Annotated in this window: 52 protein-coding genes (1 of these 52 only partly in view); 31 read left to right on the forward strand and 21 right to left on the reverse strand. The window is 72.1% G+C overall.

Annotated features, from left to right (window positions below; translation table 11 throughout):
* Positions 1 to 1,197: 1,197 nt before the first annotated feature.
* Positions 1,198 to 2,172 (forward strand): tetratricopeptide repeat protein, encoded by a 975-nt coding sequence (locus tag ACIRPK_RS22675; protein WP_403041173.1) that lies wholly within the window; start codon positions 1,198 to 1,200, stop codon positions 2,170 to 2,172.
* Positions 2,173 to 2,235: 63 nt separating this feature from the next.
* Here the strand turns inward: ACIRPK_RS22675 and ACIRPK_RS22680 are convergent, their stop codons facing one another.
* The gene (locus ACIRPK_RS22680; protein ID WP_403041092.1) at positions 2,236 to 3,588 is read right to left on the reverse strand and encodes a DUF1015 family protein; all 1,353 of its coding nucleotides are present in this window, start codon (positions 3,586 to 3,588) and stop codon (positions 2,236 to 2,238) included.
* A gap of 108 nt (positions 3,589 to 3,696) precedes the next feature.
* Between ACIRPK_RS22680 and ACIRPK_RS22685 the strand changes: the two genes are divergently transcribed.
* Positions 3,697 to 4,158, forward strand: a complete 462-nt coding sequence (locus tag ACIRPK_RS22685; protein WP_403041093.1) for a tetratricopeptide repeat protein — start codon at positions 3,697 to 3,699, stop codon at positions 4,156 to 4,158.
* 43 nt (positions 4,159 to 4,201) lie between these two features.
* The gene (locus tag ACIRPK_RS22690; protein WP_403041094.1) at positions 4,202 to 5,239 is read left to right on the forward strand and encodes an HAD-IIA family hydrolase; all 1,038 of its coding nucleotides are present in this window, start codon (positions 4,202 to 4,204) and stop codon (positions 5,237 to 5,239) included.
* Between the two features lie 244 nt (positions 5,240 to 5,483).
* Here the strand turns inward: ACIRPK_RS22690 and ACIRPK_RS22695 are convergent, their stop codons facing one another.
* Positions 5,484 to 5,831, reverse strand: a complete 348-nt coding sequence (locus tag ACIRPK_RS22695; RefSeq protein WP_403041095.1) for an SCP2 sterol-binding domain-containing protein — start codon at positions 5,829 to 5,831, stop codon at positions 5,484 to 5,486.
* 131 nt (positions 5,832 to 5,962) lie between these two features.
* On the opposite strand from ACIRPK_RS22695, the gene ACIRPK_RS22700 reads away from it, so the two are divergent.
* From ACIRPK_RS22700 to ACIRPK_RS22715, 4 genes are all read left to right on the forward strand, one after another.
* Positions 5,963 to 6,574 (forward strand): hypothetical protein, encoded by a 612-nt coding sequence (locus ACIRPK_RS22700; RefSeq protein ID WP_403041096.1) that lies wholly within the window; start codon positions 5,963 to 5,965, stop codon positions 6,572 to 6,574.
* A complete protein-coding gene (locus tag ACIRPK_RS22705; protein ID WP_403041097.1) occupies positions 6,567 to 6,734 on the forward strand; it encodes a hypothetical protein in 168 nt (55 codons plus the stop codon). The genes ACIRPK_RS22700 and ACIRPK_RS22705 overlap by 8 nt, the downstream gene beginning before the upstream one ends.
* A 23-nt stretch (positions 6,735 to 6,757) precedes the next feature.
* Positions 6,758 to 7,564 carry a TlyA family RNA methyltransferase gene (locus ACIRPK_RS22710; protein ID WP_403041174.1) on the forward strand — a complete coding sequence of 269 codons (807 nt, stop codon included), beginning with the start codon at positions 6,758 to 6,760 and terminating at the stop codon, positions 7,562 to 7,564.
* A gap of 88 nt (positions 7,565 to 7,652) precedes the next feature.
* A complete protein-coding gene (locus ACIRPK_RS22715) occupies positions 7,653 to 8,552 on the forward strand; it encodes an NAD kinase (protein ID WP_403041098.1) in 900 nt (299 codons plus the stop codon).
* Positions 8,553 to 8,570: 18 nt separating this feature from the next.
* Here the strand turns inward: ACIRPK_RS22715 and ACIRPK_RS22720 are convergent, their stop codons facing one another.
* Positions 8,571 to 10,052 (reverse strand): PLP-dependent aminotransferase family protein, encoded by a 1,482-nt coding sequence (locus ACIRPK_RS22720; RefSeq protein WP_403041099.1) that lies wholly within the window; start codon positions 10,050 to 10,052, stop codon positions 8,571 to 8,573.
* Between the two features lie 144 nt (positions 10,053 to 10,196).
* Between ACIRPK_RS22720 and ACIRPK_RS22725 the strand changes: the two genes are divergently transcribed.
* The 3 genes from ACIRPK_RS22725 (at position 10,197) to ACIRPK_RS22735 (ending at position 13,987) form a co-directional block, all read left to right on the forward strand.
* Positions 10,197 to 10,829, forward strand: a complete 633-nt coding sequence (locus tag ACIRPK_RS22725; RefSeq protein WP_403041100.1) for a YitT family protein — start codon at positions 10,197 to 10,199, stop codon at positions 10,827 to 10,829.
* A gap of 129 nt (positions 10,830 to 10,958) precedes the next feature.
* Positions 10,959 to 12,692 carry a DNA repair protein RecN gene (recN, locus tag ACIRPK_RS22730; protein ID WP_403041175.1) on the forward strand — a complete coding sequence of 578 codons (1,734 nt, stop codon included), beginning with the start codon at positions 10,959 to 10,961 and terminating at the stop codon, positions 12,690 to 12,692.
* A gap of 134 nt (positions 12,693 to 12,826) precedes the next feature.
* Positions 12,827 to 13,987, forward strand: a complete 1,161-nt coding sequence (locus ACIRPK_RS22735; RefSeq protein ID WP_403041101.1) for a glycosyltransferase family 4 protein — start codon at positions 12,827 to 12,829, stop codon at positions 13,985 to 13,987.
* Between the two features lie 824 nt (positions 13,988 to 14,811).
* Here the strand turns inward: ACIRPK_RS22735 and ACIRPK_RS22740 are convergent.
* Together ACIRPK_RS22740 and ACIRPK_RS22745 are read right to left on the reverse strand one after the other, a co-directional pair.
* Entirely contained in the window at positions 14,812 to 15,357 is a 546-nt protein-coding gene (locus ACIRPK_RS22740; protein WP_403041102.1) for an NUDIX hydrolase, read from the reverse strand.
* A 4-nt stretch (positions 15,358 to 15,361) separates the two neighbouring features.
* Positions 15,362 to 16,483: an adenosylhomocysteinase gene (locus ACIRPK_RS22745; RefSeq protein ID WP_403041103.1), complete on the reverse strand. Its 1,122-nt coding sequence runs from the start codon at positions 16,481 to 16,483 to the stop codon at positions 15,362 to 15,364.
* A 472-nt stretch (positions 16,484 to 16,955) separates the two neighbouring features.
* Between ACIRPK_RS22745 and ACIRPK_RS22750 the strand changes: the two genes are divergently transcribed.
* Positions 16,956 to 18,200 (forward strand): helix-turn-helix transcriptional regulator, encoded by a 1,245-nt coding sequence (locus tag ACIRPK_RS22750; RefSeq protein WP_403041104.1) that lies wholly within the window; start codon positions 16,956 to 16,958, stop codon positions 18,198 to 18,200.
* A gap of 63 nt (positions 18,201 to 18,263) precedes the next feature.
* Here ACIRPK_RS22750 and ACIRPK_RS22755 read toward each other — a convergent pair whose 3' ends face one another.
* The 9 genes from ACIRPK_RS22755 to ACIRPK_RS22795 form a co-directional block, all read right to left on the reverse strand.
* On the reverse strand, positions 18,264 to 18,650 hold the full coding sequence (locus tag ACIRPK_RS22755; RefSeq protein ID WP_403041105.1) for a hypothetical protein: 387 nt from the start codon (positions 18,648 to 18,650) through the stop codon (positions 18,264 to 18,266).
* Positions 18,634 to 18,993, reverse strand: a complete 360-nt coding sequence (locus ACIRPK_RS22760) for a hypothetical protein (RefSeq protein ID WP_403041106.1) — start codon at positions 18,991 to 18,993, stop codon at positions 18,634 to 18,636. Before ACIRPK_RS22760 ends, ACIRPK_RS22755 begins: the two co-directional genes overlap by 17 nt.
* Positions 18,994 to 19,110: 117 nt before the next feature.
* The gene (locus ACIRPK_RS22765) at positions 19,111 to 19,989 is read right to left on the reverse strand and encodes a hypothetical protein (RefSeq protein WP_403041107.1); all 879 of its coding nucleotides are present in this window, start codon (positions 19,987 to 19,989) and stop codon (positions 19,111 to 19,113) included.
* A gap of 122 nt (positions 19,990 to 20,111) precedes the next feature.
* Positions 20,112 to 21,062 (reverse strand): DUF3631 domain-containing protein, encoded by a 951-nt coding sequence (locus tag ACIRPK_RS22770; RefSeq protein ID WP_403041108.1) that lies wholly within the window; start codon positions 21,060 to 21,062, stop codon positions 20,112 to 20,114.
* A 349-nt stretch (positions 21,063 to 21,411) separates the two neighbouring features.
* A complete protein-coding gene (locus ACIRPK_RS22775) occupies positions 21,412 to 21,978 on the reverse strand; it encodes a transposase (protein WP_403041176.1) in 567 nt (188 codons plus the stop codon).
* Positions 21,894 to 22,433, reverse strand: a complete 540-nt coding sequence (locus ACIRPK_RS22780) for a transposase (RefSeq protein ID WP_403041177.1) — start codon at positions 22,431 to 22,433, stop codon at positions 21,894 to 21,896. The genes ACIRPK_RS22775 and ACIRPK_RS22780 overlap by 85 nt, the downstream gene beginning before the upstream one ends.
* 109 nt (positions 22,434 to 22,542) lie before the next feature.
* Entirely contained in the window at positions 22,543 to 22,866 is a 324-nt protein-coding gene (locus ACIRPK_RS22785) for a hypothetical protein (RefSeq protein WP_403041109.1), read from the reverse strand.
* Positions 22,867 to 23,240: 374 nt separating this feature from the next.
* Complete coding sequence (locus ACIRPK_RS22790; RefSeq protein WP_403041110.1) at positions 23,241 to 24,989, reverse strand: recombinase family protein; 1,749 nt, start codon at positions 24,987 to 24,989, stop codon at positions 23,241 to 23,243.
* 216 nt (positions 24,990 to 25,205) lie between these two features.
* Positions 25,206 to 27,164, reverse strand: coding sequence for a glycoside hydrolase family 15 protein (locus ACIRPK_RS22795; RefSeq protein ID WP_403041111.1), 1,959 nt, complete (start codon positions 27,162 to 27,164; stop codon positions 25,206 to 25,208).
* Between the two features lie 679 nt (positions 27,165 to 27,843).
* Here ACIRPK_RS22795 and ACIRPK_RS22800 point away from each other — a divergent pair.
* The 10 genes from ACIRPK_RS22800 to ACIRPK_RS22845 all read left to right on the forward strand — a co-directional run bounded on the left by ACIRPK_RS22800 (position 27,844) and on the right by ACIRPK_RS22845 (position 40,387).
* Positions 27,844 to 29,478: a CTP synthase gene (locus tag ACIRPK_RS22800; protein ID WP_403041112.1), complete on the forward strand. Its 1,635-nt coding sequence runs from the start codon at positions 27,844 to 27,846 to the stop codon at positions 29,476 to 29,478.
* Between the two features lie 95 nt (positions 29,479 to 29,573).
* On the forward strand, positions 29,574 to 30,215 hold the full coding sequence (locus ACIRPK_RS22805; RefSeq protein ID WP_403041113.1) for an NUDIX domain-containing protein: 642 nt from the start codon (positions 29,574 to 29,576) through the stop codon (positions 30,213 to 30,215).
* A gap of 498 nt (positions 30,216 to 30,713) precedes the next feature.
* Positions 30,714 to 32,645 (forward strand): tetratricopeptide repeat protein, encoded by a 1,932-nt coding sequence (locus ACIRPK_RS22810; RefSeq protein ID WP_403041114.1) that lies wholly within the window; start codon positions 30,714 to 30,716, stop codon positions 32,643 to 32,645.
* A 240-nt stretch (positions 32,646 to 32,885) separates the two neighbouring features.
* Positions 32,886 to 34,001, forward strand: coding sequence for an alanine dehydrogenase (gene ald, locus ACIRPK_RS22815; RefSeq protein ID WP_403041115.1), 1,116 nt, complete (start codon positions 32,886 to 32,888; stop codon positions 33,999 to 34,001).
* 348 nt (positions 34,002 to 34,349) lie between these two features.
* Entirely contained in the window at positions 34,350 to 35,444 is a 1,095-nt protein-coding gene (locus tag ACIRPK_RS22820; RefSeq protein WP_403041116.1) for a ParA family protein, read from the forward strand.
* The gene (locus tag ACIRPK_RS22825) at positions 35,441 to 35,884 is read left to right on the forward strand and encodes a hypothetical protein (RefSeq protein WP_403041117.1); all 444 of its coding nucleotides are present in this window, start codon (positions 35,441 to 35,443) and stop codon (positions 35,882 to 35,884) included. Before ACIRPK_RS22820 ends, ACIRPK_RS22825 begins: the two co-directional genes overlap by 4 nt.
* 164 nt (positions 35,885 to 36,048) lie before the next feature.
* Complete coding sequence (locus tag ACIRPK_RS22830) at positions 36,049 to 36,864, forward strand: segregation and condensation protein A (protein WP_403041118.1); 816 nt, start codon at positions 36,049 to 36,051, stop codon at positions 36,862 to 36,864.
* Positions 36,861 to 37,640: an SMC-Scp complex subunit ScpB gene (scpB, locus tag ACIRPK_RS22835; protein ID WP_403041119.1), complete on the forward strand. Its 780-nt coding sequence runs from the start codon at positions 36,861 to 36,863 to the stop codon at positions 37,638 to 37,640. Before ACIRPK_RS22830 ends, scpB begins: the two co-directional genes overlap by 4 nt.
* Before the next feature lie 55 nt (positions 37,641 to 37,695).
* Complete coding sequence (locus tag ACIRPK_RS22840) at positions 37,696 to 39,204, forward strand: pseudouridine synthase (RefSeq protein ID WP_403041120.1); 1,509 nt, start codon at positions 37,696 to 37,698, stop codon at positions 39,202 to 39,204.
* A gap of 202 nt (positions 39,205 to 39,406) precedes the next feature.
* Entirely contained in the window at positions 39,407 to 40,387 is a 981-nt protein-coding gene (locus ACIRPK_RS22845) for a helix-turn-helix domain-containing protein (RefSeq protein ID WP_403041121.1), read from the forward strand.
* Positions 40,388 to 40,551: 164 nt separating this feature from the next.
* Here ACIRPK_RS22845 and ACIRPK_RS22850 read toward each other — a convergent pair whose 3' ends face one another.
* The 3 genes from ACIRPK_RS22850 to ACIRPK_RS22860 are packed head-to-tail and all read right to left on the reverse strand — an operon-like array spanning position 40,552 to position 44,524.
* Entirely contained in the window at positions 40,552 to 40,914 is a 363-nt protein-coding gene (locus tag ACIRPK_RS22850; protein ID WP_403041122.1) for a DUF952 domain-containing protein, read from the reverse strand.
* Between the two features lie 58 nt (positions 40,915 to 40,972).
* The gene (locus ACIRPK_RS22855) at positions 40,973 to 42,520 is read right to left on the reverse strand and encodes a DUF4139 domain-containing protein (RefSeq protein WP_403041123.1); all 1,548 of its coding nucleotides are present in this window, start codon (positions 42,518 to 42,520) and stop codon (positions 40,973 to 40,975) included.
* 3 nt (positions 42,521 to 42,523) lie between these two features.
* Entirely contained in the window at positions 42,524 to 44,524 is a 2,001-nt protein-coding gene (locus ACIRPK_RS22860; RefSeq protein WP_403041124.1) for a DUF4139 domain-containing protein, read from the reverse strand.
* 194 nt (positions 44,525 to 44,718) lie between these two features.
* Here ACIRPK_RS22860 and ACIRPK_RS22865 point away from each other — a divergent pair, with 194 nt between their 5' ends.
* Both ACIRPK_RS22865 and ACIRPK_RS22870 read left to right on the forward strand, forming a co-directional pair.
* A complete protein-coding gene (locus tag ACIRPK_RS22865; protein WP_403041125.1) occupies positions 44,719 to 44,940 on the forward strand; it encodes a hypothetical protein in 222 nt (73 codons plus the stop codon).
* Between the two features lie 186 nt (positions 44,941 to 45,126).
* Entirely contained in the window at positions 45,127 to 46,212 is a 1,086-nt protein-coding gene (locus ACIRPK_RS22870; protein WP_403041126.1) for a prephenate dehydrogenase, read from the forward strand.
* Between the two features lie 21 nt (positions 46,213 to 46,233).
* Here the strand turns inward: ACIRPK_RS22870 and ACIRPK_RS22875 are convergent, their stop codons facing one another.
* Together ACIRPK_RS22875 and ACIRPK_RS22880 are read right to left on the reverse strand one after the other, a co-directional pair.
* The gene (locus ACIRPK_RS22875) at positions 46,234 to 47,040 is read right to left on the reverse strand and encodes an alpha/beta fold hydrolase (protein WP_403041127.1); all 807 of its coding nucleotides are present in this window, start codon (positions 47,038 to 47,040) and stop codon (positions 46,234 to 46,236) included.
* Between the two features lie 141 nt (positions 47,041 to 47,181).
* Positions 47,182 to 47,412 (reverse strand): hypothetical protein, encoded by a 231-nt coding sequence (locus tag ACIRPK_RS22880; RefSeq protein WP_403041128.1) that lies wholly within the window; start codon positions 47,410 to 47,412, stop codon positions 47,182 to 47,184.
* A 108-nt stretch (positions 47,413 to 47,520) separates the two neighbouring features.
* Between ACIRPK_RS22880 and cmk the strand changes: the two genes are divergently transcribed.
* Positions 47,521 to 48,234, forward strand: a complete 714-nt coding sequence (gene cmk, locus ACIRPK_RS22885) for a (d)CMP kinase (protein ID WP_403041129.1) — start codon at positions 47,521 to 47,523, stop codon at positions 48,232 to 48,234.
* A gap of 123 nt (positions 48,235 to 48,357) precedes the next feature.
* On the forward strand, positions 48,358 to 49,791 hold the full coding sequence (der, locus tag ACIRPK_RS22890; RefSeq protein ID WP_403041130.1) for a ribosome biogenesis GTPase Der: 1,434 nt from the start codon (positions 48,358 to 48,360) through the stop codon (positions 49,789 to 49,791).
* A 54-nt stretch (positions 49,792 to 49,845) separates the two neighbouring features.
* On the opposite strand, the gene ACIRPK_RS22895 is transcribed toward der, so the two are convergent.
* On the reverse strand, positions 49,846 to 50,205 hold the full coding sequence (locus tag ACIRPK_RS22895; protein WP_403041131.1) for a hypothetical protein: 360 nt from the start codon (positions 50,203 to 50,205) through the stop codon (positions 49,846 to 49,848).
* A 379-nt stretch (positions 50,206 to 50,584) separates the two neighbouring features.
* Positions 50,585 to 51,409 carry a hypothetical protein gene (locus ACIRPK_RS22900; protein WP_403041132.1) on the reverse strand — a complete coding sequence of 275 codons (825 nt, stop codon included), beginning with the start codon at positions 51,407 to 51,409 and terminating at the stop codon, positions 50,585 to 50,587.
* A 587-nt stretch (positions 51,410 to 51,996) separates the two neighbouring features.
* On the opposite strand from ACIRPK_RS22900, the gene ACIRPK_RS22905 reads away from it, so the two are divergent.
* From ACIRPK_RS22905 to ACIRPK_RS22930, 6 genes are all read left to right on the forward strand, one after another.
* Entirely contained in the window at positions 51,997 to 52,773 is a 777-nt protein-coding gene (locus ACIRPK_RS22905) for a transglycosylase family protein (RefSeq protein ID WP_403041133.1), read from the forward strand.
* 145 nt (positions 52,774 to 52,918) lie between these two features.
* A complete protein-coding gene (locus tag ACIRPK_RS22910) occupies positions 52,919 to 53,266 on the forward strand; it encodes a transglycosylase family protein (protein WP_403041134.1) in 348 nt (115 codons plus the stop codon).
* A gap of 30 nt (positions 53,267 to 53,296) precedes the next feature.
* Positions 53,297 to 53,959, forward strand: coding sequence for an alpha-ketoglutarate-dependent dioxygenase AlkB family protein (locus tag ACIRPK_RS22915; protein WP_403041135.1), 663 nt, complete (start codon positions 53,297 to 53,299; stop codon positions 53,957 to 53,959).
* A gap of 125 nt (positions 53,960 to 54,084) precedes the next feature.
* A complete protein-coding gene (locus tag ACIRPK_RS22920) occupies positions 54,085 to 54,366 on the forward strand; it encodes a hypothetical protein (RefSeq protein WP_403041136.1) in 282 nt (93 codons plus the stop codon).
* 4 nt (positions 54,367 to 54,370) lie between these two features.
* Positions 54,371 to 55,987, forward strand: a complete 1,617-nt coding sequence (locus ACIRPK_RS22925; protein ID WP_403041137.1) for an alpha/beta hydrolase — start codon at positions 54,371 to 54,373, stop codon at positions 55,985 to 55,987.
* Positions 55,984 to 56,281 carry the 5' portion of a hypothetical protein gene (locus ACIRPK_RS22930; RefSeq protein WP_403041138.1) on the forward strand. The gene runs 212 nt beyond the window's last position, so only the first 298 of its 510 coding nucleotides appear in the window; it begins with the start codon at positions 55,984 to 55,986; its stop codon lies off the right edge, out of view. The genes ACIRPK_RS22925 and ACIRPK_RS22930 overlap by 4 nt, the downstream gene beginning before the upstream one ends.

Raw genomic sequence — 56,281 nt, forward strand, 5'->3', positions numbered from 1 at the left:
GGTGACCGCCCCTCGTATGGCAACCGTGATGACCGTGGTGGCCGTCCCTCCGGTGACCGCCCGTCCTACGGCGACCGCCGTCCCTCGGGTGACCGTCCGTCCTACGGTGACCGTCGCCCGTCCGGTGACCGCCCCTCGTATGGCAACCGTGATGACCGTGGTGGCCGTCCCTCCGGTGACCGCCCGTCCTACGGCGACCGCCGTCCCTCGGGTGACCGTCCCTCGTACGGCAACCGCGATGACCGTGGCAGCCGCCCCTCGTACGGTGACCGTCCCTCCGGTGGTGGCTTCCGTCGTGACGACCGCCCGTCGGGTGACCGTCCCTCGTATGGCAACCGTGATGACCGTGGTGGCCGTCCCTCCGGTGACCGTCCGTCCTACGGTGACCGTCGCCCCTCGGGTGACCGCCCCTCGTACGGCAACCGGGACGACCGGCCGCGTCGTGACGACCGCCCGTCGGGTGACCGTCCCTCGTATGGCAACCGCGATGACCGTGGTGGCCGTCCGTCGTTCGGTGACCGTCCCTCCGGCGACCGGCCCTCGTACGGTGACCGTCGCCCCTCGGGCGACCGTCCGTCCTACGGCGACCGTCGTCCCTCGGGTGACCGTCCAGCGTATGGCAACCGTGACGACCGTGGTGGCCGTCCGTCGTTCGGTGACCGTCCCTCCGGCGACCGGCCCTCGTACGGTGACCGTCGCCCCTCGGGCGACCGTCCGTCCTACGGCGACCGTCGCCCGTCCGGTGACCGTCCGTCCTACGGTGACCGTCGTCCCTCGGGTGACCGCCCCTCGTATGGCAACCGTGACGACCGTGGCAGCCGCCCGTCGTACGGTGACCGTCCCTCCGGTGACCGGCCCTCGTACGGCAACCGCGACGACCGGCCCCGTCGTGACGACCGCCCGTCGGGTGACCGTCCGTCGTACGGCGACCGTGGCGGCCGTCCGTCCGGGGACCGTCCCTCGTACGGTGACCGTCGTCCCTCGGGCGACCGTCCGTCCTACGGCGACCGTGGCGGCCGTCCGTCCGGCGACCGTCCGTCCTACGGCAGCCGTGACGACCGTGGCAGCCGTCCGTCCTACGGCAACCGCGACGACCGTGGTGGCCGCCCCTCGTACGGCAGCCGGGATGACCGGCCGCGTCGTGACGAGCGGTCGGACTACGACGACCGTCGGGGCAACTTCGAGCCGGTCAAGCGGCTGCCGATCCCGGACGACGTCACCGGCTTCGAGCTCGACGGCGATGTCCGTCAGGACCTGAAGAGCCTGCCGAAGACCCTCGCGGACGATGTCGCGCGCAACCTGGTGATGGTGGCCCGGACGCTCGACACCGACCCCGAGGAGGCGTACCAGTACTCCCGCGTCGCGCTGCGGCTGGCCTCCCGGGTCGCCTCGGTCCGTGAGGCGGCGGGCTTCGCCTCGTACGTCACGCAGCGGTACGCGGAGGCGCTGACCGAGTTCCGGGCCGCCAAGCGGATGACCGGCCGGGTGGACCTGTGGCCGGTGATGGCGGACTGCGAGCGCGGTCTGAGCCGTCCGGAGCGGGCGCTGGCGATGGCCGGTGAGCCCGAGGTGAAGCAGCTGGACAAGGCCGGCCAGGTCGAGATGCGTCTGGTCGCGGCGGGTGCCCGTGGCGACATGGAGCAGTTCGAGGCCGCCGTGGTGACGCTGCAGAGCCCCGAGCTGGCGTCCAACGCCATCCACCCGTGGACCGCGCGGCTGCGGTACGCCTACGCCGAGGCGCTGATCGCGGCCGGCCGTGGCGAGGAGGCCCGTGAGTGGTTCGCCAAGGCGGCCGAGGCGGACACCGACGGGCAGACCAACGCCTCCGAGCGGCTTGCCGAGATCGACGGCCTGGAGTTCACCGATGCGCTCGACCCCGAGATGGCGGACGAGAACGGCCGTGAGATCGCGGACGTCGAGCAGGGCGCGGACGATGACGAGGACGACGAGCTCGACGAGCTGGTCGAGGACGCCTCCGACGACGTGGACGACGACCGGGACGACCGGGACGAGATCGTCGAGGAGCGCCCGCGTCGGCGGATCGCCGTGGACGACACCGGCGACGACAAGGTGATCTACGAGGACGAGGAGGACGTCGAGGAGTACTACGACGAGGACGACCTCGAGATCGACGAGGTCGACGACGTCCGGGACTCCGGCGACCGCCGCTGACACCGCAGCACCGCACACCGGAAAGGCCCCGACCGCACCAGCGGTCGGGGCCTTTCCCGTTTCTCAGCCCAGTTCGAGGCTGCGGAGCACCAGCCCGGTGGCCGGCTTCGGGCCGAAGGAGGTGGACTTCCGGGGCATCGTGACGCCCTGTTCGGCCAGCCGCCGCACCACGTTCTCCTCCACCGGATGCAGCAGGACGGCGGTGCCGCCGGTCCGGGCGGCCTCGCGTTCGGCGGCGGCCGCGGTGTGCAGGTAGCCGATGTCGTCGGGGCCGTCCGGCACCTGCCAGACGTGGTCGAGCAGGGTGGCGTGCAGCACGGTGGCGTCCAGGTGGCGCCACTCCTCCGGCTTGCCGGCCGGGACGGTGGCGGTGAGCAGGGCCTCGTCCGGCTCGGTGACCAGTCGGAAGCTCGCGTCCCCGGCGGTCAGCAGGAAGGCGTTGCCGCCCTGGCGCTTGGCGTCGGCGAGGGCCTGGAGCGCACGGTCCAGCGGACCCGGCACCTCCTTGACCTGCCAGCGGTCGCCGAGCCCGGCCAAAGCCTCGGCGAGCGGCAGCCGGTACAGCACCCGGTGGATGGCCCGGACCCGGAGCGGGTAGCGGGCGGTGTCCACCAGCAGCACCATGCCGCGGTCCCAGGGGCTGCGGGGCAGGTGGCGGTGCTCGCGCTGGAGCCGCAGGTACATCTCCCAGCGGTGGTGCCCGTCGGCGATCAGCGCCCGACAGGTCGCCAGGTCCCGGGTCACCTCGGCCAGTTCGGCCGGGTCGGTGACGGCCCAGAGCCGGTGGTGGGTGCCGTCCGAGGTGGTCGTGGTCAGCAGTGGTTCGCGCAGCACGGTGCGTTCGATCACCTGGGCGGCACCGCCGTGGCCCCGGTAGGTGAGCAGCAGCGGTTCCAGGTTGGCCTTGGTGGTGCGCATCAGGCCGACCCGGTCGGCGACCGGACGGGGCATCACGTCCTCGTGCGGCAGCACCACGCCGGCCTCCCGGCCGCTGACCGCCAGCGAGCCGATCAGTCCGCGTTGCAGCAGGCCGTCGGCGCGCTGCTCGTAGACGTACAGCGCGGCCTCCGGGTCGGGGGCGAGCACGCCCTCGCGCTGCCAGTCGGCGAGCAGCCGGGCCGCGTGCCGGTAGCGGGTGTCGCGGTCGGGGCGGTCACCGCCGCCGTCCGGTTCGGGGCGCGGCAGGATCAGCCGGACGATGTTGTGCGGGTCGGCGGTCTCCAGGTCGAGCCGCCGGTTCGGGTCCACCACGTCGTACGGCGGCGAGGTGACGGCGGCCAGGTTTCCCACCCGGTCGGGGCGGTACCGCAGGCCGCGGAACGGGGACAGGGACAGCCCCGCGGTGGCGACGTGCCCGGGGTCTCCGGGGCCGCCGCTCGGAGCTCGGGCTCCACTGTCTGCACTGGGTGTCGTCATCCTGGGCATGGTAACCGGGTATGTGCTGTTCAGTGATCACAAGCGCCCGAGACCGCTCGGAAGGTGTGTCAGATCGGGTGGCGGCGGCCGGAGGGAGCTGGGGCAGGGATGAGTGGAAGCGAAGGGGTACCCGAGGGCGGGGTCTACGACTGGTTCCGGCGCGGGGCGCAGCTGCTGGCGCAGGGGCATCCGGCGGCGGCGGTGCAGCTGCTGGCCAGGGCGGCGGACGCGGAGCCGGAGTCGCGGAGCATCCGGGAGACGCTGGCCCGGGCGCTGTTCGACGCGGGGCGGTTCCGGGAGGCGATGGAGAACTTCAGGGCGGTGGCGCTGGCCGATCCCTCCGACGACTACGCTCAGTTCGGATGGGGCGTGGCGGCGGCCCGGCTGGGTGACTTCGAGACCTCGGCCGAGCATCTCGCGCTGGCGGTCGCGATGCGTCCCGGCGCCGAGCACTACCGGGCGGCGTTGCGGCAGACCAGGGCGACCCTGGCGGCCCGGGCCGGCGCGTACGGGCCGCTCCGGCCGGGCGCCCCGGGGTACCGGGGCGAGGCAGAGCAGGACACCGGCTGACGGTGTGACAGCTGACGACTACCGAGGATGAGGTGCAGTGGGCATGACGGAGACCGCGACCGGGGCAACCGGCCAGGCACGGACCGCTCCCGGGGGCTCCGACCGCCCGCTGACCGAGGCGTACGACACCGCGCTGCTCGACCTGGACGGCGTGGTGTACGCCGGTCCGAACGCGATCGAGCACGCGGCGGACTCGCTGGCCGTCGCCCGGGACGGCGGGATGCGGTTGGCGTACGTCACCAACAACGCCTCCCGGCCGCCCCGGGTGGTGGCCGGGCACCTGACCGAGCTGGGTGTCCCGGCCGAGCCGGCCGACGTGATCAACTCCGCCCAGGCGGCGGCCCGGCTGATTGCCGAGAAGGTCCCGGCCGGCGCGAAGGTGCTGGTGGTGGGCGGTGCCGGGCTGGTCGAGGCGCTGGCCGAGCACGGCCTGGTGGCGGTCCGTTCGCTGGACGACCAGCCGCTCGCGGTGGTGCAGGGCTACGACCCGTCGGTGGGCTGGCAGCAACTCGCCGAAGCCTCCTACGCGGTCGCCTCCGGCCTGCCGTGGGTGGCCTCGAACACCGATCTCACGGTGCCGACCGCGCGCGGCATCGCGCCCGGGAACGGGACGTTGGTGGCGGCGGTCCGGACGGCCACCGGAGTGGAGCCCGAGGTGGCGGGCAAGCCGCAGCCGCCGATGCACCGGGAGACGGTGATCCGGACCGGGGCGAAGCGTCCGCTGGTGGTCGGCGACCGTCTCGACACCGACATCGAGGGCGCCTGGAACGGCGGGGTGGACAGCCTGCTGGTCTTCACCGGGGTGACCACGCCCGCGCTGCTGCTGGACGCACCGGTCGAGCACCGGCCGACGTACCTGGCGGCGGACCTGCGCGGCCTGCTGACGGCCCATCGGGCGGCGGTCGCGTTGGACGGGGGCTTCGAGTGCGGGGGCTGGCGCGCCTGGGCGGAGGACGGCGTACTGCGGCTGTCCGGCGCGGGGGAGGACCGGTACGACGGGTTGCGGGCCCTCTGCGGAGCCGCCTGGACGGCGGGTCCGGGGCTGGACGGGCGGAAGGCACTCGCGGAGCTGGGCTTCTAGCCGTTCGGCAGGTGCTCGACCGCCTACGGCGCCAGGGGCTCGGGGAACTGCGACGCCGGCCTCGGGAAAGGTGATCCGTTCAGGAGTGGTCAGGCACTTTCGCAGTGACCCCGGCGCCAGATCTCCTCGCAGTTCCCCGAGCCCCTGGGTAGTCGACGGCTGAGCGCCTGCCTCAAGCGCAGCTTGAGCCCCTGGACCGTAGAGCCGGACGCCCTGCAAAAGGTGCAGCCCCGAGCCGGCTGGTTCAGAGGAGCGTGCGCAGGCGGAGCAGGTCGCGGAAGCCGGCTTCGAGCTTGACCCGGCCGGAGGCCCAGGCGGAGGCGAAGTTGAGCTTGCCGCCGACCATGGCGACCAGGTCGTCGCTGGTCATGGTGAGGCGGATCTCGGCCTTCGCCGGAGGCGGGCCGGGGGTCTCGACCACGTCGGCGATCCGGCCGTCCCGGAGGCGGCCGGAGAAGGTCAGGTCGAGGTCGGTGATCCGGCAGGTCAGCGAGCGGTCGAGGGCGGCGGCCTGGCGTACCTCGCCGTTGGTGCCCGCGAGCTTGCGGCTGAGCTGCTCGAGTGCGCTGCGGCACTCCTCGGTGCTGGCCATTGCTGCTGATCTCCCTCGGGTGCTGCGGCTTGCTGCCCACGCTATCGCAGCGCTCGGGCCGTCCCGGCGGGGCCGGAGACGGTAGCGTCGGGTGCGAGGGTTCGCGGACGGCACGGAGGAGGTAGGCCGAGATGCTGCGGGATGCGGTGCGTGGGGTGGTCGTGGTGGCCACCGAGGTCGCCGAGGAGGCCGGCAAGCGGGTGGCCGGGCTGCTGGAGCGGTCGGGGGTGAACGTGGCGGCGCTGGAGCAGTTCCCGCCGTCGGCGAAGACCTTGCAGACGCTGGCCGAGGAGGCGGTGACGGCCGGCCGGGCCGGGGTCGACCTGGCGATCGGGGTGACTCGCAGCGAGGTGGAGAAGGTCTTCGAGAAGGTCGGCGACCAGGTGATGAAGGTCGGCGTGGTGCTGAGCTTCCTGGAGAGCCGGCTGCGCGAGGCGGAGGAACCCGTGCCGGCCCCGGCCCCGGAGGCTCGTGCGGGCGGTCTGTTCGAGGCCGGCTGGGAGGAGGAGGTCCGTCCGGCCGAATCCGAATCCGAATCCGACACCGAGCCGGAGCAGGAGCACGAGTGGGCCTGGGCGGACGAGACGCCCGAGCCGGTCGCGCCCCCGGTGAAGAAGCCGGCAGCGGTGAAGAAGGCACCCGCCGCGAAGACGACCACCGCCAGGACCGCGACGGCGAAGAAGACCACAGCGAAGAAGACCGCCGCCAAGAAGGCCGCCCCCCGGAAGCCCGCCGATGGCTGACCTCGGCGAGGAGGGATTCGTCCCCACCGGCCGCCCCGAGGTCGATGCGGTGCTGGCCCGGCTGGGCGAGCTGGACGGGGCGGAGACCGGGGCGCACGTGGCGGTGTACGAAGATGTACACCAGCGGCTCGCGGACACGCTCGCCGCTCTCGATCAGTAACAGGAGACGGAACCCCAGTGGCAGTGGCACGACGCCGACTCGACGCGGAGCTGGTCCGCCGCAAGCTGGCCCGTTCGCGTGAACACGCGAGCGAGCTGATCGCGGCGGGCCGGGTGACCGTCGGCGGCACCACCGCGACCAAGCCGGCCACCCAGGTGGAGACGGCGGCGGCCGTGGTGGTGGCGACGGACGAGAACGACCCGGACTACGTCTCGCGGGGCGGCCACAAGCTGGCCGGTGCGCTGGCGGCGTTCCTGCCGCAGGGGCTGGCGGTGGAGGGGCGCCGGGCGCTGGACGCGGGCGCCTCGACCGGTGGCTTCACGGACGTGCTGCTGCGCTCCGGGGTCGCGCACGTGCTGGCGGTGGACGTCGGGTACGGGCAGCTGGCGTGGTCGCTGCAGAGCGACGACCGGGTGACCGTGATGGACCGGACCAACGTCCGGGAGCTGACCCTGGAGCAGATCGGCGGGACGCCGGTCGACCTGGTGGTCGGGGATCTGTCGTTCATCTCGCTCGGCCTGGTGCTGCCCGCGCTGGCGCGGTGCTGTGCCGAGGACGCGGACCTGGTGCTGATGGTCAAGCCGCAGTTCGAGATCGGCAAGGAGCGGCTGGGCAGCGGCGGCGTGGTGCGCAGCCCGGAGCTGCGGGCCGAGATGGTCCGTCAGGTGGCCGCCCAGGCGTGGGCGTCGGGCCTGGGGGTGCGGGCGGTCACGGCGAGCCCGCTGCCGGGTCCTTCGGGCAACGTGGAGTACTTCCTCTGGCTGCGTCGGGACGCCGCGCAGCTCGACCCGGCCGAGGCGGACCGGGCGGTCGCGGAGGGGCCCCGATAGGGTGCGACGCAGACGTCCGGTCCATCGCGAGTGCGGTGGCCGCTCCGGGGCAACGGCGACCCGGCAGGCGTAGGGAGAGGGCAGCAGCATGAGCGAGGGACGCACGGTCTTCCTGATTGCACACACCGGTCGGGAGGCCGCGCTGCGCAGCGTCGAGGCGTTGGTGCAGGGTCTGTTGAAGGCGGGGATCAGAATCCGGCTGCTGGCGACCGAGGCGGTCGGCCTCGACCTGCCGGACGGGGTCGAGCGGGTGGACGGCGGGCCCGGCGCGGCGGACGGCTGCGAGCTGATCCTGGTCGCGGGCGGGGACGGCACGTTGCTGCGCGGGGCGGAGCTGGCCCGGGAGTCCGGGCTGCCGATGCTGGGCATCAACCTGGGCCGGGTGGGCTTCCTGGCGGAGGCCGAGCGGGACGATCTGGCGGTGGTGGTCGACCGGGTGGTGGACGCCGACTACGAGATCGAGGACCGGATGACCCTCGACGTCGTGGTGCGTACCAACGGTGATGTGCTGTACGAGGGTTGGGCGCTGAACGAGGCGTCGATCGAGAAGGCGTCCCGGGAGCGGATGCTGGAGGTGGTGACCGAGGTGGACGGCCGTCCGGTCTCCAACTTCGGCTGTGACGGGGTGGTGCTCTCCACGCCGACGGGTTCCACGGCGTACGCCTTCTCCGGCGGTGGCCCGGTGGTCTGGCCGGAGGTGGAGGCGCTGCTGATGGTGCCGATCAGCGCGCACGCGCTGTTCGCCCGGCCGCTGGTCACCTCGCCGGACTCGGTGCTGGCGGTGGAGGTGCAGCCGAAGACCCCGCACGGGGTGCTCTGGTGCGACGGCCGCCGGTCGGTCGAACTCCCGGCCGGAGCCCGGGTGGAGGTCCGCCGGGGCAGCACGCCGGTGCGGCTGGCCAGGCTGCACCGGGCGCCGTTCACCGACCGGCTGGTGGCCAAGTTCGCACTGCCGGTGACGGGTTGGCGCGGGCGCGGCGGTTGCTGACGGTGGGCTGACGGTACGTCAGACCGCCAGTGGCAGGGTGCTGTCGAGGCCGTTCCAGCGGCCGGTGGCGGCGAGTCGGGCGGTGGCGGCCAGCCGGGCGACGGCTTCGGCGGCGGCCGGGCCTGGGACGGTGAGCGGGATCCGGATGTGGTGCTCGAAGGCGCCGTCCACGCCGAACCTGGACCCGGCCGCGATCCGCACCCCGGTCTGTTCGCCGGCCTTGGCCAGCGCGCCGCCGGACAGTCCGCCGGTGCCCACCCAGAGCGCCAACCCGCCTGGGGGCAGGGCCACTTGCCAGTCGGGCAGCTGCTCGCGCAGGGCGGCGGCCAGGCCCTCGGCGCTGCTCCGCAGCCGGGCGTGCCGGTCGGCCCGGATCGCGGGCAGCGGTTCGGCGAGCATCTCGGCGGCGATCAGCTGGTCCAGCACCGGGCTGCCGATGTCGGTGTAGACCCGGTCGGTGGCCAACTGCCGGACCAGGGCGGCGTTCGCGCGGACCCAGCCGATCCGCAGGCCGCCCCAGAGGATCTTGCTGGCCGAGCCGACGGTGACCACCTGGGCGCTCCGGTCCAGTGCCGCCATCGGCCGGGGCATGGCCAAGTCGCCCCGGCCCCAGTCCAGTTCGGCCGGAGTCTCGTCCACCACCACGGTGGTGCCGGCGGCCCGGGCGGCGGCCAGCAGGGCCCGGCGCTGCTCCTCGCCCACCAGCGCGCCGGTCGGGTTGTGGAAGTCCGGGATCACGTACGCGATCCGGGGTGCCGCGCCGCGCAGCACCCGCTGCCACTCGGGCAGGTCCCACCGGGGCCCGGCGTACGGGACGGGGACCAGCCGGGCCCCGGAGCGGCGCAGCGCCTGCAGGGTGTGCGCGTAGCTGGGTGCCTCGACGGCCACCCGGTCGCCCCGGCTCAGCAGCGCGCGCCGGACCAGCTGGAGCGCGGCCATCGCGCCGGTGGTGACCAGGATCTGGTCGGCCGTGGTGGGCAGCCCGCGCTCGGTGTAGCGCCGGGCGATCGCCTCCCGCAGCACCGGGACGCCGGTCGGGAAGTTGCCGTGCCCGGCGGCGTACGCGGGCAGCTGCTCGACCGCGCGGGCGGCGGCCTCGCCGAGGAAGGGCTGCGGGGCGGGCAGTGCGGCCACCCCGAGGTCGAGGGTGCGGTCGCGCTCGTCCGGCGGCACCGGGTGCAGGGCGTCGGTGGGCGGCCGGCTGCCCTCGGGCAGGGTGGTCCAGCTGCCGGAGCCGCGGCGGCTGCGCAGGTACCCCTCGGTGCGCAGCGCCTCGTACGCGGTGGCCACGGTGGTGCGGCTGAGTTCCAGTGCCTGGGCCAGTTCGCGTTCGGCGGGCAGCCGGGCGCCGACCGGCAGGCGGCCCTCGGAGACCAGCAGCCGGACCTGCCCGGCCAGCGTCCGGTAGGCGGGCCGGCGGCCCTCGCCGTCGGGCAGCCGGGCGCCGCGGAGCAGGCGGGCCAGTGCGGGCGGGGTCACGGTGCTCTGCCACTCGGCCATCTGAATCAGTCCAGTTGAGAGGAATTGGCCCTGGTTGTCAGTCAGGTGGACTCCCCATGATGGCAGGGCGGCCACCGAGCCGCCAGGGGCGCCGCTCCGGCCCACCGGACACCCCTGGCCCCACTGCTTCGGAAGGAGCCACCGATGGCCACCCTCTCCTCCGCCGTCCCCCGGACCAGCTGGAGCACCGACCGGCTGGGCCGTCGGCTGCCCCAACTCCTGTTCGGCCTCTGGCTCTATGGCACCAGCCTGGGCGTGATGGTGCGGGCCGGCCTGGGCGTCAACCCCTGGGACGTGCTGAACCAGGGCATGGTGCACCACTTCGGCCTGACCATCGGCAACTGGGTCACCATCATCGGCGCGCTGGTGCTGCTGCTCTGGATACCGCTCCGGCAGGTCCCCGGCATCGGCACGGTCGGCAACGTGCTGATCCTCGGGGTCGCGATGGACCTCACCCTCGGCGTGCTGGACACGCCCGGGAACTGGCCCGCCCGGATCGCCCTGCTGGCCGGCGGCATCCTGCTCAACGGCCTGGCCACCGGCCTCTACATCGGCGCCCGGCTCGGCCCCGGCCCCCGGGACGGGCTGATGACCGGTCTGCAGCGCAGGACCGGCCGCTCGGTCCGGCTGATCCGGACCGGCATCGAGCTGACCGTGCTGGCCGTCGGCGTCCTGCTCGGCGGCACGGTGGGCGTCGGCACCGTCGCGTACGCGCTGGCGATCGGGCCGCTGGCCCAGTTCTTCCTGCGCTGGTGCACCGTCCCGGAAACCCGCTAGCAGTACGGCCGACCACCCCGGCGACATCACTCGCACAGCGCCCGAAAGGGATGAACTTGCCCGTGCGGGGCCGCCGCTCGTCGCGCGGCGGGGCCGGAACCTCGTAAGGTCGTCTCCGTGTTGGACGAGATGCGGATACGGGATCTTGGCGTCATCGACGACGCGGTGGTCGAACTTGCCCCTGGCTTCACCGCCGTCACCGGTGAGACCGGGGCGGGCAAGACCATGGTGGTGACCAGCCTCGGGCTGCTGCTGGGCGGCCGGGCCGACCCGGCGCTGGTGCGGCGCGGCGCGGACCGGGCCGTGGTCGAGGGGCGGCTCTCGCTGCCGCCCGGCTCCGCGGTGCTGGAGCGGGCCCTGGAGGCCGGGGCCGAGCTGGACGACGGCGCGCTGCTGATCAGCCGCACCGTCTCGGCGGAGGGCCGCTCGCGGGCCCACGTCGGCGGCCGGTCGGTCCCGGTCGGCCTGCTGGCCGAGCTGGGCGAGGACCTGGTGGCCGTGCACGGCCAGACCGACCAGCAGCGGCTGCTCCGGCCGTCCCGGCAGCGCGGCGCGCTGGACCGGTACGCGGGCGCCGCCGTGGCCGGGCCGCTGGCCCGCTACCGGGAGACCTACCGGGCCCTGCGCGAGGTGGCCGCCACCCTGGACGAGCTGACCGTGCGGGCCCGGGAGCGGGCCCAGGAGGCCGACCTGCTCCGGTTCGGCCTGGACGAGGTCGCCGCCGCCGAACCGGTCGCCGGGGAGGACACCGAGCTGGCCGCCGAGGCCGAGCGGCTCGGCCACGCCGACGCGCTCTCCTCCGCCGCCACCCTGGCGCACGCCGCCCTGGCCGGGCACCCGAGCGACCCCGAGGCGGTGGACGCCGGCACCCTGGTGGCCCAGGCCCGCCGCGCGGTGGACGGCGTCCGCCAGCACGACGAGCGGCTGGCCGGGCTGGCCGACCGGCTGAACGAGGTCGGCTACCTGCTGGCCGACGTGGCCCAGGACCTGGCCGGCTACGCCGACGACCTGGACGCCGACCCGGTCCGGCTGGCTGCGGTCGAGGAGCGCCGCTCGGTGCTGGCCCAGCTGCTGCGCAAGTACGGCGGTCCGGAGAACACCCTGGCCGAGGTGCTGGCCTGGGCCGAGGCCGGCTCCGCCCGGCTGTCGGAGCTGGACGGCGACGACGACCGGATCGAGCAGCTGACGGAGCGGCAGGACACCCTGCGTCAGCAGCTGACCACCCTGGCGGCCGAGGTCTCCGCGGCCAGGCAGGCTGCGGCCGGCCGGTTCGCCGAGGCGGTCTCCGCCGAGTTGGCCGAGCTGGCCATGCCGCACGCCCGGGTCACCTTCGACCTGTCCAGGACCGACGACCCGGCCGGGCTGGCGCTGGACGGCCGGACGGTCGCCTTCGGTTCGCACGGCGTCGACGAGGTCGAGGTGCTGCTCGCCCCGCACCCCGGCGCCTCGCCGCGCCCGATCGCCAAGGGCGCCTCGGGCGGTGAGCTGTCCCGGGTGATGCTGGCCGTCGAGGTGGTGTTCGCGGGCGCCGACCCGGTGCCCACCTACCTCTTCGACGAGGTGGACGCGGGGGTCGGCGGCAAGGCCGCGGTCGAGATCGGCCGCCGGCTGGCCAAGCTCGCCGAGACCGCCCAGGTCGTCGTGGTCACCCACCTCCCGCAGGTGGCGGCCTTCGCCGACCGGCACCTGGTGGTGGAGAAGACCCATGACGGCACGGTGACCCGCAGCGGCGTCAAGGTGCTCTCCGACGAGCAGCGGGTACGCGAACTCTCCCGGATGCTGGCGGGCTTGGAGGACTCCGAGCTCGGCCGGGCGCACGCGGAGGAGCTGCTGGCCACCGCTCGCGCACCCCGGCTCGGTTGACCGCTCGGCGGGCGCGCCGCCGGGGTGGGCCCCCGACACGTAGGGGTGCCGACTGTCCAAGAGGGCGCCGGACCTGGCAAGGTGGCCGCTGGACACTGACTGACCAGTTCATGATCGAGTCGGAGCGAGACGACGTGGACCCTTTCGCCACCAGGGCCGGCAAAGGCACCGAACCGGGGCAACTGCACGTGGTGCTGGTGCTCTCCGCGGCCAGCGGGGGCGTCGGCGCCCACGTGCGTTCGCTGGCCCAGGGCCTGGTCGCGCACGGCGTGGCCGTGACCGTCTGCGCCCCCGGCGGCACCGACGCGCTGTTCGGGTTCTCCCGCACCGGCGCCCGGTTCCACCTGGTGGACATCACCCCCACCTCGGGGGCCCGCAGCGACGCCACCGCGATCGGTGAGCTCCGGCGCGCCTTCACCGGCGCCGACATCGTGCACGCGCACGGCCTGCGGGCCGGGCTGCTGGCCGACCTGGCGCTGCGCACCGCGGGCCGGTTCCCCGGCCTGCGCCCGGAGACCCCGCTGGTGGTGACGTCCCATCACGCGATGCTCGCCACCGGACTCGACCGCCGGCTGCAGCGCCTGATGGAGCGTCGGGTGGCCCGCTCGGCCGACCTGGTGCTCGGCGCCTCCTCCGACCTGGTCGCCCGGGCCCGCGAACTCGGCGCCACCGACGCCCGGCTCGGCCCGGTCGCCGCCCCGCCGATGCCGGCCGGCGGCCTGGACCGGGCGGCGGCCCGGGCCGCCCTGCTGCACGGCTCCGCCGAGCGGCCGGTGGTGCTCGCGGTCGGGCGGCTGGTCCAGCAGAAGTCCTTCGGCCTGCTGCTGGACGCCGTCCGGTACGGCCTCGGCGACGGCGACCCGCTGGTGGTGATCGCCGGTGAGGGCCCCGAGGAGGACGCGCTGCGCGAGCGGATCGCCGCCGAGAAGCTCCCGGTCGAGCTGCTCGGCTACCGCACCGACGTGCCCGACCTGCTCGCGGCGGCCGACCTGGTGGTGGTCAGCAGCCGCTGGGAGGCCCGCTCACTGGTCGTCCAGGAGGCGATGCGGGCGGGGGTCCCGGTGATCTCCACCGCGGTCGGCGGCGTCCCCGAACTGGTCGGCGAGGCGGCGCTGCTGGTGCCCTACGGCGACCCCGCCGCGCTCGCCGGGGCCGTCCGCGAGCTGCTCGCCGACCCCGAGCGCCGCAGCACCCTGGCCGCGGCCGGCCGGCTCCAGGCCGAGACCTGGCCCGACGAAGCCGCCACCGTGGCCCAGGTCCTCAGCACCTACGACGAACTCGTCCAGCGCCCCTGACCTTTTGCAGGGCGCCCAGTTGGCACACGCCAGGGGCTCGGGGAACTGCGAGGAGATCTGGCGCCGGGGTCACCGCGAAAGTGCCTGACCACCTACGCGACGATCACCTTGCAAAGGTCGGCGTCGCAGTTCTGCGTTCCCGGTCAGAGCAATAGGTTATGTGAGCAGGTCACGAGCCGTCGAGGACCACGTGGCACAACGGCAAGGGCCCCGTCCAGCTCACGGCTGGACGAGGCCCTGCGGGGTTCTCATGAGACAGGGTTGCAGCGCCTCTAGCTGGCCTGCCCTTGCTCTTCCCAGCGGGTGACCCAAAGTGGCACCACGCGGACCGTAGCGGGGCACGGGAGGATCGGTGCGGGTTCCTGCTGTTGCTCCGGCAGGCGGGCGACGCGACCCCGAACGAGCGCGTTGTCCTCCCCAGACAGGGGCCGCGTCCGCTCGGCCACGTGGGGCGGTACCGGCAGGACCGTGAAGCTTCCAGGCTGGAGTGCGCGGATGCTCACGGGCTCGGTACGCGGGCCCTGGGCACGGTGTCGACCCTGGTACTGATCAGGGGCACTGGAGATCATCCAGGCAGCTACGAAGGCCAAGGCAAGGCAAGTGGCCCAGGCGAATGCCCAGGCAGTAAAGTTCGTCACGTCGTCGCTCCCAAAAGCGTCGGCCACGCCCCGGGAGTGTTGACGCACTCGCCGGGGTCTCTGTTTGGTTGTGGGTCGAACCGTAAGTGGACGGTCGGTGATCTGTCTAGCCGTCAGGTTGGCTGACAGGCCGAAGCCCCATCCGGGCGACCCCGGACGGGGCAACTCGCATCAGCACCAAGCAAATTAGGCGGCCACGGCCTCGACGCGAGCCCTCAGTCGGTCGTCGGCGATGCTTCCGATCGGTCGCCACGTGTAGCCGCTGACTTCCTCCTCCTGGAGGGTCACAAGCTCACTTCCGGACGTACGGAACACGAACCGGAAGTCCACGTGGAAGTGGTCCGGCTCTCCCTTGGCCGGGTTCTCAGGGATCGGGTGTACGTCGACGTGTACGGGTCCGCTTCCGACCAACGTCACGGCTTCGGCGGGGATGCCTGCTTCCTCGGTCAGTTCACGCAGTGCGGCGTCGCTCAGCGTGGCGTCCTCGGCTTCAAGGTGCCCACCGGGCGTCAGCCACTTGTCAAGCGCCACGTGATGAATGAAGAGCACATGCCGGTGTTCATTGACCAGGACGGCCCCTGCCGTGACGTGGCCCCGGAACTCCTTGCGACTGGTCAGTTCGGCACCAGAGTCCAGCAAGGACAGCGGCAACGCCAAGTCGGCCTTGTCGTACGGGTGTTCGTCAAGGTAGGCCGTCAGCGTGGCGCGGATGTGGTCGGCTGTGATGGTCATGGGATCACCTGTTGTAGTAGTTGAGCCAGGTAGCCGCGATGGCGGCTCGATCCTTCGCTGGTACCTCATGCATGCCGGGGTCAAGGTCACCCCGGGCAAGCATGCGGATGCCCGCCAGGATCTCCGCCTGAACAAGGAAGATGAACGGTCCAACGCTAGCGCCGTGAAGGAAGTTGACGGCATTTCCGTTGTTCATCAGATAGAAGTAGTGCCCCGTCGTACTGAACCGCGTGACGCTGTCGCCGGAGCTGGTCCGGGTGTACCCATCGGGCAAGCCGTCTAGCTCCAACTCGTCTTCGCTGCTGGTGACCGTCGCGACGTACGCTCCGTTGTGGAGCTGCGGGAAGTCCTCCCCTCGTAAGGCCAGTGCTCCCGTGGCACAGAGCACCAGGCCCGCCCGCCGGATGGCCCTGTCACGGTCCTGTGCGACCGCAAAGCCCTGGGAGAGCGCCTGGGCCCTCCGCACAGGGTCAATGTCGTACACCGTGACCTGAACTCCCTTGGCGTGCAACAGCCTTGCGATACTTGAGCCCAACTTGCCGAAGCCAATCACCAGCGCCCGCCGGCCGGGCAGGATGTCTCCTCGCCCCCTCATCAGCGCTTCGGTGCTGAATACGACGGACTGACCGACTAGGTAGTCCTCAGGGTCCTTGAGTGGCGAGCGGGCAACTGACAGCACCGGGCAAGCAGGCTTGGGGAGTTCGGTGTACCTCTGGTGGCCGTTCTCGGTGTCTTCGATCACTCCGAGAATCCGGCCAGAGAACCGGTCGCAGAGCACGTCCAGCGACGGGGCGAAGTAGCCACCTACGTCCAGCAGCACTACGTCTTCCCCGGCGGCTCGGGTCTCCAGGTAAGTCAGGGCCGTGGCCGGGTCTGCGAAGAGATCGCGGGACAGCTCATCAACCGGGGTGTGCTGCTCGACCTCACGCCGGGCCCCGGGGTCGATGCTCTTGGGCTTCGGCAGCACAGCACGCAGCTCTGCCAGCGCTGCCACCGACCGCACGAACGACGGCCGCTCGGGGAGAAGGTGCGTCACCAAGAACGCCGACGGGCGAACCTCCGGGATGAACTGACCCGCGATTTTGGCGAAGTACGTGTCAAGGCGTGCACGCTCCGAGGTCTCCACTGGACACCCCTCCTTGTCTCCGTTGTGGTTGTTCCAGCTCCCGACTCGGCGCAGGAGCCATCGTGCTGATCAGGACTGCCTATCCGGGCAGTTCTCGGCCCCACAGCAGCAGAACGGCCAGTCGCCAGGCACACCCCGGCCCGTGACTCGCGCGGACACCTTCGGGTCGTAGTCGTTCAAGGGGGCGCTCGCGGGCTTCTGCTTGCGCCGCTCAGCCCTGTACTGGTCATAGCTCTGCGCCTGGTGCAGCCTCTGCACATCGCCGCGCTGGGTAGCCGCGTGACCGTCCATGGTCGAAGCCATGGTGCCTCCCTCTCAATCGGCGCCAGCCGTTGTGTGAATCACCAGTACAGGCGGGCCCGGCGGTGATGGACAGCGCAGGGATGCCGCATCCGTGCCGCATCTCTGCCGCATACTCGCCGCGTCGAGCACCCTGACCTGGTAGAACGGATAGCCGGAGAGCGGAGGCAGGATGGCAGTCAGGCGGGAGAACTTCGTACAACGCCGGAAGAGTCTGGGATTTAGCCAGGAATCATTCGCCCAGGCTGTCGGAGTTGACCGTTCCACGGTCGGACGGTGGGAAAATGGGGAAACAGAGCCGCAGCCATGGCACCGCCACGCCATTTCCCGGGAATTGCGCGTCTCGGCAATCCAAGTGGATATCCTTATTGCTACGACAAGTGCGAATCCAGGGCCACTGGCCGTGCCAAAAGTGGCCAGCAGCACTCAACCGTCGCATGACGATGAACTTGAGGCGCTGGATCTCGCGCGCCGAGTTGCAGCAAGCGATGTCGGCAATGAAACGCTCTCGCGCCTAGAGCAGGTATTCGATGAAATGGCCAGACAGTATCCATCCTCACCTCCCCAGGATCTTCTGGAGCGGGTAAGGAAATACTTCAGCTACGTTGCGGGATTGGTCGACGCCAAGAAGACGCTTGCAGAGCATCGCCGATTGCTCGTGGTCGGCGGGTGGTTCTCCCTTCTGGGTGCGACCTTGCATATCGACCTAGACCAGCCGGACGCTGCAACGGCGCGATTGCAGACGGCTATGTCGCTTGCGCAACACGCAGAGCACCCGGAAATCCAAGCTTGGTGCTATGAAACCGACGCATGGAGAGTCCTCACGGATGGGGACTATTACAGGGCCGTTGAACTCAGCAGGATGGCTCAATCTCTGGCACCCATGGGCAGCTCAGTCGAAATCCAGGCAACAGCCCAGGAGGGTCGAGCCTATGCCCGCCTGGGGCAATCCAAAGAAACCTACACGGCCATAAGTCGGGTCCATCAGCTGGTTTCAACGATGCGGTTTCCGGACAATCCTGAACATCACTTCCAATATGATCCGGGAAAGTCGGTTGCTTATACTGCCACGACCCTTGCGTGGGTCGGAGATCCCGCCGCTGAGTCATACGCGCGCGAGGTGATTACGCAACTCTCTCCATCGAATGACATTTCAAAATGGCCTCGCCGAGTCGCATCGGCCAATATTGACTTGGCACTGTCGCTCGTTGTTTCGGGGCGTCTTGATGAAGCCTGTAATGCCGCGCAGGGCGCCATACTCTCCGGCAAAATCGTGCCCTCGAACCACTGGCGAGCGTTGGAGGTTGTACGAGCAGTAGAAGCGCGCAAAACCGCCGAGGCGAAAGACCTACGTGAGGCTTACGAAGGAATGCGGCCCGCAATAGCTTCGCCAGAACAGTCGCAAAATCGCGCTTGAACAGCACCAGCCCCCGCACCGCCCCTGTGATGGGGAGGGTACGGGGGCTGTTGTGGTGCTGGGTCAGTCCCAGTGCCAGGGGCCGGACTCGTACGTCCGGCCCTCCTCGTCTTGCAGGGGCGGCAGGGCCTGGGCCCAGTCATCGGCGTAGAGGCGGAAGGCCGGAGCCAGCCCGGCTGCCCAGTCCCGGACTTCGTGGGCCCGGGTGATCTCCAGAAGCAGCAGGCGATACCGGGAGTACACCGCGTCATCCGGCCGTGGGGCCTCGTAGGGCTCGGTGTCGTCAAGCCACAGGCAGGCGTCGGTACTGAACAGCCGGTCGGCGTCGGGGTGGTCGGCGAGCACTGCCAGCACGTCCGCCGGGGCGGGGTCGGGGGCTGCCAGCAGGGCGCGTACTCGGTCGGTCAGGGAACCGGTGCCGAGCCGGCGGGCCCTACGCCGCTGGGCCACCGCGCACCCCCCAACGGGCCCGTGCCATGGCGCGCGCTGCCGCCGAGCGGTCGGCCCCGGACACGGCCGCTGTGGCCTGCTCTGGGTCCGGCATGACCGCCTTGACGATGGCCCATGCGGCGGCGCGTTCCCGGCGGGCCTCCGCAACGGCCGGGTTGGCGACCAGCGTTCCCCGGGTGCCTTCGATCAGGACCCCGTGGGCGGTCACGGCGGTGTCGCAGTCGGCGGCGCGGTCCAGGTGCTGACCGGCCAGCGTCAGGGCCTCCTCCGCGAACTCGTCCGGCTCGCACACCTGGCGGAACAACTCCACCAGCCGTGCCCCGGCATTCTCCTCTTTGGGCATGGTGCCCCTTTCTGTTGTCTCGATGTGCACGCGCACGCATTGCATGCCCATGCATCGGGGCGGAAGCTATACGCCTGCGGGGGCCGGGAAGGCCTTAGAGGGGTCCCTCCCCGCCTCCTACAGGTCGCGTCGGCTGAGTACGTTCCTGGCCTGTTCAGCGGTCATGTCGGCAGGAATCTCGAAGGATGAAATCACCTCACCGCGCCGACGTTCGGCCAGCTCAATACGCAGAAGCCGGGCCCTGTCTTCGCTGCCGATCCGGTTGTAACTCAGGATCTCCCGCTGCCACAGGGACGGCACCGCAGTGAGTTCCTTCTCCGTCATGGTGGCCCATCGCCCGCTGGCGACGACGTCATTAGTGCCGACCGCCTGGGCGAGCTTGGGGAAGGCTTCCCATGCTTCCCGGAATATCTTCGAATGGCCACTGGAAATGATCGGTGTGCCGCCGTCCGCCATTCCGGACAGTCCCAGCTTTGCGGTGATCCGGGCAAGCGTGTCACTGGTTCCGGTCCATTCGGCGAAAGCTGACTCAGCCGCATTGATAGCCGTCTGGGCCTTTTCCTGCGTGCCGTCCACCCGGGAGATCAGAGTGCCGCGCCATTCGATGAGAATTGCCCGGTCGCTTTCCAGTCGCTCATACCGGCTTCGGAGGGTCTGCATGTTCTCCAAAGCGGCCTGAATTGCGAGTGCCGCGTCATGGCGGCGCCCGGTGATATCGGCAGGCTTAAACACGCCCTTCGGCTTCGGTCCGCCATCGGCGTGGGTACGGTGCTCCGCCCGGCGTTCCCTTTCCGCCCTGCGGGCTTCTGTCCTGATCAGTGAAAACGATTCCACTATGTCAGTTGCCTTGTCACGGGCGGTCTCGAATTCCTGCCATGCGGCCTGGGCTGCGGGCGGGGTGGTGGCATCGTGCCAGGGCCGGGTGTGCAGGTCCGAGCTGGCCAGGCTCCACAGGAAGCGGACCTTCTTGTCCAGGTCGTCGTCAGTGCCGTTCACGTGCGTCTCTCCTTGGGGTGGGGCGTAGCGGGGGCCGGCGGGCCGGGACTGGACCACCGGAGCGGGACAGAAAACCGCAGGTCAGAGGCATGCTTCCCCCTTGTCCCGGGTGTCCCGGTGGGTCAGCGCGCGAAGACGGACCCCGGGCGGGGAGGCTCCTCGTCTTCGTCGTCCGTGTCCTCGACCGGCGGGGGCAGGACCCGGGACCAGGCGTCCTCCAGGTCGGCCCAGCGGTAGCCGTAGGCCCGGCCATGGGCAGCGCGGATACGGATGGATTTCAGGCCGTGCTCCCGCAGCAGCGCGCCGATATCGTCGGGCCGCACCTCGTCACGCCCGTTGAACCGCTCGAATGTCAGCGCGTCCATTTCCAGAGCGGCACTGACTATGTCGTCCTTACTGATTCCGATATTCCAGCGACTTGCCGGGCGCGACATGTAATGACGGCGAATAGCGGCCAGCAGCCGGGCGGACGGTGAACCGGACACGTGGTCCGCCGATTCCTCTTGCATCAGGGTGACGGCTTCAATGCACCGGACGGGCCAGACTCCGCCCGCGAGAGTGGCGACGGTGAACAGGCAGGACCAGATTTCGTGGTCCCGGCCGTCCGTAATCGCCGTGATCCGCTCGTCCAGGAGAATGGCCAGCATGTCGGCGGGTTCCGATATCCGCTCGGCAACTTCCGCAGCCCACCTGGACAGGCTTTCCCGGACGGCCAGCAAATCCCGGTCGTGAGCCACAGGAAGGAATGAGGCGGGGCGTTCGTCACGGGTAGCGCGCTTGGTGTGGACGACGAATGTCCGGGTCACCAGGGCGTCCGGAAGTCGGGCCGTGGCCAGGCCGGCGAACGCGACCGGCGCGAAGCAGTCGTAGCGGATCACTTCCGTCTGCTTGTCCTTGTGTGCCCGCACGACAGCCGCGCCACGCTTGTATCCGGCATTAAGAATGATCGTCAGGTCGTCCTGTGATCCCGCCGAATGCGCGGAATAGGTACGGTCGAGTTCATCGGGGAAAAGTGACACCGGATAGGAACCCGGTTCATCCGATGCGGCAGCCGAACTGATAATGCGCAGCATTGCGGCGGCGGATAGAGAACCGACGTCCTGGCCATTGGCCGCGATGCGGCTGAGGATTCCAGAGCGCGGGTCTTTCCACTGCCAGGGGCGCCGGAGAAGATCCCAAGGCGCGGGGCAATCGGCAGGTGGTGGCAGCGGGTCAGCAGGTGCGTGTACGCGGCCCACAGGGTCACAACGTAGTAGTGGTGCTGCTCCGGGAACCAGACGAACCGGCGGATGACCGCCTCTGCCCGGGTGAGCGCGTCGGCCCCGCCCGGGGTGACATGGGCCTGGGCGGCAAGGGTTGCGGCCAGGCCGTCAGCGTCGGGGCCGCTCATGTACGCCCCTGTTCGTTACTGACTTCGGCTTGTCAGGGTGAGGCTGGGGTGTTGAGGGTCAGGCCGGTGCCGGCTATGAACCCGTCGAGGGTGTCGGGTCGGTACTGGAGTCGTTTGAGCCGGTTTCGGACGAGGGCTTCGAGCTGGTCGAGGGCCATGACGGCGAGGTTGGCCAGGCTGCGTTTGACGTGCGCCCAGACCCACTCGACGGGGTTGAGGTCGGGCGAGTAGGCGGGCAGCAGGAACACCGTCAGCCAGGCGCGTTGGGCGATCAACTCGCGCATGAAGCGGGAGACGTGGGTGTTCAGCCGGTCCCAGACCAGCACAATGGGCGCTTTGACGAGGTGGTGGACACCGTCGACCAGGGCGATGAAGTCACGCTCGCTCATGCTGCGGCGCTTGCCCTTGCCCGCGGGGTGGGTGATCAGCCGGTGGCACAGCCGGGTGCGGGAGCCTGGCCGCATCGCGACCAGCCCCGCCACGGACAGGCGGCCCGCCCGGCGGCCGCTGACCGTCACGACCGGGGTGCGGCCGCGCCGGCCCCAGGTACGTCCCCTGGGCGGTCGGCGGGTGAAGCCTGCCTCGTCCTCGAAGCAGATGTAACCCCCGCAGGCCGCCCGGGCGCTTTTACCTCCGCCCAGGTCACCTCTTTCCACACGGTGACAGCCCGCTCGTCGCGCTCGGCGACCCGCCGCGCGGGGACCTGCGGGCTGAAGCCGAGCCGGTGCATCAACCTCGTCGCCCCGGACACGCTGTACGTCACGTGGAACTTCCGCCCGATCAACGTGACCACCCGCGAGGCCGTCCAGACCTGGTCCTCCACCCAGCCGTGCGCGGCCGGGCCCTGGTCCAGAAACACGGCCAGTTTCTCCAGGCAGCGCGGTGAAAGACGACACCGTGACCCGCCCGGCCCTCGGGAGCCCAGCGCCTCCGCTCCGCCCTCTTGCCACAACTGGTGCCACTGGTAAGCCGACTTCACGCTCACCCGTAGACGCAGAGCCACCTCCGCCGGCTTGACCCTCTGCTCGAACAGCTCGGCCGCCCGCATCCGCACCGTCTCCCGGCGCACCCGCCCCGCAGCGGTCAACCCGCCACCATCCGCATATCTCACACACCACCAGATACCGTCACCCCACCACGCACATCAGCCACTTCCACACACTTCACCCTGACGCGCCGAAGTCAGTAAGGACGTTGGGCAGCACGTAGGCGACTGCCTTGGCGTGGGTGCCCGATGCGGTCAACCTGCCAGCGGCCCACAGCAGTTCATCCGACACGGGGGCGGCCTTCCTGCGGTGCTCCACCAGCAGGGCCAGGGCGATGCCGCGCGGGTCCACGATGCCCGCCGTGGCGTGCGGGCCACCCAAGGCGAACAGCGGGTCCCGGCCGGGCCTGTCCGCCACGGTGACGTCCAGCCCCAGGGTCTGGGCGGTGTCGGCCAGCGCCTGGGCGGTGCGGGTCGTGCAGCCGGGGACATTCACGGCCAACGGGTCCGACAGGGTCTCGAAGTGGTCCCCGTACTCGCCACAACGTCCCGTTGATGCAAGGTAGTTGACCACCTCTGTCCGGCCGTGCGGGGCCGTGTCCACCGACCATCGTTCACCACCAGGCCGTACCTGATCCAGCTTCGCAGTGACCCGCCGGACGGCTTCCGCGTGCGTGATCCGGGGTCCAAACAGCGCCATGCCCTGCCCTCCAATCGGCAGCGCGGTTGGCTGCCCTTGCTCCTCTAAGGAGGGCGGGGGTAGAGCGCGCGGCCACCCGGGGGGACAGGACGGGACAGCGGGACACCCCGAGCACGCAAAGGCCCGCCATCGGGGGTGATCCCCAATGACGGGCCGTTGCGGGTCCCTGCGGGCCGTCAGGCGGCCTGTGTCTGGCTTCCGCTGGCCACGGGCTGCCGGGCCTTGGCCTTCCGCTGCCGGGTCCGCTGCGCGGCCTGTACGGCCAGCTTCCGCACCCCCGGCTGCGGGTCGTCAATCCACGTCACCACCACGCGGTCCGCTATGGGCGTGCGGTCACCGGGGCGTGCGGCCGGACGGACCGTCAGGTGCCCCAGGGCGGCCTGGAGAAGGGCCCGGCGCCCGTCGATGTCCTGCCCCGCCCACAGCTCCGCCAGCGTCTCACCGTCGCCCAGCGGTGCCAGGTCGTCCTCGCCGGACAGGGCGGACAACTGCCCCGTCAGGGTGACCACCTGGAGGTCCAGGGCCTCCGCCAGCCGCACGTAATCCCGCTCCGGCATGTTGCCCTTGAGGTAGTACCGGTCATCAAGCTGGGCGCGCCGCTCCCCGGCCTGCTGGAGGGCGGAGCGCAGCTTGTCCCGCTGCGCGGTCTGCTCCGGGTTCATGAACCCCAGCCACCGGCGGCCAATCGCCTGGACCGTCACGGACCCCGGGGGCAGGGACCGCACGTGGTTGATCCACAGCACCTCCACCGCAGCCTCCAGCCGGGCTGACGCGGTGGTGAACCCAACGCAGGCGGCCGGGCCCTGCTCCACCCGCGTACGGCAGGTGAGGACCACGCCCCCACTCTTCGCGGGCCCGCCGCAGTGCGGGCAGCGCAGGATGAGAGGCAGCAGGGCAGTGCGCTGGCGGTGCCCGCGTCCCCGGCCCGTGGCCCGGGGCCTGTCCGTGGAGCGGGCGGCCAGATTCCCCTGGATCGTCACCCACTCCGAGTACGTCACAACGCCTTCGCCACACGTCACCGGCAACCCGTCCGGGCCCATCAACGCCCCGGGGCGGTCGTACTTCCCCGTCGGCTGCCCGAACTCGTCCAGCACCGGGCGCGACTCCGGGACGAGCCCGGCCCAGCACGGGGAGTGGGCCAGCTCCACAATCGCCCGCTCCGTCCACGGCTTCCCGTTGCGCCGCACGGCCCCGTCAGCGGTCAGCTCGGCCACGATCTCCTTCGGCCGCCGGTTCTCCCACAGCCGGATGCCGATACGGCGGGACACCCCGTACTCCGCCCCGTGCGGCCTCACCCGCTTCGCCCCCTTCGGCCCGTACGCCTCCAGCCCAAAGGGGGCACGGCCACCGGTGAAGCACCCCTCCTCCTTGTGGACCTTGATGCCGTTGGTGACGCGGAACGCGATCTCCGCCGCCTCTTCCCGCGCCCGCTCGGACAGGAAGGCGAACAGGATGCGCCCGCCCTTCCGGCTGTCCAGCCCCTCAGTGACACTCACCAACCCGGCCCGGCGCTGGTCGAAGGCATCCAGCAGGACACCGACCTTGCCCATCCCCTCACGGGACAGCCGGTCCGTCTTCCACACGTACAGGGCCCGGGAGATCCCGGCCAGGACCGCATCACAGGCGCCGTCGAACTCCGTGCGGCGCACCCACGACTTCGACGCGGACTTCTGCTCGAACCAGATGTGGCGGATCTTCACCCCATGCTCGTGGGCACGCCGGGCAATGTCCCGGACGTGCCCACGCAACGTCGCCAAGTCGTCCTGCTTCCGGCTGCGCCGCGCGTATCCCTCCGCCAACTCATCCGGGGTGCCCGTCGCCACCTCCCACAGGCCCAGGTCGGCGAGCTGCGCGGGGGTGAAGCCAAGGCCCAGCAGGGTGGCACGGTCGGCACGTACGGTGGTCTCGGTCAGGGTGCCGGTCACAGGGCGTCCTCCAGGTCAGGGTTACTGCCCTTCCTGGGAGAGCGAAGATCGCTTCACCAGGCCCGGACAGAACCTATTGCTCTGACCGGGCTCCGTTCCCCGAGCCCCTGACCGTAGATGCCGGGCCACCTGCAAAAAGTCGGCGTCGCCCACGCGGCGGAGCCGCACATCAGCAGAGCCCCGAGCCCCTGGGGGCTGACGCCCCGGGGGGCCGGTTCAGAGGGCCGCTTCCTCCCGTTCACGGCCGTCGGGCTGGGCGGCGAGGTAGGCGCCCGCGCAGGCGGTGAGGCGGAGGGCGGTGTCGATCAGCGGCACGTGGCTGAACGCCTGCGGGAAGTTGCCGACCTGACGCTGGGTCCGGGAGTCCCACTCCTCCGCCAGCAGGCCGACGTCGTTCCGCAGCGAGAGCAGCTTCTCGAACAGCTCCCGTGCCTCCTGCACCCGGCCGATCATCGCCAGGTCGTCGGCCAGCCAGAACGAGCAGGCCAGGAAGGCCCCTTCGTGCCCGGAGAGCCCGTCGACGTTGTTGCCCTCCTCGTCGTGGGTCGGGTACCTGAGCACGAAGCCGTCCTCGGTGGACAGTTCGCGCTGGATCGCCTCGATGGTGCCGATCACCCGCTTGTCGTCCGGCGGCAGGAAGCCGACCTGGGGGATCAGCAGCAGCGAGGCGTCCAGCTCCTGGCCGCCGTAGTACTGGGTGAAGGTGTTGCGGTCGGCGTCGTAGCCCTTCTCGCAGACGTCCCGGTGGATCTCCTCGCGGAGGGCCTTCCAGCGCTCCAGCGGGCCCTCGGCGGGGGTCTGTTCGATCAGCTTGATGGTGCGGTCCACCGCGACCCAGGCCATCACCTTGGAGTGCACGAAGTGGCGGCGCGGGCCGCGCACCTCCCAGATGCCCTCGTCCGGCTCGCGCCAGTGCTGCTCCAGGTAGGTGATCAGCTTGAGCTGGAGCAGGTGGGCGTGGTCGTTGCGGGTCAGGCCGGTCATGTGGGCCAGGTGCAGGGCCTCGACCACCTCGCCGTAGACGTCCAGCTGGAGCTGGCCGGCCGCGCCGTTGCCGACCCGGACCGGCTGGGAGCCCTCGTAGCCGGGCAGCCAGTCCAGCTCGGACTCGGTGAGCTCCCGCTCCCCGGCGATGCCGTACATGATCTGCAGGTTCTCCGGGTCGCCGGCCACCGCGCGGAGCAGCCACTCGCGCCAGGCCCTGGCCTCCTCGCGGTAGCCGGTGCGCAGCAGCGAGGAGAGGGTGATCGCGGCGTCCCGCAGCCAGGTGTAGCGGTAGTCCCAGTTGCGCTCGCCGCCGATGTCCTCGGGCAGCGAGGTGGTGGGGGCGGCGACGATGCCGCCGGTGGGGGCGTAGGTGAGCGCCTTGAGGGTGATCAGTGAGCGGACCACCGGCTCCCGGTAGGGGCCCTGGTAGGTGCACTGGGCGACCCAGTCGCGCCAGAACTCGACGGTGTCGTCGAGCATCGCCTCGGCGTCCGGCGCGGCGGGGGCGGGCAGGTGGCTGGCCTGCCAGGTGAGCGCGAAGGCGATCCGCTCGCCCGCCTCGACGGTGAAGTCGGCGTACGTGGTCAGGTCGCGGCCGTAGGTCTCGGCCACGCCGTCCAGCCAGACCGAGTCCGGCCCGGCCACCGCGACCGTGCGGTGGCCGCCGTCGGGCTGCTCGACCCGGTGCACCCAGGGCACCACCCGGCCGTAGCTGAACCGCATCCGCAGGGCCGAGCGCATCCGGACCCGGCCGGAGACGCCCTCGACGATCCGGATCATCTGCGGGACGGCGTCCAGCCCGGCCAGCGGGCGGGGCGGCATGAAGTCGATCACCCGGACGGTGCCGCCCTGGGTGTCCCACTCCTGCTCCAGGATCAGCGAGTCGCCCCGGTAGCGGCGCCGGTCGGCCGGTACGGCGGGGGCGGCTGCGGTCGGCGGGATCGGGATCTCGCCGCTGTCGGTGAACGCCGAGCGGGCGGGCGGCGGGGCCGGGGTGGCGGGGCCGGCCACCGGTTCGGCGGGGCCGATCCGCCAGAACCCGTGTTCATCGGTCCCCAGCAGACCGGCGAACACGGCGGGAGAGTCGAATCTGGGCAGGCACAGCCAGTCGACCGCCCCGTCCCTGCTGACCAGGGCGGCGGTCTGCATGTCCCCGATGAGTGCGTAGTCCTCGATACGGCCGGCCACGTGGGTCTCCAGTTCGCAAGATGAGCTCGGCGGCCACCGATGGCGGGGCGCGCGGATGCTGCGGGGCCGGAGACGTCCGGGCGGTGGCGGCTGGTGGCCACCGGGGCGGGGCCGTGATGGGCCCCTGGCCTGGACGGGAACTGGTACGGGAGGCGGTTGTCCGGTCGCGCATCGGGGACCGAGAGGCGTCGTCCTGACCCCTCGCCCTCCGCGTGCTCTGTCTGTCGGCGATGCGTCCGTGCAGAATACGTCGGCGGCAGTGGGCGAGGCACCCCGAAGAACCCCTGTTCGTCAGCTGTCACACGGTTTGACGTCACATTGGTCCGGCTGGGGCAGTCGCACTGGTCCGGACGAGTCAGGCGGAAGTGATCCTTCCGGGCCAGCCCGGACGGTGTTCCGCGAACGCCGGATGAACGCGGGGCGGACGCGCCGAGGTGCCCGTGACCGCGTCCACGGCCTCGCGCTGATACCCTGGTATCCCGTGGACTGGTGGGCATTCGCCCCGGAGCCGCCGACCCCGACGACCCCGCCGGAGCAGCCGAAAGGCTTCCGGCCGAGTGCGAACTCCTCGTCGGCCAGGCGACCGGCGGTCCCTCCACCGGCGTCACCTTCGACAGCGACCCACGGGAGCCCCCTCTTGGCACAGCCCCAATCCGGCAAGGCAGCGAACGGCCGCGCCGTGACGACCAAGCACCTCTTCGTCACCGGGGGTGTCGCCTCCTCGCTCGGCAAGGGCCTCACCGCCTCAAGCCTCGGTGCCCTGCTGAAGGCGCGCGGCCTGCGTGTGACGATGCAGAAGCTCGACCCCTACCTCAACGTGGACCCGGGCACCATGAACCCGTTCCAGCACGGTGAGGTCTTCGTCACGGACGACGGGGCCGAGACCGACCTCGACATCGGTCACTACGAGCGCTTCCTCGACACCAACCTGCACGGTTCGGCGAACGTGACGACCGGCCAGGTGTACTCGACGGTGATCGCCAAGGAGCGGCGCGGCGAGTACCTGGGCGACACCGTCCAGGTCATCCCGCACATCACCAACGAGATCAAGTCCCGGATCCGCCGGATGGCGACCGAGGACGTCGACGTGGTGATCACCGAGGTCGGTGGCACCGTCGGCGACATCGAGTCGCTGCCGTTCCTGGAGGCGGTCCGCCAGGTCCGCCACGAGGTCGGCCGGGACAACGTCTTCTTCGTGCACGTCTCGCTGCTGCCGTACATCGGCCCCTCGGGCGAGCTGAAGACCAAGCCGACCCAGCACTCGGTCGCGGCCCTGCGCAACATCGGCATCCAGCCGGACGCCATCGTGCTGCGCGCGGACCGCGAGGTGCCGCAGGCCATCAAGCGCAAGATCTCGCTGATGTGCGACGTGGACGAGGAGGCCGTGGTCGCGGCCATCGACGCCAAGTCGATCTACGACATCCCCAAGGTGCTGCACTCCGAGGGCCTGGACGCGTACGTGGTCCGCCGGCTCGACCTGGCCTTCCGGGACGTCGACTGGACGGTCTGGGACGACCTGCTGCGCCGGGTGCACGAGCCCCAGCACATCGTGAAGGTGGCGCTGGTCGGCAAGTACATCGACCTGCCGGACGCCTACCTCTCGGTCACCGAGGCGCTGCGCGCGGGCGGCTTCGCCAACAACGCCCGGGTCGAGATCAAGTGGGTGACCAGCGACGACTGCCTGACCCCCGAGGGCGCGCAGGAGCAGCTCGGCGACGTGGACGCGATCTGCATCCCCGGTGGCTTCGGCGACCGCGGGGTGGACGGCAAGGTGGCCGCGATCACCTACGGCCGCGAGCACAAGATCCCGCTGCTCGGCCTGTGCCTGGGCCTGCAGTGCGTGGTCATCGAGGCCGCCCGCAACCTGGCCGGCCTGCCGGACGCCAACTCCACCGAGTTCGACGCGGCGGCCAAGTACCCGGTCATCTCGACCATGGCCGAGCAGCTGGCGATCGTGGACGGCAAGGGCGACCTGGGCGGCACCATGCGTCTGGGTCTCTACCCGGCCAAGCTGGCCGAGGGCTCGATCGTCCGTGAGGTCTACGGCGGCGAGCAGTACGTGGACGAGCGTCACCGCCACCGCTACGAGGTCAACAACGCGTACCGCGCGGACCTGGAGAAGACCGGCCTGCAGTTCTCCGGCCTTTCCCCGAAGGGCGACCTGGTCGAGTACGTCGAGTACCCGCGCGAGGTCCACCCCTACCTGGTCGCCACCCAGGCGCACCCGGAGCTGAAGTCCCGGCCGACCCGCCCGCACCCGCTGTTCGCGGGTCTGGTGGCGGCGGCCATCAAGATCAAGACCGCCGGCGAGTAAGTCCCTCCCCGGCGGGTGACGGCGGTCGTGCGATTCCTCGCGCGGCCGCCGTTCTGCGTGAGTTAGTGTCGTACTGACGAAAAGGGGAGTGCGAGATGACGGACGGTCAGCGGCAGATCAGGGACCAGGCGGAGGAGTGGACCGTACGCTCCAGTGAACAGCCCTTCCAGGGGCGGGTCACCGGGGTCCGGACCGACGAGGTCCTGATGCCCGACGGTGGGTACGCGCGGCGCGACTACCAGACCCACCCGGGCTCGGTCGCGGTGCTCGCCCTGGACGAGCAGCAGCGGGTGCTGATCCTGCGCCAGTACCGGCACCCGGTCCGGCAGCGGCTCTGGGAGCTCCCGGCCGGGCTGCTCGACGTGCCCGGCGAGAACCCGCTGCACGCGGCGCAGCGGGAGCTCTTCGAGGAGGCCCACTGCAAGGCGGGGGAGTGGCGGGTGCTGGTCGACTTCTACACCTCGCCCGGCGGGACGGACGAGGCGCTCCGGCTCTTCCTGGCGACGGACCTGTCGGCGGCGGACGGGGACCGGTACGAGGCGCACGGGGAGGAGCTGGAGATCGAGACGGCGCGGGTGCCGCTCGCCGAGCTGCTCCGGCTGGTGCTGGCGGGCGAGCTGCACAACCCGACGCTGGTCTCGGGGGTGCTGGCGGTGCACGCCGCCCAGACCTCGCCGGTGGGGCTGGCGGGCCTGCGCCCTGCGGAGTCGCCCTGGCCGGCCCGGCCGTTCAGCTAGGCACTGGGCTCAGCTTCTGGCAGGTGCTCCGGGTCTACGGTCAGGGGCTCGGGGCTCTGCTGTTGTGCGGCTCCGCCGCGTGGGCGACGCCGGCCTTTTTGGCAGACGCTTCGGGAGAGTCAGGGGCTCGGGGAACTGCGACGCCGGCCCTTGCAAGGTGATCTGTTCAGGGGTGGTCAGGGACTTTCGCAGTGACCCGAACGCCAGATCTCCTCGCAGTTCCCCGAGCCCCTGACCGTAGATGCCCCATCGGCTACCAAAGGTGCAGCCCCGAGCCCCTGGGTGGTCGACCGCTGAGCGCCTGCCAAAGGTGCAGCCCCCGCGCTCTGCGAGAGGCGCAGCCGTTCTGCGTCCGCAAGGGTGATTTGGTGGTTGGTAGTACTGGTGTCAGCTCCTGTGCGGGTGGTGGGTCGAACTACGCTTCCCGGACGGGGCCCCGGTGCGGGCCCGTCGGCTGACCGGTCGGGAGTGGCGCAGGTGGCGAGGAAGACGGCGACGATGGACGCACGGCCCGCCCCGGTTCCCGGCCAACTGCCCGAGGGGGCGGGGCTGTTCGTCGGCAGGGGGGCCGAGCTCGCGGCGTTGGCGGCGGCCCGGGGGCGGGTGGTGGCGGGGCGCTGCCCGCTGCTGGTGGTGGCGGGGCGGCCGGGGTCGGGGCGGACCTCACTGGCCGTCAGGTTCGCCGCGTCGGTGGCGGAGGAGTACCCGGACGGGGTGCTGTTCGCCCGGCTGTCGGCGCCGGACGGGACCAGGGTGGCGCCCGGGACGGTGGCGCGCCGGCTGCTGGAGCAGCTGGGCGAGCCGGCCGTGGGAGCGCTTCCGACGGGGGAGGAGGAGGGCGAGGACGACCCCGCCTGTGCGGCGGTGCGGGCGGCGGTGAGCGGGCGCCGGGTACTGCTGGTGCTGGACGACGTGCGGGATTCGGGCCAGCTCTGGCCGTTGCTGGCCAAGGCGCCGGAGGTGCTGGTGGTGGCCACCACGGCGGGGCCGCTGACCGGGATCGAGGGGATCGACCCGGTGATCCTGGGCGGGCTGTCGCAGTCGGCGTCGGTGGAGCTGTTGAGCGGCCTGGTGGGCGGCACCAGGATCGGCTGCGACCCGGTCGGCGCCGCCGGCCTGGCGGAGAGCTGCGCCTGCCGGCCGACCGCGCTGCGGCTGATGGCGGGCTGGCTGCGGGCCGCCCCCAAGGCGGCGGTGACCGATGCGGCCCGGGAGCTGTCCGAGGCGGTCGGGGCGCGGACGCCCCCGGCCTCGGAGCGCCGGAAGAAGCGCCGGGGCAAGGCCGGGGCGGACCGGGCGGAGCCCGCGGCGACCGAGGAGCCGACCGCCGAGGGCCCCGTCCCGGTCCCGGACGGCGACCCGCTGGGGGCGGCCTTCACGCTGCTGCACCGGTCGCTGCCGGCGGCCGAGGCCCGGATGCTGCGGATGCTCACCCTGGCGCCCGCCCAGTCGGCCGATCTGCGCACCGCCTCGGCCCTGGTGGGCTGCCCGGCGCCGGAGGCCGGGGTGCTGCTGGAGAAACTGACGGAGCGTGAACTCCTGGACCGGGAGGGCGAGTCGGCGGACGGCACGCCCCGGTACCGGGTGCCCGGGCGGCTGTACGGGCGGCTGGTGGCGCTGCGTGCGGAGCTGGACCGGCCGTCCGAGGTGGAGCTGGCCAGGGCGCGGCTGCTGGAGCGGCTGGTCCGGCTGGTGGACTCGGCCCGGGCGCTGCTCGACCCGTCCGCCGGGCCCGGCCCCGACCCGCTGCCGGGGCCGCTGCGGCTGCGCACCCCGGCGCTGGCCCGGCTCTGGCTGACCGAGCGCCGGGGCGAGCTGCTGGGCGCGGTCGGGGACGCGATCGGCCGGGCGGATCTGGACGGTTCGGCCGGCCGGCTGGTGACCGCGCTGCTGCGGGCCCTGCCGCTGACCGGCCAGGCCGCCCCGGCGGACCTGTACGAACTGCACGGGCTGGTGCTGAAGGTGGCCGAGCGGAGCGGGAACCGCCGCCGGGCCGCCGCCGCGCTGCTCAACCTGGCCGATCTGCAGGCGGCGGCGGGCCGCTGGGAGGTGGCCGCCGACCGCTACCGGGCCGCGCTGGACCAGGGCCGGGCGGTGGACGACGAGGTGGCCTGCGCCCGGGCCCTGGAGGGCGTGGCGGAGAGCCGGCGGGCGCTCGGCGACCCGGTGCGCGCCGCCGACTGGTACGGCCGGGCGCTGGAGCTGCGGCAGGGGCTGGGCGATCACCGGGCCGAGGCCAGGCTGCTGGCCAGGACGGCCGAGGCGCACCTGGCGCAGCGCCGGTTCGAGGAGGCCGAGCGGGAGTACCGGGCGGCCCTGGCGGTGCTGCGGCGACTGGGCGACGAGCGGGGGCAGCGGGTGGTGACGACGGCCCTCGAACACCTGCGGGAACTGGTCGAAGCCGAGCGGGGCCGGACGACTTCGGAGTGATGTCCGGAAGGTCGCTTTGAACCTGGTTTGCCAGATCATGTGGAGTGCAAGCCTACGAATCTGCCAATGTGGCCAGCAGATTTATTCAGTTTGGAAGGCTGACGGATCACCTGGGCTTCATTACACTCGACCATAGTCGCGTAGCGAAGCGTGCCCCGGCGTCTCCGGAGGTCTCCACGTGCGCGTTGCCCGCCGGTGTTCTCCGGCCGGGCCCCAGAGGCAAAAGGGACGTGTTCAGTCGTGAAGGTCGGCATCCCCCGCGAGGTCAAGAACCACGAGTACCGCGTGGCCATCACGCCCGCCGGCGTGCATGAGCTGGTCCGTAACGGACACGAGGTCGTCATCGAGGACAACGCCGGTCTCGGCTCCTCGATCCCCAACGAGGAGTACGTGGCCGCCGGTGCCACCATCCTCCCCACGGCCGACGAGGTGTGGGCGGCCGCCGACCTGCTGCTGAAGGTCAAGGAGCCGATCGCGCAGGAGTACCACCGCCTGCGCAAGGGCCAGACCCTCTTCACCTACCTGCACCTGGCCGCCGACAAGGCCGGCACCGACGCGCTGGTCGCCTCCGGCACCACCGCGATCGCGTACGAGACCGTGCAGCTCCCGAACGGCGCCCTGCCGCTGCTCGCCCCGATGTCCGAGGTCGCGGGCCGGCTGGCCCCGCAGGTCGGCTCGTACCACCTGATGCGCCCGGCCGGCGGCCGTGGCACCCTGCCCGGTGGCGTGCCCGGCACCCACGCGGCCAAGTGCGTGGTCATCGGCGGTGGCGTCTCCGGCTGGCACGCCGCCACCATCGCGATCGGCATGGGCTACGAGGTGACCCTGCTGGACCGCGACATCAACAAGCTGCGCGAGGCCGACAAGATCTTCGGCACGAAGATCAAGGCCATCATGTCCAACGCGTACGAGCTCGAGAGCGCGGTGCTCGAGGCCGACCTGGTGATCGGCGCCGTGCTGATCCCGGGCGCCAAGGCCCCGAAGCTGGTCACCAACGAGCTGGTCTCCCGGATGAAGCCGGGCTCGGTGCTCGTCGACATCGCGATCGACCAGGGCGGCTGCTTCGAGGACTCCCGCGCCACCACGCACGCCGAGCCGACCTTCCCGGTCCACAACTCGGTCTTCTACTGCGTGGCCAACATGCCGGGCGCCGTTCCGAACACCTCCACCTACGCGCTGACCAACGCGACGCTGCCGTACGTCGTCGAGCTGGCCAACCGGGGCTGGAAGGACGCGCTGCGCCGCGACGCCGCGCTGGCCAAGGGCCTGAACGTGCACGAGGGCCAGATCACCTACGGCGCCGTGGCCGAGGCCTTCGGCCTGCCGTCGGTCTCGCTGGAGAGCGTGCTCGCCTGACCTGCTGACACCCCGTCAGCGACCGTCGAACGCCCCCGGCCGGCTCCCCTCCGGCCGGGGGCTTCGGCATGCCCGGCCGCTGCCCCCGATCGACGCATGTCGACAATTCGGGGTGGTCGGGTGACCGTGTCAATTTATGTGCTCGCTGTCACCCGGCGCAGAAACGTCAGGTGCGTACGGCCTCACAGCCCTTGACAGTGGCCGGTCCAATGGCCGACACATCCGGCCCACTACCGTGGATTGTGTTGCTGCGAACGCCGCGGACAGCCTAGAGTCGCAAACCGTCGGCATGCTGCCACGCTGACGAATCGACAACAGTCCTGGATGCCCAAGGAGGTAAGACGACTTGTGAATGAGTCGACATTTGCTCCCGGGGGTGGTCAGCCGGGACTGGCGGAGCACTCGGTCGCGGTCCGTACCTTCGAGGCACGTCAGAACACCGCGCCTGCCACCACCAACGACGAGACCGATCTGCCGTCACACGGCCTGGCCTACGGCGACTTCGCGTACGGCTCCTACGACGACCCCGACGCCGAGTACGAACCGGACCCGGAGTACGCCGCGACCCTCGCCCCCGACGCCGCCCGCCAACGCCGCGAGCGCGTCGGCCCGACCGGTCGTCCGCTGCCCTACTTCCCGATCCCCGCGCCGCTGGCCGAGCACGGTCCCGCGCAGATCATCGCGATGTGCAACCAGAAGGGCGGCGTCGGCAAGACCACGTCGACCATCAACCTGGGTGCCGCCCTGGCCGAGTACGGCCGCCGGGTCCTGCTGGTCGACTTCGACCCGCAGGGCGCGCTCTCGGTCGGCCTCGGGGTCAACCCGATGGAACTCGACGTCACGGTCTACAACCTGCTGATGGAGCGGGGTCTGACGGCCGATGAGGTGCTGCTGAAGACCGCCGTGCCCGGCATGGACCTGCTGCCCTCGAACATCGACCTGTCGGCCGCCGAGGTCCAACTGGTCAGCGAGGTGGCCCGGGAGTCCGCACTGGCCCGGGCGCTGAAGCCGCTGCTGCCGGACTACGACTTCGTCATCATCGACTGCCAGCCCTCGCTCGGCCTGCTCACCGTCAACGCCCTGACGGCGGCTCACAGCGTCATCGTCCCGCTGGAGTGCGAGTTCTTCGCGCTGCGCGGGGTGGCGCTGCTCACCGAGACCATCGAGAAGGTCTGCGAGCGGCTCAACCCCGACCTGCGGCTCGACGGCATCCTGGCCACCATGTACGACTCGCGCACCGTGCACAGCCGCGAGGTGCTGGCCCGGGTGGTCGAGGCCTTCGGCGAGCACGTCTTCCACACCGTGATCGGACGGACCGTCAGGTTCCCCGAGACCACCGTGGCGGGCGAGCCGATCACCACGTACGCGACCAACTCGGTCGGCGCCGCCGCCTACCGCCAGCTCGCCAGGGAGGTGCTCGACCGGTGCCGCCCCGCCGAGTGAGTCTCCCGGGTGCCGACGAGCTGTTCCGGACCACCGGCGGGATGGCGCTGTCGCCGTCCCTGAGCCGGCCCGAGGCACCCCGCACGGAGACCGCCCGGAGCGCCGAGCAGGGCGGTCCGGTGGCGGAGGTCCCGCAGGCCAGGCCCGAGCCCCAGCCCGCCGCCGAGGAGACCCCGGGGGAGGCCGCCCGGCGGCCCCGCCCCCGGGGCCGGGCCCCGCGCCGCCCGAGCGGGCGGGAGCGGCACGACGAGAAGATCACCGTGTACGTCTCCGCCGAGGAGCTGATGGACCTGGAGCACGCCCGCCTGGTGCTCCGGGGCGAACACGGCCTGGCGGTCGACCGCGGCCGGGTGGTCCGGGAGGCGATCGCGGTCGTCCTCGCCGACCTGGAACAGCGCGGCGAGGCCAGCATCCTGGTCCGCCGCTTGCGCGGGCGCTAGGCGTCCACGGTCGGGGGCTCGGGGAACGGCGACGCCGGCCCCGGGAACGTGATCCGACGTACTTGGTCAGGTACTTTCGCAGTGACCCCGGCGCCAGATCTCCTCGCAGTTCCCCGAGCCCCTGGGTCGTGCAACTGGACGCCCTGCAGACACCGGGACCGTAGATGGCTGAGCACACCGCGTTCCAGGTGCGGCTGGAGAACTTCGAGGGCCCGTTCGACCTGCTGCTGGGGCTGATCGCCAAGCACAAGCTGGAGATCACCGAGCTGTCGCTGTCGACCATCACCGACGAGTTCACGGCGCACATCCGCGCGATGGGCCCGGACTGGGACCTCGACGTGGCGACCGACTTCCTGGTGGTCGCCGCCACCCTGCTGGATCTCAAGGCGGCCCGGCTGCTGCCCGCCGCCGAGGTGGAGGACGAGGAGGACCTCGCCCTGCTGGAGGCCCGCGACCTGCTGTTCGCCCGGCTGCTCCAGTACCGCGCGTACAAGCAGGTGGCCGCCGTGCTGGCGGACCGCTGGGCGGCCGAGTCATCGCAGCGGCCCCGCACCGTCGGGCTGGAGCCCCAGCTCGCCGGGCTGCTGCCCGAGGTGGTGATCAGCATCGGACCGGAGGGCTTCGCCCGGCTGGCGGCCAGGGCGATGGCGCCCAAGCCCAGGCCGGTGGTCTACGTCGACCACATCCACGCCCCGCCGGTCAGTGTCCGGGAGCAGGCCGCCCTGGTGGTCGAACTGCTCCGCACCCTGGGCGAGGCCGACTTCCGCCGCCTGGTGGCCGACGCGGGGGACGACACCCTGGTCGTGGTGGCCCGCTTCCTGGCGCTGCTGGAGCTGTACCGGGAGCGGGTGCTGGACTTCGACCAGCCGGAGGCGCTGGGTGCGCTGACCGTCCGCTGGGTGGCCGGGGCCGACCGGCTGGTCGAGGTCACCGACGAGTTCGACCGCCCGCCGGAGCCGATCGAGAAGGAGCCGTCATGACCGAGGAGCCGTCACGGCCCGCCAGGCGCTCGCTGGGCGTCCCGGGGCAGTCCCGGGCCGAGGAGTGGCAGGAGTCCGTCTACGGGGCGGCACAGGACGGCCACGAGTGGCCGGAGCCCGCCGCCGAGGTGCCCGGCCCGGCCGTCGAGCCGGCCGAGCCGTCCGACGGGCCCCCGGCGGTGCCGCTGCGGGCCGGGTTGGAGGCAATTCTGCTGCTGGTCGACGAACCGGCCACCGAGCGGCACCTGGCCGCCGTGCTGGAGCGCCCGGTCGCCGAGGTGGCCGCGACCCTGCGCGAGCTGGCCGCCGAGTACACCGCCCAGGGCAGGGGCTTCGACCTGCGGTTCGTCGCGGGGGGCTGGCGCTTCTACACCCGGGCCGACTGCGCGCCGGCCGTCGAACGGTACGTCCTGGACGGCCAGCAGGCCCGGCTCACCCAGGCCGCGCTGGAGACGCTGGCGGTCGTCGCGTACCGGCAGCCGGTGTCGCGCAGCCGGGTCTCGGCGGTCCGTGGTGTGAACTGTGACGGCGTGATGCGTACCCTGGTACAGCGAGGACTGGTGGAAGAGACCGGCTCCGAGCCGGAAACAGGTGCAATCCTGTATCGGACGACGAACTACTTCCTGGAACGGATGGGGTTGCGCGGCCTGGAGGAACTCCCGGAGCTGGCGCCCTTCCTGCCCGAGGTCGACGACGTGGAAGCGGAGTCCCTCGAAGGCACGATGATCGCGGAGGCGGTCGCCGCCGCACGTGCGGACGGCAGGGAAGTGCAGTGAGGTCGGCCGGGCACGACGAGCACTTCCAGACGGAACACGACGTACGGATATTTTGATGCGTAGCAGTGGCAACGGCAGGAACAGCAGCGGCGGTGGCGGGAGCCAGGGCCGTGGCGGACAGGGCGGAGGCCGGGGCGGCGACTCCCGCGGCGGTTCGTCCTTCGGCGGCAGCGGTGGCGGCCGCAGCGGCGGCGCGCCCGGCGGCGGCCGCAGTGGGGGCGGCTCCTTCGGCGGCGGTGGCCGTGGTGGCGACTCGCGTGGCGGTTCGTCCTTCGGCGGGAGCCGGGGCGGGGACTCGCGCGGGGGTTCGTCCTTCGGCGGTGGCGGTCGCGGTGGCGACTCGCGTGGCGGTTCGTCCTTCGGCGGGAGCCGGGGCGGGGACTCGCGCGGGGGTTCGTCCTTCGGCGGCGGTGGCCGTGGTGGCGACTCGCGTGGCGGTTCGTCGTACGGCGGGAGCCGGGACGGGCGCGGCGGCGGTGGCGGCTCCTTCGGTGGCGGCCGCAGCGGTGGCGGCTCGTACGGCGGTGCCCGCACCGGTGGCGGCTCCAACGGTGGCGACCGCCGGGACGACCGTCGGGACGACCGGCAGTACCCGGACCGTCCGCTCCGCCCGGAGGAGCGCAAGTACGACCGCCCCGAGTTCGGTGGCGGCCCGCACGCGTACCCCAACCGTGGCAGCGCCGCCCGCAAGCCCAGCCCGGCCCCCCGGCCGCGCCGTGAGGGCCAGGGCGCCCCGGGCGACCCGCGGCGTCAGCCGCAGCGGACCCGTGAGCTCCAGGGCAAGATCGAGGACGCGGTGCTGGCCCGGCACGAGCAGGGCCAGGGCGTGAAGGGCGGCAACGAAGAGGGCGAGCGCCTGCAGAAGGTGCTGGCGCGCGCCGGTATGGGCAGCCGTCGGGCCTGCGAGGAGCTGATCGAGCAGGGCCGGGTGTCGGTCAACGGCCAGCAGGTCACCGAGCAGGGCAAGCGGGTCCAGCCGGAGACCGACGAGATCAAGGTGGACGGCCTGACCGTCGCCACCCAGTCGTTCCTGTTCTTCGCGCTGAACAAGCCGGCCGGCGTGGTCTCCACCATGGAGGACCCGGACGGTCGGCAGTGCCTGGGCGACTACGTGAACAACCGGGAGACCCGGCTGTTCCATGTGGGCCGGCTGGACACCGAGACCGAGGGCATCATCCTGCTCACCAACCACGGCGAGCTGGCCCACCGGCTGACCCACCCCAGGTACGGCGTCACCAAGACGTACCTGGCCGCCATCCAGGGCCCGATCCCGCGTGACCTGGGCAAGACGCTGGCCAAGGGCATCGAGCTGGAGGACGGCTACGCCCGCGCCGACAGCTTCAAGGTGGTCTCCAACGTCGGCAAGAACTACCTGGTCGAGGTCACCCTGCACGAGGGCCGCAAGCACATCGTGCGACGGATGCTCTCCGAGGCGGGCTACCCGGTCGAGAAGCTGGTCCGGACCGCCTTCGGTCCGATCACGCTGGGCGACCAGAAGTCGGGCTGGCTGCGCCGCCTGACCAACCCCGAGGTCGGTCAGCTGATGAACGAGGTCGGTCTCTAGCACCGGTCGCCCCGGAGGGCCTCCCCGTCACACGGCGGGGAGGCCCTCCGGCGTACGGCGGGGTTGTGTGAGCCTGGCCGCATCCGGCTTGTCAGCTCAGGGACTCGTGGCGGAGGATGGCCAACGGACAGCGGCGCGCCGAATGGCGGATCTGCGCCACCAGGGGCGGTGGCGAGGGGGGCCGGTGGGGGAAGGGAACAAGGTGCTCGACTCTTTCGGGGTGCTGGGCCTGGGACGGCCCGACGGGCAGGTGTACGCGGCGCTGGTGATAGCTCCGCAGTCGACTGCGGACGAGATCGCCACGCAGTGCGGCCTGACGCTGCAACAGGGCCACGCCGCGCTCGACCGGCTGGCCGAGCAGGGCATGATCACCCGTGCCCCGGTGGACCGGGAGCGCTACCTCGCGGTCGCCCCCGACGTGGCCATCGGCACCCTGATCGGCCACCGCGAGGCCCAGCTGCGCAGCGCCCGGGCGGAGATGCACCGCCTGATGGACGCGTTCCGGGAGGCGTCCCGGTTCACCGACCCCGCGCACTCGGTCGAGGTCCTGACGGGTGGTGAGGCGATCGCCCAGCGCCTGGAGCACCTGGTCGAGACGGCCCAGTACCAGGTGCGCGGCTTCGACTGCCCGCCGTACATCCAGGACCCGGTGGCCAACCTGCCCCGCCAGCGGCAGCAGCTCAAGGCCGGGGTGCGGTTCCGCACCGTCTTCGACAAGGAGGCGGTGGCCTGGCCGGGGCGGCTGGAGAAGGAGATCCTGATCGGCGTCGCCGACGGCGAGGAGGCCCGGGTCAGACCGGTGCTGCCGATGAAGATGATGATGGCCGACGACCGGATGGCGATCATCCCGATCAGCGTCGGGGACGCGGTGCTGGACGCCGCGTACGTGATCCACCCGTCGGCGCTGCTGCAGGCCCTGGACGGGCTGTTCGAGGCGGAGTGGGAGCGGGCGGTCCCGCTGCAGGCCGCGATCGGTGACGGCGACGGCGGGCCCGGGCCCGAGGACGACCACCGCAAGCTGCTCGGACTGCTGGCGGCGGGGCTCACCGACGAGTCGATCGCGCGGTCGCTCGGCTGGAGCGCCCGGACCACGCAGCGGCGGTTGCAGACCCTGATGCGGGAGCTCGGCGCGACCACCCGCTTCCAGGCCGGCATGGCCGCCCGCGAGCGGGGCTGGCTCTAGAGAGGCCCTCCGGGCATCAGCCATCAGGGGCTGGGGAACTGCGACGACGACCCGTGCAAGGTGATCCGTCCGTGCGTGGTCGGGCACTTTCGCAGTGATACCCGCCGACCACGAACCGTCGCAGTTCCCCGAGCCCCTGGCGCCGTAGGCGGCTGAGCCCCTGCCTAGCTCCAGGGGAGGAGCGTGGCCCAGAGGCCCGAACCGTTGCGTTGGAGCTTCTCCAGGCCGAGCACCGCGGTGCGGTTGAGGCGGCCGTAGATGTGCGGGAAGCGGATGTCGGGGGTGGCGCCGGGCGGGGGTGCGCCGTTCGGGGGCTCCCACTTGATCATCGGCTCGACCAGCTTCTCCTCGATCAGCAGGGCCATCAGCGGATCCCGCGCGTCCCGGAAGAAGGCGTTGGCGACTGCGAGCAGGGTGGTCTCGTCCGCCGAGCAGTGGATGAAGCCGTCGGTCAGCAGGGAGGCGGCGGTGTACGGCCGCCCGGGGTCGCGCAGCCAGTCGTCCAGGGGTGCGAGATGGTAGATCATGGCTCCATTTTTACCGGAGTTGACGGCATTTAACCGGAGTTGACCGGGTGATCCGGGTTCAGAGTCCGGCCACCTTGGCCGTCGCCGAGATCTCGTAGACCAGGGTGACGGTGCGTCGGCCGCCCGGCGGCAGGGTGAGCTGCCAGTGGACGATGCCGTCGGGGTCGGGGCCGGAAGGGGCGGGGGAGCAGAGGTCGGTGCGCAGCCGGACCTCCACCGCGGCGACCTCGGAGACCGGGATCCGCTCCCGGACGGTGACCGGCCGGTCGGTGTGCTCGTCCGGGCCGGTGAAGCGGGACAGGTGCAGGCGGACCGTCCGGGTCTGCACGGTGCGGGAGGACAGGGCGCCCGCGCTGCTCCGGGCCTCCTCGGTCTCCCGGAGCACCCGGTAGGCGTCGGAGCTGCCGAAGGAGAGCTCGGCGGGGGCGCCCGGGGCGGTGAACTCCAGCTCGGCGCGGCCGGTGAAGCCGCTGCCCAGCACCAGGTCGACCGGACCGGCCAGCAGGGCGTGGCCGGCCGTGTTGCTGAACCGGGCCACCCGGGTGACCAGCGGGGAGAGCTCGGGGGCGCAGCGGTACTCGCTGGTGGCCGGGGCGGTGAAGGTGGTCAGCGGCACCCGGTGCGGGCGCCCGTCGCTCGGCACCCGGGCCGGGGACGGCGCCCGCAGCACCCGGACCTCGCCGCCGTCGTCCACCCCGGGCAGGCCGTCGGCGGCCGGGCCGGTGGAGCCGATCTCCTGCTCGCGGAGCTCGACCTCGACGGTCTTGCGCTCCTCGGTGGTGCGCGGACGGAGCGTCAGCACGTCCTCGGTGAGCCGGGGCGGTTCGCCCGCGAGGGCGGAGCGGGCGGTGGAGAGGGTGAGCCGGACGTCGGACCAGTCCTCGCCGGTGCGCTGCCAGATCACCGCGCCGGTCTCCAGGGTGAGGGCGCCGTCCTCGGCCAGGGTGGCCCGGTAGGCGGGGCGCCAGAGGGCGCACGGGGTGAGGTGGCTGACGGTGAGCCGGCCGGGGCCGCCGGGGGTGTCGACGGTCAGCTCCAGGAAGCCGAGCAGTTCGGCCGGCGCCGGCTCGGTCAGCTCCACCGCCGCCTCGGCCCGGAGCAGTTCGTCCTCGACGGTGATCAGCCGGGCGTCGGTGGCGCGCAGCCGCTCGCCGTACGTCTCGCGCTCGGCGTCCACCCGGTCCAGCTCGCGGGACCAGCGGGCGGGCTCGGTCTCGCCCTGCCCGGCGCCCTCGGCGATCTCCCGGAGCAGGTCGGTGGCCAGCTGGGCGAGCAGGGCGAGTCGGGCGGTCAGCCGGAGCCGTTCGGCGCCGAGCCCGGCCTGCTCCTGCTCCAGCTTGTGCACCCGGTGCCGGAGTTCGGAGTCGCCCTCGCCGGGCGGCGTCGGGGCGGGCGGGGTCCAGACCCGGGTGATCCGGGTGTCCAGCACGCTGCCGGTGGAGAGTTCGGCCCGCAGCGTGAGGTCGGCGGCCAGTGCGGTGACCGGGCCGAAGCGCAGCCGCTGGACGCCCGGGGCGAGGTCGAGCTCGGCCGAGCGTTCGACCAGGGCCCGGTCCTCCAGGCAGGTGACGGCCGTGACGGGGAGCGGGGTGGTGGCAGTGGTCATCGGTCAGTTCCTCCGGTCTCCGCCGTGCAGGGTCTGGGCGGCCGGGATGCGGATCTCGTAGCCGCCGTCCAGTTCGGCCCGGCCGTGGGCGGGCAGCTCGACCCGGCGGAGCCGGGTGCCGGGCGGGCAGTCCTCGGACGGTTCGTCAGGGGCGGACCAGCCCGGGCGCTCCTGGATCCGGACGTCCGGCTCGGCGGTCACCGGCACCCGCTCGCGGACCTCGACGGTGACCGCCTCGGCCAGCCGGTTGGCCAGCTCCAGGTGCACCCGGTGGTCGAGCACCAGGGTGTTGTTGCGCAGGCCCGCCGTCGACTCGTGCAGCTCGGTCCGCCGGGCCACCCGGACGCCTTCGGCCACCCCGAGCCCGAGCCGCCCGGTGGCGCCGGGGGCCAGCGTGGGCAGGCCGGCGGTCCGCAGGAAGTCGCCGTCCACCGTGACCTCGACCGGCCCGGCCAGCAGCGCCCGGTCGGTGGAGTTGGTGAGCAGCAGGGTGCCGTAGACGGTCTCCTCGACCGAGGGCACGCAGACGTACTCCGGGGTCACCGAGAGCGGGATCCCGCCGATGGTGACGGTGTGCCAGCCACCGTCCGAGGGCAGGTCGACCGGGGCGGCGGTGTCGAACCGCTGGTCGAAGGAGCCGGCCGAGCGGCGCGGCGGCACGGCGTGCGGGGGGAGCGGGCCGGTGAGTTCGTGGCCGGCCCGGTGCTGGGACGGGGCGGGGGTCAGCTGTCCCCGGCCCGGGCCACCCGGACCTTGCAGGGTCAGCGCGGCGTAGTCCAGCCAGCCGGCGCCCGGGTGCGGCGGGGCGGGCTCCGGGGGCGGGCCGGACGGTGCCGGGGCGAACGAGGCCATGGCGGCCATCGGCGCGGCCGGCGGGGCCGGTGCGGGGGCACCGCCGTAGCCCGGCGCGCCGCCGTGGACGACGGGCGCCCCGCCGCCGTAGCCCTGCGCGGCGCTGCCCGGGGCCTGCGGGAGGACGTCCCGGGCCGACCCGGCCCGGGCGCGCAGCGGTGACACGCTCTTGCGGTGCCGCACCCCGTCGTCCTCGGCCCTCGCGGCGACGGGCGCGCTCCCGCCCACCCAACGGGACGGCGGCACCGGGCGCGGCTCCGCCGTGTCGTACCCCGCGAACAGCTCGTCGAGCCCGGGCGGGGCCTCCCGCCAGCCGGACGGGGCCGGGGCGGCCTGGCGGCGGCCGATCCGGACCGACTGCAGCCGGGGCAGGTCGGTCCGGCGCTGCAGGTCGGCGGTGGAGAGGGCGAGGCGGACGCCCGTCCAGTCCTCACCGGTCGCCTGTGCCACCGAGGCCCGCAGCACCAGCTGTCCGCCGGGGTCGCCCTGACGGTGGCTCAGCCGGTAGGTGGGCACCCAGCGGGCGCCGGGGACGCCGTACTCCAGCTCCAGGTCCACCGGGCCGCCCGCCGGGCCGTCGGCGGTCAGCGTGAGCAGGACGGTCGCGGTGGTCGCGGTCGGGGCGGTGTGCTCGGTGTCGGGCGCCGAGTCCAGCCGGTCCTGGGCGAGCTGGAGGGTGTGCTCGGCGAGCTTGCACTGCTCGGTCAGCCGGGCCGCGTCGGCCTGCAGCCCGGTCAGCCGGGCGGTCACGAAGTCGGCCAGCTCCAGCCAGGCGTCGGCCGGGGTGCGGCGGTGCGGCTCCTCCCGGCGGCGGGGCGGCGGGACGGCGCGCAGCGCGGTCAGCTCGGCGATCCGCTCCTCGGCCCGGCGCGCGCGGGCCCGGGCGGCGTCGTACTCCTGCCGGGCCAGGTCGCAGGCGCGGCGCAGCTCGGGGGTCCGGTCGGGGGAGCGGAGTTCGGCCGCGTACTCGACCCGGGCCTCGGTCACCCGCCAGCCGGCGCCCCGGACGGTGACCCGGACCGACGACGGGTCCAGGGTCAGGGGCAGCCCGGTCAGCCGGAGCCGTCCGTCCGCCGGGACCGCCCCGTGCGCCCGCCGTCGGCAGAGCGCCCCGGTGGCGTACACCACCACCTCGTCCAGTACCGACTCCACTCGGACCCCTTCCGCCTGCCTGGTCAGCGCGGCCCAGTCTGCCCCGGTCGCCGGGCGCTGTCAGGGGTTTTCCCGCCCCGCGCGTCGGCCGGGCCTGGCGGGCACCGTCACCCGGTTGGGTTCCGAGGGTCGCCGGGAGCCCGGAGGTGTCCAAGGCTTGGCCCCAACTGACCGCTGCTACCTGGAGGTTCCGCGTGACCGTCTCCGCCGATCTCGACAAGCTGCTCGACAAGGCCTACGAGAACCTGACCCTGACCGAAGTCCTGGACGCCCCGGTGGCGGCCATCGCCGGTCTCACCGACGCCCACGGCGAGGCGCTCGCCGCGCTGAAGATCAAGACCATCGGCGACCTGGGCCGGAACAAGCACGTCCGGGCCGCCGTCGCGCTCGCGGACCTGGGCGACCGGGCGAAGTGACCTCGGGGCGCGGCCTGCGGGTCGCGCCCCCGTGGCCGGGCCCCGCCGTGAGGCGTCGGGCCCGGCCGGTGCGTCCGGACGACGGGCCGGACCTGACACCATCCGGACGGTGGCCGCCGTCGGGGCCTCCCGTGCGAGAGGATTGCCCCGACCCTGGCCCTACCGCCTTCAGGAGACGCACCCGTCATGCGCACAGTCGCCGTAGTCGGCACCGGACTGATCGGCACCTCCGCCGCGCTCGCCCTGACGGGGCGTGGGCTGCACGTCTATCTGGAGGACGCCGACCCGGACGCGGCCCGGACGGCGGCGTCGCTCGGGGCGGGCACCACCGAGCCGCCGGAGGGCCCGGTGGACCTGGCGATCATCGCGGTGCCGCCCGCACTGGTCGGGAAGGTGCTGGCGGACTGTCAGCGCCGGGGCCTGGCGCGCTGGTACACCGACGTGGCCAGCGTGAAGGAAGGCCCCCGGGCCGAGGTGGCCGCGCTCGGCTGCGACACCGTGAACTACATCGGCAGCCACCCGATGGCGGGCCGGGAGCGCTCCGGGCCGCTGGCGGCCCGGGCCGACCTGTTCGAGGGGCGCCCGTGGGTGCTCACCCCGACGGCGGACACCGACACCGAGACGCTGAACGCGGCGCTGGAGCTGGTCGCGCTCTGCGGCGCGATGCCGATCGTGATGGACTCCGCCGCGCACGACCGCGCGGTCGCGCTGGTCTCGCACGCGCCGCAGCTGTTCTCCTCGCTGGTGGCCGCCCGGCTGGAGCACGCGGACGAGACCGCCATAAGGCTCTCCGGCCAGGGCGTCCGGGACGTCACCCGGATCGCCGCCTCCAACCCCGCGATGTGGGTCGACATCCTGTCGGCCAACGCCGGCGTGGTGGCCGAGATCCTGGAGGAGCTGGCGGGCGACCTGACCGAGACGGTCGGCGCGCTGCGGGCCATGCAGGCCGGCGACGAGAGCGAGCGGCGGGCCGGTGCGGCGGGCATCGAGGCCGTGATGCGCCGGGGCAACACCGGCCAGGCCCGGATCCCGGGCAAGCACGGCGCCCCGCCCACCCGGTACGAGACGGTCGCTGTGGTGCTGGGCGACCAGCCGGGCGAGCTGGGGCGCCTGTTCGGCGAGGTCGGCGCGCTCGGGGTGAACATCGAGGACGTGGTCATCGAGCACTCGTCCGGACAGCAGGTCGGCTTCGTCCAGCTCGCGGTGGCACCGTCGGCGGTCAAGCGGCTCATCGTCGCGCTACGGGCGCAGGGCTGGAGCGTCCGGGACTGACCCGTCGTCAGCCGGCCCGGCTCAGAGCGAGCTGAGGAACTCCCGCACCGCGGCCGTGAAGCCGACCGGGTCGATCTCGTGCACGAAGTGGTCGGTCTCCAGGCTGACCAGCCGGGTGCCCGGTCGGCGGTCGGCCATCGCGTCGGCCAGCTCCTGGGACAGGCAGGGGAACTTGCTGCCGCGCACCAGCAGGGCGGGGCAGTCGCTGCCGAGCCAGTCGGACCAGTGGTCGCCGCGCACCAGCTCCTCGGAGCGCACGGTGTCCGCCGGGTGGAACGGCAGCCGCCAGCCGCCGAACGGGAGCTCGCGGAGCCGGTCGCCGACCATCGGGGCCAGCGGGCCGAGCGCGCTGACCAGCTCCTCCCGGGTCGGAGCCGTCCACGGCATCTTCAGCACGAAGGACAGCGGGCTCGGCCCGGTCGGCAGCTCGGCCGGGCCTTCCTCGTTGATCAGGGCGCTGACCAGCTCCGGGTGCCGGGCCGCCAGCTGGTACGCGGTGATCCCGCCGCCGGAGTGGCCGAGCACCGGGACCGGGCCGAGGTCGAGATGGTGCAGCAGCGCCACCAGGTCCGCCAGGTAGCCCTCCCGGCTGTACTCGTCGGCGCGGTCCGAGTCACCGTGCCCGCGCTGGTCCGGCGCGATCACCCGCCACTCCGGGCCCAGCTGCTGCGCCACCGCGGCGAAGCTGAGGCCCTCCGAGACGTGCCCGTGCAGGGCGAGCAGCGGCCGGCCCGTACCGCCGAAGTCGAGGTAGGACAGGCGGCGGCCCGCGAGATCCAGCTCGATGCGGGTGGGGGCGGTGGTGGTCTCGATCACGGTCATGGGCATGGTGTGGCTCCTCCTCGATCGGCCTCGGGCGACTCCAACTCTAGGGGAGATACATACGTTTGTCCAAGACTCTTGTACAAGACCTCCGTCTAATACAAACGTATTGATTTGCGGGGGTCAGCCCCAGCAGGGAACCGGGGGTCAGCCGGCTGGACGGGCCGCGGCGCAGGTGCTGGAGTGGTCGGCCACCACCTCGCCGACCACCGGGACGGCCGCCACCTGGGGGGAGCAGACGGCGCTGGCGGTGAGACTCCAGCCGGCGGGGGCCTGGGCGACGTCCCCGATGGTGTTGTTGCTCGCGGCATGGCCGGGGGCGGCGGCGCCGGTCAGGGCGGCGAGGGCGAGGGCCGCTCCGGTGATCGTTCGCTTCATGGCCGGTCCAACGAGAACGGGGGCCGACGGTCACTGGCGCGGGACCACGGCGCGGGTCGACTAACCTTGGGGGAGTTCCTGCCCAGATTCAGTAGAGAGGTTCGCGCCGTGGACACTGCCGACCGAGGAGGAGTCCCGGTCGTCGTCGCCATCGACGGACCTTCCGGCTCCGGCAAGTCGACCGTCTCCCGGGCGGTCGCCGCCCGGCTCGGGCTGAGCTTCCTGGACACCGGCGCGATGTACCGCGCGATGACCTGGTGGATGCTGGCCAACGGGGTCGACGTCACCGACGCCGACGCGGTGGCCGTCGCCTGCGGCAAGCCGGTGATCGTCTCCGGCACCGACGCGGCCGGGCCGACCATCACGGTGGACGGCCAGGACGTCTCCGGACCGATCCGCGGCCAGCAGGTCACCTCGCAGGTGAGCGCCGTCGCCGCGGTCCCGCAGGTGCGGGCCCGGCTGGTCGAGCTCCAGCGCGGCTGCGCCGGAGTGGCCGAGCGCGGCATCGTCGCCGAGGGCCGGGACATGGGCTCGGTGGTGTTCCCGGACGCCACCGTCAAGGTCTTCCTGACCGCCTCGGAGACCGCGCGCGCCGAGCGCCGGGCCACCGAGCTGCGGGCCAAGGGCCTGGACGAGGCGACCATCACCGCGATGGCCGCCGATCTGGCCCGCCGGGACGCGGCCGACTCCAACCGGGCGACCGCCCCGCTCACCCAGGCCGCCGACGCGGTCCTGGTGGACACCAGCGAGCTGACGCTGGAGCAGGTGATCGACACCATCTCCGGCCTGGTCGAGCAGCGGGCCGGGCTCTCCGCGGTCTGACGACCGCCCACACTCTCGCGTCCGCCGGAACGAACCGGCGGCTCGCACCGCGCTGCCCCCCGGGGCAGGTACGCACGGCGCATCCCTGGGAAGGGACGGGCCGGGAAACGGAAGTACACAAGCATGACGAACGACACCAACGGCGCGCTGGACGACGCCGACTACGCGGAGTTCCTGGCGCTCGCCGCCGAGGAGGGCTTCGAGGGCGAGGACCTCGACGGCCTGAACGAGGGCCCGATGCCGGTGCTGGCCGTGGTCGGCCGCCCGAACGTCGGCAAGTCGACCCTGGTCAACCGCATCATCGGCCGCCGTGAGGCGGTCGTCGAGGACAAGCCCGGCGTCACCCGGGACCGGGTCAGCTACGAGGCGACCTGGAACGGCCGCCGGTTCAAGGTGCTGGACACCGGTGGCTGGGAGATCGACGTCCTGGGCCTGGACGCGATGGTGGCCGCGCAGGCCGAGCTCGGCATCGAGACCGCCGACGCGGTGCTCTTCGTGGTGGACGCCAACGTCGGCGCCACCGACACCGACGAGGCCCTGATCAAGATCATCCGGCGGGCCGGCAAGCCCACCGTGCTGTGCGCCAACAAGGTGGACGGCCAGTCCACCGAGGTCGAGGCCACCTACCTCTGGTCGCTCGGCCTGGGCGAGCCCTACCCCGTCTCGGCCCTGCACGGCCGCGGCTCCGGTGACCTGCTGGACGCCGTGATGGCCGCGCTGCCGGACGCCCCGCCGCAGACCTTCGGCGTCCCGACCGGCGGCCCCCGCCGGGTGGCGCTGATCGGCCGGCCGAACGTCGGCAAGTCCAGCCTGCTCAACAAGGTCGCCGGCGAGGAGCGGGTGGTCGTCAACGAGCTGGCCGGCACCACTCGTGACCCGGTCGACGAGATGATCGAACTCGGCGGCAAGACCTGGAAGTTCGTCGACACCGCCGGTATCCGCCGCCGGGTGCACCTGACCGCGGGCGCGGACTTCTACGCCTCGCTGCGCACCTCCGCCGCGCTGGAGAAGGCCGAGGTCGCGGTGGTCCTGGTGGACGCCAGCGAGACCCTCGCCGAGCAGGACACCCGGATCATCACGATGGCCGTCGAGGCCGGCCGGGCCGTGGTGATCGCGTACAACAAGTGGGACCAGATCGACGAAGAGCGCCGCTATTACCTCGAGCGCGAGATCGAGAAGGACCTGGTCCAGGTCCAGTGGGCGCCCCGGGTCAACGTCTCGGCGAAGACCGGCCGCCACATGGAGAAGCTCGTCCCGGCGATCGAGACCGCGCTGGCCGGCTGGGAGACCCGGATCTCCACCGCCCGCCTGAACGCCTTCCTCGGCGAGCTGGTGGCCGGTCACCCGCACCCGGTCCGCGGTGGCAAGCAGCCGCGCATCCTGTTCGGCACCCAGGCCGGCGTCAAGCCGCCGCGGTTCGTGCTGTTCGCCTCCGGCTTCCTGGAGGCCGGATACCGCCGCTTCGTCGAGCGCCGCCTGCGGGAGGAGTTCGGGTTCGTCGGGACGCCGATCTCGATCTCCGTGCGAGTGCGGGAGAAGCGCAAGCGCACCAAGTAGGTCATCACACGACGAAGGGGCCGGGCGGCGTTCGCCCGGCCCCTTCGTCGTGCCTCAGTACCCGGCCGGGGGCAGCGAGAGCATGCTGCGGTGGCGGCCGCCGACCGCCGGGGAGAGGTAGCCGGTGGCCACCCAGCCCTGGCCGGTGGCGGGGCTGCTGGACTGGGCCGGCATGAACTGCGGGGTGCCCTGCGCGTGACCCGGGTAGGTGTGGAACGTCTGCTGCTGCGGCGGGTACTGCTCGGCCCGCCCGGCGGCGTACGGGTCACGGGTGGCGAACCCGGTGAAGCGCAGGTCCTCCTCGCCGGTCCGGTCGCCGGGCAGGGCCCGGAAGAGACGGCGGTACTCCGAGTACAACGCGTCGTAGATCGGCGTCGGCGAGGTGGGGTTCTCCGCGTCGTACGACGGGCGCATACCCGGGATGGGACGGCTCGTGGGCTGGCGGTGGGCGGCGGCGACCTCGTAGCTGTACACGTAGGACCCAACGAGTGAGAGCGGCAGGAGATGCGGGGGCACTCCGTGCGGCTTGGGGCCGGGGCGCTGCTTCTGGCGCCAGGGGCTCTTCTGATGTGCGGTGCTCAGCCCGCTACGGAGTCAGGGGCTCGGGGAACTGCGACGCCGGCCTCGTACAAGGTCACCGTTGCGTGGGTGGTCAGGCACTTTCGCAGTGACCCGCACGCCAGATCTCCTCGCAGTTCCCCGAGCCCCTGAACCGTAGATGCCCGAGCACCTGCCAAAAGTGCAGCCCCGAGCGCCTGCCGAAGGTGCAGCCCCGGGCCCGGGGGCGGGCGGCTCAGGTGCCGGCGAGGGGGAGGGAGGCGGCGACCAGGAGACCGCGGGCGGTGGCGCGGTCGAGAGCCTGGCGGAGCAGGTCCTCGCGGGGCTGGCGGCCGATGGTCCCGGCCGGGGCGGCGTACATGGTGACGGCGGAGAGCTGGCGGGCGGCGGAGCGCCAGGCTTCGGTGACCTGGAGCGGCTGGTGGGCCTGCCACCAGGCGGCGTTGGTGCCGGTCGGGGTGGGGTGCAGGATCGCGTGCAGCTGGCCCATCGCCATCAGCACCGACCAGCCGGGCAGCTGGGCGGGGGCCTTGTTGACGTCCTCGACGAACTGGAAGCCCTGCTCGGTGAGCAGGTCGAGGAACTCGTCCTCGCCGGTGGTGTTGCCGGGGCGGCCGACCGGGCCGGTCGGCTCGATCACCAGGGCGGCGTGCCCGGTGTCGCCGCAGAGCACCAGGCCGCAGGTGATGCCGAGGACGGCGGGCTGGCCGGTGCTGGAGACCGAGGGCTGCCCGGCCACCGGGGCGGCCGGTGCGGCCGGGGCCGGGACGGGCGCAGGGGCCTGGGCCTGGCTGATGCTGCGGACGGCGCCGGCCAGCTGCTCCTCGGAGACCGGGACCACCTGGGAGGGGATGCAGCGGGAGTGGGCGAAGGCGAGCACCGCCGTCTCGTCGGCGACGAAGAGCACCGTGCTGGTGGCCTCCCGGCTGGAGTCGCCGGGGGTTCGGCAGGAGGTGCAGTCGTAGCTGTCGGGCGCGTGGGCGCCGGCGAGCAGACTGTCTGCCTCGTCGTCACCGATTTCGGCGCGGACCTCGTCGCTGACTTCGAGCATGCGCGGCACGGGGGGCTCCTCGGTTGGTCGTGGGGGTGGCGCGGGCACGCCCGATCGCCATTACCAACGGGCCGTTGTGGCTGCGGTCACGGGTCCGAGTGATCGTGACGGGATTTGCCCCGAATCCGACTGCGCCACGTAGAGCAGAGGTCACAATCTGTCGACATTGTGCGCGAGCTCACAGGGCGCAGAATGTGACCCAGGCCACCCGGAGCAGAGGTTTGATCATGGAATGGGGGTCCAAAACGGACATTCACCCCACATTTACTTGATCTTTACTGCCGGTAACAGGCGGCTGAGCTGGGTAAACCCGAAAACGTTTGGAGCCTGTCGATCCGGCTCGTAGCTTCGTAACCAGTGCAACGAGCACTACCCGGGTTCACCTCCCGGTGCACGGCCCCCGGTTCCCACCGGTGCGGCAGGTGCCCACCAGCGTGACTCGCCCTCAGGGCGGCGCAGGTGTGCGGGAGGTTGCCGGGGCGGCGCGCACGTTGATTCCCAGACGTGCACGGCCGTCTTGCGGACGCGGCAGACGAAATCACGCTCTTCCAGGGCTTGGTTCCGCATGCCTGCCCGGGATTGTCGAGAGGATACTCATGACCTTCCGTAACGAGACCGCCGCTGCCACCACCGCCGTCAAGCGCAACCGCGTTCGGCTGGCTGTCATGGGCGGCGTCATCGCCGCCCTGCCCGTGGCCGGCCTCGTCACGGCCAACTCGGCCTCCGCCGCCTCGGTCTCCACCTGGGACCAGGTCGCGCAGTGCGAGTCCACCGGTGACTGGAGCATTGCCAACGGCAACGGCTTCTACGGTGGCCTGCAGTTCACCTCCAGCACGTGGGCCGCCTTCGGCGGTACCTCCTACGCCCCGCAGGCCAACCAGGCCACCAAGGCCCAGCAGATCGCGGTCGCCGAGAAGGTGCTCGCCTCGCAGGGCCCCGGCGCCTGGCCGGTCTGCTCCGTCAAGGCCGGTCTGACCAAGGGCGGCGCCGCTGCCGACGTCGACACTTCGGCGAGCAGCAGCAACTCCTCCTCCAACAAGGCCTCGCGCTCCGAGACCCGTGCCCAGGCGCCGAAGAGCACCCCCACGGTCGCCCCGAAGACCGAGACCAAGGCCGCCGCGGCCCCCAAGGCCGAGGTCAAGGCCGCCGCGCCGAAGGCCGAGACCAAGGCCGCCGCCCCCAAGGCGGAGACCAAGGCCCCGTCGGCTCCGGCCAAGTCCAACGGTGGCAACTACACCATCAAGAGCGGCGACACCCTGAGCAAGATCGCCGCCGACAAGGGCCTGGACTGGAAGACGGTCTACAGCAACAACGCCTCCGTCCTCGGTGGCAACCCGGACCTGATCTTCCCGGGTCAGGTCATCTCGCTCTGATCACCGCCCGACGCTCAGTGAGCTGAGCAGACAGCGCATCGGCAACGGCCGCCCGCTCCCTCGTGGAGCGGGCGGCCGTGGTGCGTCGTCGTCCGGACGGACCGGCCGTGGTGCCGAGGGGCCGGGGCCGTGCCTTCATGAGGCCATGCGACCGATACTGCTGCCGACCCTCGCCACCGCCCTGCTCACCGCCGCTGCGCTCGTCCCCGGCGTGCTGCCCGCCGCCGCGGCGAACTCCGTCCCGGACACCACCTGGGAGCGGCTGGCCCGCTGCGAGAGCGACGGCGACTGGCACGCCGACACCGGCAACGGCTACTACGGCGGTCTGCAGATCTGGCCGCCGAGCTGGCAGGAGGCGGGCGGGCTCCGGTTCGCCGACCGGCCGGACCGGGCACCGCGCCGGCACCAGATCACCGTGGCCGAGGAGATCCGCCGTGAGCAGGGCTGGGAGGCGTGGGGGCACTGCGCCCGGGAGCTCGGTCTGCTCCGCTGACCCGCCCGGCGGGCTGCCAGGATGGGAGCCATGGAACTCTTCCCGCGCGAGCGGGCCGACCCGGCGCCCGGCGTGGTGCACCTGCCGGACTGGCTGAGCCCCGCCGAGCAGCACGACCTGGTCGCGGCCTGCCGGGAGTGGGCCAGGCCGCCGGCCGGGATGCGGACGGTACGGATGCCGAACGGCGGCGAGATGTCGGTCCGCTCGCTCTCGCTGGGCTGGCACTGGTACCCGTACCGCTACGTCCGGACGGTGGCGGACGGCGACGGTTCGCCGGTCAAGCCGTTCCCGCCGGTGCTGGGGGAGCTGGCCCGGCGGGCGCTGGCCGACGCGTACGGCCCCGAGCCGACCGGCATCGCGGGCACGGCCGACTACCGGCCGGACATCGGGGTGGTGAACCACTACGCGCACGGCGCGCAGATGGGCCTGCACCAGGACAAGGACGAGCGGTCCGACGCGCCGGTGGTCTCGCTCTCGCTCGGTGACAGCTGCGTGTTCCGGCTGGGCAACACCGAGACCAGGACCAGGCCGTGGACCGACCTCGAACTCCGCAGCGGTGACCTGCTGGTCTTCGGCGGCCCGATGCGGTTCGCCTACCACGGCGTGCCGCGCACCCACCCCGGGACGGCCGATCCGGCCCTCGGTCTGGTCGGCCGGCTGAACCTCACGATCCGTCAGTCCGGCCTGGTTTAGTCCCGGGTCGGTGACGGTTCGGCGGCCGGGATCGCGAGCGGAGGCTCACGTTCACTAGGGTGTCGCCGACAGTTGACCGAGTGCGGCCGATTCGTGGGGGCGAAACCTTGTCATCGCAACTGAACGTGGATCCAGCGGAGCTGGACAGCGCGGCCAAGGTGGTCACCGACCTCAGCGGCGACCTCAGGCCGGTCTCGGACCGGGCGGTCAAGGACGCCGACGAGGCGTCCTCCTCCACCGCCGGCTGGTCGGTCTCCGCCCAGTTGGGCCAGATCGCTGACAGCTGGCGCACCGCGCTGACCGGCCTGCACCGGTCGATGGACGGCAACGCGGACGCACTCCGCAGCACGGCCGCGCAGCACCGGAACAACGAGCAGTTGGTCGCCTCCTCGATGAAGGTGGGCTAACGCGATGGCCGGCAGCTACGCGCTTCTGATGAAGCAGAACTTCGGTGACCTGGAGGCCGCCGCAGCCTCCTGGCGCAAGCTCGGCGAGGGCAGCGGCGAGGCGCAGTCCCGCCATCGCGGCCAGGTGAGCGGTGCGCTGCGCCGGTCCGGCTGGGCGGGCGACGACGCCGACGCGGCGTACGGGAAGCTGGAGCGGGCCGAGGAGCAGCTCGGCATCGTGAACGCCGAGGCGATGGCGATCGCGGTCACCATCGACACCGTGCACCAGCGGATGTCCGCCGCCCAGCAGGAGCTGCGGTCCGCCGTCTCGGAGGCGGAGAGCAACAACTACCAGGTGGACGACGACGGTTGGGTCACCGGGCCGCAGCTGGACCCGGTGGCGCGGCACGACCCGGACGCCCAGGAGATCAACCGTCAGCAGAACGCCCGGCTGGGCGAGTTCAGGCAGCGGATCGAGGACGCGGTGCGCAAGGCCGAGCAGGCCAGCGCCGACGGGGCGGCCTCGCTGGGCCAGTTGAACGGTGACGTGGTCAACGCGGACAGCGCAAAGGCGCAGGCGGAGGTCGCCACCGACGGGGCCGGGATGCGGTCCTCGCTCGGGCTGGCCTCGGTGGTGCCGAACAACGACAACCCGGCTGACAACGCCAAGTGGTGGAACTCGCTGACCCAGCAGCAGCAGCGCGAGTACCTGGCGCTCTACCCGGCCGAGGTCGGCAACCGCAACGGCATCCCGAGCCACGTCCGGGACGTCGCCAACCGGGCCCAGCTGGAGCAGCAGTTGGACCTGGCCAGGAACGACACCTCCGAGGACGGCCGAAAGCGGCTCGGGGCACTGCAGAAGCTCCGCGACCGGCTGGAGTCGGAGGACCGTGACCCCAAGGGCCCCGAGGTGCTGCTGCTCGGGCTCGACCCGGAGGACGACGGCCAGGCCATCGTGGCCTTCGGCAACCCGGACACCGCGAAGAACACCGCCGTCTACATCCCGGGCACCACGGCCGAGTTGGACGGGATCGGCGGCGACCTGAACCGGATGAAGGACCTGCAGGCGGCGTCGGACCAGTACGGCAGGCCCGGGGACACCGCCACGATCATGTGGCTGGGCTACGACGCGCCCGACTCGGTGGTGAAGGACGCCCCCTTCGACAACTACGCGGAGGACGGTGCTCCCAAGCTGGACCGCTACGTGGACAGCCTCGGCGTCACGCACGACGGCGGGCCGCGCCACACCTCGGTGATCGGCCACAGCTATGGTTCGGTCGTGGTCGGAGAAGCGGCGAAGAACGGGAACGGCCTGGCGGCGGACGACATCATCGTCGCGGGCAGTCCGGGCATGCACGTCCAGCACGCCAAGGACCTGAACATCGACCCGAAGCACGTCTGGGCGGCCGAGGCGGACGGCGACCCGGTCCCGGAACTCGGGGTGCTCAAGCACGGCCGGGGCGGCTGGTTCGACTTCCCCAACACGCCGACCTCGGACGACTTCGGTGCCAACCGGATCACCACCGACGGGAACCACGGCCACAGCGAGTACTGGAACAACAACGGCAAGCCGCACAGTGCGTTGGGCAACCAGGCCGCGATCATCACCGGCAACTACGACAAGGTCGGCCTGGAGAATTGAGCATCCTGACGAGACTCCGGACGGTGGCCGCCGCCGTCCTGGTACTGACCCTGCTGACTTCCTGCGGGCCCACCGCGGACTCCACGAAGGACACGTCGTTGCGCATCGCCACCGAGGACCAGATCCGGGCCGAGCTCAAGCAGGCCTCCGACCGGGCGTACCAGGCCCTGGGGGTGAAGGGCCGGCTCGGCCAGAGCGAGGCGGTCAACTTCTCCGGCTGCGAGGACCACGGTGGATCCAAGGACGCTCGGGACGCCATCCACTTCTGGCAGGTGGACGATCTTGACCCGGTGG

It is taken from the genome of Kitasatospora sp. NPDC101801 (assembly GCF_044766665.1).
In the GTDB taxonomy this organism is placed as follows: domain Bacteria; phylum Actinomycetota; class Actinomycetes; order Streptomycetales; family Streptomycetaceae; genus Kitasatospora.

Excerpts from the sequence above, each read along its gene's own strand:
- ACIRPK_RS22680 (WP_403041092.1), bottom strand. The coding sequence starts at position 3,588 with ATGACGACACCCAGTGCAGACAGTGGAGCCCGAGCTCCGAGCGGCGGC.
- ACIRPK_RS22685 (WP_403041093.1), top strand. The coding sequence starts at position 3,697 with ATGAGTGGAAGCGAAGGGGTACCCGAGGGCGGGGTCTACGACTGGTTC.
- ACIRPK_RS22690 (WP_403041094.1), top strand. The coding sequence starts at position 4,202 with ATGACGGAGACCGCGACCGGGGCAACCGGCCAGGCACGGACCGCTCCC.
- ACIRPK_RS22695 (WP_403041095.1), bottom strand. The coding sequence starts at position 5,831 with ATGGCCAGCACCGAGGAGTGCCGCAGCGCACTCGAGCAGCTCAGCCGC.
- ACIRPK_RS22700 (WP_403041096.1), top strand. The coding sequence starts at position 5,963 with ATGCTGCGGGATGCGGTGCGTGGGGTGGTCGTGGTGGCCACCGAGGTC.
- ACIRPK_RS22705 (WP_403041097.1), top strand. The coding sequence starts at position 6,567 with ATGGCTGACCTCGGCGAGGAGGGATTCGTCCCCACCGGCCGCCCCGAG.
- ACIRPK_RS22715 (WP_403041098.1), top strand. The coding sequence starts at position 7,653 with ATGAGCGAGGGACGCACGGTCTTCCTGATTGCACACACCGGTCGGGAG.
- ACIRPK_RS22720 (WP_403041099.1), bottom strand. The coding sequence starts at position 10,052 with ATGGCCGAGTGGCAGAGCACCGTGACCCCGCCCGCACTGGCCCGCCTG.
- ACIRPK_RS22725 (WP_403041100.1), top strand. The coding sequence starts at position 10,197 with ATGGCCACCCTCTCCTCCGCCGTCCCCCGGACCAGCTGGAGCACCGAC.
- recN (WP_403041175.1), top strand. The coding sequence starts at position 10,959 with ATGCGGATACGGGATCTTGGCGTCATCGACGACGCGGTGGTCGAACTT.
- ACIRPK_RS22740 (WP_403041102.1), bottom strand. The coding sequence starts at position 15,357 with ATGACCATCACAGCCGACCACATCCGCGCCACGCTGACGGCCTACCTT.
- ACIRPK_RS22750 (WP_403041104.1), top strand. The coding sequence starts at position 16,956 with ATGGCAGTCAGGCGGGAGAACTTCGTACAACGCCGGAAGAGTCTGGGA.
- ACIRPK_RS22760 (WP_403041106.1), bottom strand. The coding sequence starts at position 18,993 with ATGCCCAAAGAGGAGAATGCCGGGGCACGGCTGGTGGAGTTGTTCCGC.
- ACIRPK_RS22770 (WP_403041108.1), bottom strand. The coding sequence starts at position 21,062 with ATGCTGCGCATTATCAGTTCGGCTGCCGCATCGGATGAACCGGGTTCC.
- ACIRPK_RS22805 (WP_403041113.1), top strand. The coding sequence starts at position 29,574 with ATGACGGACGGTCAGCGGCAGATCAGGGACCAGGCGGAGGAGTGGACC.
- ACIRPK_RS22810 (WP_403041114.1), top strand. The coding sequence starts at position 30,714 with ATGGACGCACGGCCCGCCCCGGTTCCCGGCCAACTGCCCGAGGGGGCG.
- ACIRPK_RS22830 (WP_403041118.1), top strand. The coding sequence starts at position 36,049 with ATGGCTGAGCACACCGCGTTCCAGGTGCGGCTGGAGAACTTCGAGGGC.
- scpB (WP_403041119.1), top strand. The coding sequence starts at position 36,861 with ATGACCGAGGAGCCGTCACGGCCCGCCAGGCGCTCGCTGGGCGTCCCG.
- ACIRPK_RS22840 (WP_403041120.1), top strand. The coding sequence starts at position 37,696 with ATGCGTAGCAGTGGCAACGGCAGGAACAGCAGCGGCGGTGGCGGGAGC.
- ACIRPK_RS22850 (WP_403041122.1), bottom strand. The coding sequence starts at position 40,914 with ATGATCTACCATCTCGCACCCCTGGACGACTGGCTGCGCGACCCCGGG.
- ACIRPK_RS22855 (WP_403041123.1), bottom strand. The coding sequence starts at position 42,520 with ATGACCACTGCCACCACCCCGCTCCCCGTCACGGCCGTCACCTGCCTG.
- ACIRPK_RS22870 (WP_403041126.1), top strand. The coding sequence starts at position 45,127 with ATGCGCACAGTCGCCGTAGTCGGCACCGGACTGATCGGCACCTCCGCC.
- ACIRPK_RS22875 (WP_403041127.1), bottom strand. The coding sequence starts at position 47,040 with ATGCCCATGACCGTGATCGAGACCACCACCGCCCCCACCCGCATCGAG.
- ACIRPK_RS22880 (WP_403041128.1), bottom strand. The coding sequence starts at position 47,412 with ATGAAGCGAACGATCACCGGAGCGGCCCTCGCCCTCGCCGCCCTGACC.
- der (WP_403041130.1), top strand. The coding sequence starts at position 48,358 with ATGACGAACGACACCAACGGCGCGCTGGACGACGCCGACTACGCGGAG.
- ACIRPK_RS22895 (WP_403041131.1), bottom strand. The coding sequence starts at position 50,205 with ATGCGCCCGTCGTACGACGCGGAGAACCCCACCTCGCCGACGCCGATC.
- ACIRPK_RS22905 (WP_403041133.1), top strand. The coding sequence starts at position 51,997 with ATGACCTTCCGTAACGAGACCGCCGCTGCCACCACCGCCGTCAAGCGC.
- ACIRPK_RS22910 (WP_403041134.1), top strand. The coding sequence starts at position 52,919 with ATGCGACCGATACTGCTGCCGACCCTCGCCACCGCCCTGCTCACCGCC.
- ACIRPK_RS22915 (WP_403041135.1), top strand. The coding sequence starts at position 53,297 with ATGGAACTCTTCCCGCGCGAGCGGGCCGACCCGGCGCCCGGCGTGGTG.
- ACIRPK_RS22925 (WP_403041137.1), top strand. The coding sequence starts at position 54,371 with ATGGCCGGCAGCTACGCGCTTCTGATGAAGCAGAACTTCGGTGACCTG.